Source organism: Bradyrhizobium sp. HKCCYLR20261, from assembly GCF_051168435.1.
GTDB lineage: Bacteria > Pseudomonadota > Alphaproteobacteria > Rhizobiales > Xanthobacteraceae > Bradyrhizobium.
Window position 1 is genome coordinate 110726 of sequence record NZ_JBNPUZ010000015.1, and the last position, 56024, is coordinate 166749.

Sequence of the window (56024 nt, forward strand, 5' to 3'; positions counted from 1 at the left end):
CGGCCGCGGCATGATCAACATCCTCGTCGCCGACAAGCTGCTGCAGAACCCGCGGCTCTACGCGACCTTCCTGTTGTGGATGCTGTCCGAGCTGTTCGAGGAACTGCCGGAGGTCGGCGACGTCGCCAAGCCGAAGCTGGTGTTCTTCTTCGACGAGGCGCATCTGTTGTTCAATGACGCGCCGAAGGCGCTGATGGACAAGATCGAGCAGGTGGTGCGCCTCATTCGCTCCAAGGGCGTCGGCGTGTATTTCGTGACGCAGAACCCGCTCGACGTCCCCGATCGCGTGCTCGGACAGTTGGGCAACCGCGTGCAGCATGCGCTGCGCGCGTTCACGCCGCGCGACCAGAAGGCGGTGGCAGCCGCCGCCGATACGTTCCGTCCCAACCCGAAGCTCGACACCGCCAAGGTGATTACCGAGCTCGGCAAGGGCGAGGCGCTGGTCTCGTTCCTGGAAGGCAACGGCACGCCGTCGATGGTGGAACGCGTGCTGATCCGGCCGCCGTCGGCGCGGATCGGGCCGGTCACGGCGGAGGAGCGCAAGGCGGTCATCGCGGCAAGTCCGGTGAAGGGGAAATACGACACCGAGATCGATGCGGAGTCAGCCTACGAACTCCTGCAGCAGCGGATCGCCGGAAAGGCGGCGACCACGGAAGGCTCGTCCGGCGTGCTCGGCACGATCGGCAATCTCGCGGCGACGATCTTCGGCACCAACGTCAAGCGTGGCCAGCTCTCGACCACGCAGGTGATTGCCCGCAACGTCGCGCGCCAGGTGACCGACAAGGTCGTCGGCGGCATCGCCGCCGATCTCGGCAAGCAGGTCGGTGGTTCGCTGGGCAGCTCGATCGGCCGCAGTCTCGTGCGCGGCGCGCTCGGCGGGTTGCTGCGGCGCTGAGCCATGCTGTCATCGCCAGCGTGATGCTCGCGGCATCACGCTGGTCCGGACCGCGCAACGGGGCTAAAAGCAAGCCGACACGCGTCACTTGCGAAGGGATCTCTTGGCCATGGCCAATGCGCAGCTTCAATCCGTTCTCGATCACATCGATGCTGATTTCGACAACAGCCTGGACCGGCTGTTCCAGCTGATCCGCATCAAGTCGATCTCGGCCGATCCGGCCTTCGCTGAGGATTGCAAGGCGGCGGCCGATCATCTCGCCAAGGATCTCACGACGCTCGGCTTCGCCACCGAGGTGCGGCCGACCGCGGGTCATCCGGCTGTGGTCGGCAAGAGCAACGGCCACGGCGCGGCCAAGCCGCATGTGCTGTTCTATGGCCATTACGACGTGCAGCCGGTCGATCCGCTCGACCTGTGGCACCGGCCGCCGTTCGAGCCCGTGGTCACTGACCACGCCGACGGCCGCAAGATCATCGTCGCGCGCGGCGCCGAGGACGACAAGGGCCAGCTGATGACCTTCGTCGAGGCCTGCCGGGCCTGGAAGAAGGTGACGGGTTCGCTGCCGCTCGACGTCACCGTGGTGATCGAGGGCGAGGAGGAGGTCGGCTCGAAGAACTTCGTGCCGTTCCTCGAACAGAACAAGGACGAGTTCAAGGCCGACTTCGCGCTGGTCTGCGACACCGGCATGTGGGACCCGAACACGCCCGCGATCACGACCTCGCTGCGCGGTCTTCTTTATGAAGAGATCAAGATCAAGGCTGCCAATCGCGACCTGCATTCGGGCGTGTTCGGCGGCGGCGCGCGCAATCCGATCCGCGTGCTGACCGAGGTGCTCGGCGGACTGTTCGATGCCGACGGCCGCATCACCATCCCCGGCTTCTATGACGGCGTGAAGGACGTGCCGCCGGACGTCCTGGAGCAGTGGAAGAAGCTGAACCTGACGCCGGAGAGTTTCCTCAAGCCGATCGGGCTGTCGATCCCGGCCGGCGAAAAGGATCGCCTGCTGATCGAGCAGATCTCCTCACGCCCGACCTGCGACATCAACGGCATCTGGGGCGGCTATATCGGCGAGGGCTCCAAGACGGTGATCCCGTCGCTGGCGCATGCCAAGATCTCGTTCCGCCTCGTTGAAGGCCAGGATCCCTTGAAGATCCGCAAGGCGTTCCGCGACTACGTGTCGGCGCGCATTCCCGGCGACTGCTCGGTCGAGTTCGGCGACCATTCGGCCGGTGCCGCGATCGCGCTCGACTGGACCATGAAGCCGCTCGCCGCCGCCAAGCAGGCGCTGACCGAGGAGTGGGGCAAGGAGACCATCCTGATGGGCTCGGGCGCCTCGATCCCGATCGTCACCGACTTCAAGAAGACGCTCGGCCTCGACTCGCTGCTGGTCGGCTTCGGTCTCGACGACGACAACATCCATTCGCCGAACGAGAAGTACGACCTCAAGAGCTACCACAAGGGCATCCGCTCCTGGGCCCGCATCCTCGCCGCGCTCGCGGAGATGCCGCGGTAGCCGTCATGGAACTCCAGCGGCCCGCGTCTCCGACATGCGGCCGCTGCGACAACGGGGCTCCTCCTTTCCCGCCCGATCAGGGTACCATACAACCCTGGTCGGCAGGAAAGGCGCCATGGCCGAAAGCGAGATTTTTGGCAAGCGATTGAAGGCGGGTCTGCGGCTCGAACAGGCGCCGACGCTCGTCACTCGGGCGTTCGCCGACAGCGCGTTGGAGTCCGCAGAATGCCGGTCGGACAACCCGCAGAGGGGCCTGTCAGACCCGCTTCCGCCTGACGACGCCTACATGGTCAGCGTCAAGTTTCGCGACTATCCCGAATGCGAATGCTGGGAGAACGGGCGGGCGGTAGCCAAGAAGGACATCTTCGCCGGCGGCACCTATCTCTACGACATGAAGCGGGCGCCCTGTTATGTCATCGACAAGCCGTTTCATTCGATCTTTTATCGTCTGTCACGCGAGGTCATCGACGTCACGGCCCGCGAGATGTTCATGGCATCCGTCGGCGAACTGTCCTACGAGCCGGCGGTGGGCGTCGACGACCCGACCATGCGCCATCTCAGCCATGCGATGAGCGAGGCGTTGGGACGGCCTGATGAGGCCAACCGGCTGTTTGTCGATCATTTGTCGATGACGATCGCTGCCCATGTGGTGCGAACATATGGTGGCTGCGGCGAACCGGCGCCGCTGTTGCCGGGCGGGTTGGCCGCCTGGCAGGTGCGCCGTGCCTGCGATCTGATCGAGGCCAGGCTCTCCGGCAACATCCTGCTTCAGGACATCGCTTCGGAGTTCGACCTGTCGCCGAGCTACTTCGCGCGGGCCTTCAAGAAGTCGGTCGGTGTCGCTCCGCATCAATGGTTGTTGCAGCGTCGGGTCGCGCGGTCCCGCGATCTGCTTTTGCAGGGCGAGCTCACTCTGGGAATGATCGCACTCGAGGTGGGCTTCGCCGACCAGAGCCACTTCACCCGGACGTTCACGAAGCTGGTCGGCCTCAGTCCGGACCGCTGGCGGCGGTCGAACGGACGTGCGGCGATCAGACGCGCCTCCGCGCAGGACGCTCACTAACCGTTACGCCGGTTTTCGACAATCCGAGCCGGTCCGAAGCAAGAGCCGAAGCTCCGCCCAGGCAAAAATACCGTCGCCGCGCCCATTGTCGGGCGCCCCGCTGATCAGTGCAGGAGAGCGACGATGGCCTATGTGACGACCAACGACGGCGTCGACATTTTTTTCAAGGATTGGGGACCGAAGACGGCGCAGCCGATCGTGTTCCATCACGGCTGGCCGCTGTCCTCCGACGATTGGGACAATCAGATGCTGTTCTTCCTCGCGAACGGCTATCGCGTGATCGGGATCGACCGCCGCGGTCACGGGCGCTCGGCGCAGGTCAGCGACGGACACGACATGGACCATTATGCGGCCGACGCGGCTGCCGTGGTCGAGCACCTGGATTTGCGCGACGCCGTCCATATCGGTCATTCGACCGGCGGCGGCGAGGCGACGCGCTATGTCGCGCGTCATGGCCAGCCGCAGGGGCGTGTATCCAAGCTCGTGCTGATCGGGGCGGTGCCGCCGATCATGGTCAAGACCCCTGGCAATCCCGGGGGATTGCCGATCGAGGTGTTCGACGGATTGCGCAAGGCGCTCGCCGACAACCGGACGCAGTTCTACACCGAGTTTCCCTCCGGCCCGTTCTACAGCTTCAACCGGCCGGGCGCGACGCGGTCGGACAGCGTCATCCATAACTGGTGGCGCCAGGGCATGATGGGCGGCGCCAAGGCTCACCACGACGGGATCAAGGCGTTTTCCGAAACCGACTTCAGCGACGATCTGTCGAAGATCGACGTTCCCACCTTGGTGATGCACGGCGACGACGATCAGATCGTGCCGATCGATGCGTCGGCGCGGCTGTCGGTCAAGCTTCTGAAGCGCGGCAGGCTCAAGGTCTACGAGACGTTTCCCCACGGCATGTGCACCACCCATCACGAGGTGATCAATCCGGACCTGCTTGCCTTCGTGCGGGCATGACACTCGAATTCATAGGAGGCGAAGCCATGAAGATTGTCGTTATCGGTGGCACGGGGCTGATCGGATCGAAGCTGGTGGCGCGGCTTGCCGGGCAAGGTCATGACGCGGTGCCGGCGTCACCGAAGTCCGGCGTGAACAGCGTCACGGGCGAGGGTCTCGGCCGCGCGCTGCAAGGCGCGGACGTGGTCGTCGACGTCTCGAATGCGCCGGATTTCAGCCCGGCTGCCGTGCTCGACTTCTTCGAGCGTTCGAGCCGCAACCTGGTCACCGCGGGCAAGGCCGCCGGCGTCAAGCACCATGTCGCGCTGTCGATCGTCGGCACCGACAGAATGACCGACCTCGCTTATTTCCGCGCCAAGGTCGCGCAGGAGCAGGTGATCAAGACCTCGGGCCTGCCGTATACGATCGTGCGGGCGACGCAGTTCTTCGAGTTCGTCCGCGGCATCGCCGATGCGGGCGCGGTCGACGGGAAGGTCGTCGTGCCCGCGGCAATGTTCCAGCCGATCGCGGCCGATGATGTCGCGGCCGCGCTTGCCGACGTGGTGTTGCGGGCGCCGCTGAATGCCACGATCGACATTGCCGGTCCCGACAAGCAGCCCTTTGCCAGCTTCGTCTCGCGACGCCTGCGGGCTGCGGGCGATGGAAGGGAGGTGGTGGCCGATCCCAAGGCCGGCTATTTCGGCGCTCTCATCGATGACCAGTCGCTGACGCCGCTGGGGCAGGCCCGGCTGGGCGCGATCGATTTCGACAGCTGGCTCGCCTCGGCCGCCTAGGCTGAAATCAGGCCGCCGTCACGACCGGCCTCGTCGTGAGCTGGTCGCCCGTGACCTTGCGCAGCGCTGCGAGATTGGCCTCTGCCGAGGCCAATCTCCAGCACGATTTGCCGCTCGCCTTGGCTTCATACAGCGCGGCGTCCGCCGCAAACAGCAGCGACTCCGGATCGGTGCCGTGGTCGGGCGCCGCGGCGATGCCGATGCTCATGCCGACATGAACCTGGGCGCCGTTCGGAAGGATGAAGGGCGTGGTCATCACCTCGATGATGCGATCGCCGAGCGCCAGTGCGTGATCGAGCGCGGGATCGGTGGAGAGCACGACGAACTCATCGCCGCCGATCCGGGCGATGACGTCGGACGGCGCGACGATCTCCTTGAGCGTCCGGCCGACGATCATCAGGAGCTCGTCGCCGGCGGCGTGGCCGAAGGTGTCGTTGACGGGCTTGAAGCCGTCGAGATCGAGATAGAGGACGGCGAATCCCGGGCCGTCATGGTGCTTGCTGGCGAGCCGGCGCTGCAGCGCGTCGATCAGGCCGGCGCGATTGTTCAATCCGGTCAGCGGATCGAGCCGGGCGCGCTCGTCGCTCTCGCTCTTGGCATGCATGACCGCGACCAGCATCTTGTTCAGGCGAAACGCCGCGCCGGTCATGGCGAGGAAATAGACCGGCATCTGCAGATACATCGCGAACAGCAGCGGCTCGTGCGAGGTGGCGACGCCGGGGATGACCGGGCCGATGCTGCACAGGATCATCGTGCCGACCAGGCGCGGCGCGCTGAAATTGCGGAAGCAGATGCCGCCGACCATGGCCGCCGAGGAGATGCAGGTGAGCGACGCGGCGATCCAGTCGCCGGACGCGAGGCTGATGCCGACACCGAAGCCGACGCTGGCGCTCCAGGCGACCGCGAGCAGGATGTGGATGTCGGTCGGGGTCGAGAGCTGCCGGCGCGCGCGGCGATAGGCTATGATCATCACGATCAGGCGTGACAGGCAGATCGCGACTTCGAGCAAGAACCAGGTGATGAAAAGGGAGGTCGGCGTGCGCAGCGCGAGCGCCGCGGCGACGGCCACCGTGTTGATGGCGCCGCCGGCAAACACCGACCAGCAGCCGTAGAGCTCGCCGGTCAAGGCGAGGCGGATGTCCGCGGACACCTCATGTCCCGGATCCGCCAGCCACCGCGTCACGCGCCAGCGTGGCAAACTGAACGCCAGCCCATCAGTCCGCATTGCACACCCTCCACCCGGGCGCACTAAGCGCGGCAGCACTTAACAGCCGTTTAGGGAGGTATCCGCGTCTCGTTCCATGCTTGATGTGCGGTAAAAATTTACTACACGTCGTGTTCGTCTCCGCCGGGGACTGAAGGTTGAAAATGGCCCCTCAGCCCGAGGTCCGCACCCGCGCGCGCTCCTCTGCGACCGGAGCAACTTCGACCGTCGCATTGCCGAGTGCGCGGTCGCGCTCGAACACGAGCCGGACGCGCTGGCCGACCGGCGTGAGCCCGATGAGATTGCGAACCTGCGTGGCGCTGCGCACCGGCATGTCGTTGGCCTTTACGATGACGTCGCCCTTGCGCAGGCCGGCGCGCTCGGCCGGGGAGCCTGCCGCCACGTCGGCGACGCGCGCGCCGATCACGCGGCCATCGGCGGGCGAGTCCAGGTCGAGCAGGGTGACGCCGATGCGGCCGCGATCGACCCGGCCATTGGCGACCAGCTGCTCCATCACCCGCCGCGCCATGTTGATCGGCACGGCGAAGCCGATGCCGACATTGCCGCCGCCCGGCGAGATGATCGCGGTGTTGATGCCGACCAGCTCGCCGCGCAGATTGATCAGCGCGCCGCCGGAATTGCCGGGATTGATCGCGGCATCGGTCTGGATGAAATCCTCATAGCCCTGCTTGCCGAGGCCGGTGCGGCCGAGCGCGCTGACGAGGCCGGAGGTGACGGTCTGTCCGAGGCCGAAGGGATTGCCGACCGCGATTACGAAGTCGCCGACCTCGAGCGCGTCGCTGTCGCCGAGCGCGATCGCCTTCAACTCGTTCGGGTCCTTGATCTGCAGCAGCGCGATGTCGGTGGCGGGGTCGCGGCCGACCAGGCGTGCCGAGAATTTGCGGCCGTCCTTGGTGCGGATCTGCGCGGTCGTGACGTGCTCGACGACATGATTGGCCGTCATCACATAGCCCCTTGCCGCATCGACGATGACGCCCGAGCCGGTGGCGCTGATCTGCTTCTCGACCTGCTTGGGCACGTCGAAGAAATCGCGGAACAGCGGGTCCTGGTACAGCGGATTGTCCTGCCGGACCTTGCCTTCGACCGAGATGTTGACGACGGCGGGCGTCACCTCCTTGACCAGCGGCGCGAGCGTCGGCACTCGGCCGAGCTTAAGGTCGGGGATCTGGGCGAGGGCAGGGGCTGTCAGGAGGGAGAGCACGATCGCCGGCAGCAGGACCAAAGGCCGGACACAACGCAGAAGCTGCATCGTTTTTTCCTCGACGGAAGGGGACGGTTTTTGGCGCCCGTAGAACTGGTCAGGACGGCAGCCGCGGTCAAGCCGTCCTGGCAATCGTTCCCGCCGAGTGCCAAAAATTTTTCGTGACCCTCTTGAACGAAAATCTCGGCTTTCCTAGGTCGTTGCTCGCCCGGGGGCCTCATGGGACCCGGGGCTTATGACATCGCTGATCTTGTGAAGGAGGATGTGCATGCATTTCCGTCCATTGCACGACCGCGTGCTCGTGCGCCGTATCGATGCCGAGGAGAAGACCAAGGGCGGCATCATCATTCCCGACACCGCCAAGGAGAAGCCGCAGGAGGGCGAGATCGTCGCCGCGGGCCCTGGCGCGCGGAATGAGCAGGGGCAACTCGTGCCGCTCGACGTCAAGCCCGGCGACCGCGTGCTGTTCGGCAAATGGTCGGGCACCGAGGTGAAGATCGACGGCAAGGATCTCCTGATCATGAAGGAGAGCGACCTGCTCGGCATCATCGATACGCCCGTCGCGGCGAAGAAAGCCGCTTAACCCTCAGAACTGACAGTCATTAGAGAAAGGAGACGATGAACATGGCTGCCAAGGACGTGAAGTTTTCCACCGACGCGCGCGACCGCATGCTGCGCGGCGTCGACATCCTCGCCAATGCCGTGAAGGTCACGCTCGGTCCCAAGGGCCGCAACGTCGTGATCGAGAAATCGTTCGGCGCGCCGCGCATCACCAAGGACGGCGTGACGGTCGCCAAGGAGATCGAACTGGAGGACAAGTTCGAGAACATGGGCGCGCAGATGGTGCGCGAAGTGGCCTCGAAGACCGCCGATCTCGCCGGCGACGGCACCACCACCGCCACCGTGCTCGCCCAGGCCATCGTCAAGGAAGGCGCGAAGTCGGTCGCCGCCGGCATGAACCCGATGGATCTCAAGCGCGGCATCGATCTCGCCGTCGACGCGATCGTGAAAGATCTCAAGGCGCACGCCAAGAAGATCACCAGCAATGACGAGATCGCGCAGGTCGGCACCATCTCTGCCAATGGTGACAGCGAGATCGGCCGCTTCCTCGCCGAGGCCATGCAGAAGGTCGGCAATGAGGGCGTGATCACGGTGGAGGAGGCCAAGAGCCTCGACACCGAGCTCGAAGTGGTCGAGGGCATGCAGTTCGACCGCGGCTATGTCTCGCCGTATTTCGTCACCAACTCCGAGAAGATGCGGGTCGAGCTCGAGGATCCCTACATCCTGATCCACGAGAAGAAGCTGTCGGGCCTGCAGACCATGCTGCCGCTGCTCGAAGCCGTCGTGCAGTCCGGCAAGCCGCTCTTGATCGTCGCCGAGGACGTCGAGGGCGAGGCGCTGGCGACCCTGGTGGTCAACAAGCTGCGTGGCGGCCTGAAGATCGCGGCCGTCAAGGCGCCGGGCTTCGGCGATCGCCGCAAGGCCATGCTGGAGGACATCGCGATCCTCACCGGCGGCACGACGATCTCCGAGGATCTCGGCATCAAGCTGGAGAACGTGACCTTGTCGATGCTCGGCCGCGCCAAGAAGGTGGTGATCGACAAGGAGAACACCACGATCGTCGACGGCGCCGGCGCGAAGAAGGACATCGAGGCCCGCACGCAGCAGATCAGGCTGCAGATCGAGGAGACCACCTCCGACTACGACCGCGAGAAGCTGCAGGAGCGGCTGGCCAAGCTCGCCGGCGGCGTCGCGGTGATCCGGGTCGGCGGTGCCACCGAGGTCGAGGTCAAGGAGCGCAAGGACCGCGTCGACGACGCGCTGCACGCCACCCGCGCCGCGGTGGAGGAGGGCATCCTGCCCGGCGGCGGCGTAGCGCTCCTGCGAGCGACCAAGGTGCTCGACGGCGTCAAGACCGCGAACTCCGACCAGAAGGCCGGCGTCGACATCATCCGGCGCGCGATCCAGGTGCCGGTGCGGCAGATCGTGCAGAATGCCGGCGACGACGGCTCGCTGGTGGTCGGCAAGCTGCTGGAGAAGGATACCTATAGCTGGGGCTTCAACGCCGCGACCGGCGAGTACCAGGATCTGGTGCAGGCCGGCGTGATCGACCCGGCCAAGGTGGTTCGCACCGCGCTGCAGGATGCGGCCTCGGTCGCCTCGCTCCTGATCACCACGGAGGCGCTGGTGGCCGACAAGCCGAAGAAGGCCGAAGCCGGCGCTGCCCCGGCGATGGACTACTGATCGTGACGCCGGGGCGGACGGCAGGCCGCCGGCCCGCCCCGGCAACAAATAATCCGGACAAACAACTCATTGCCGCAGCGCTGGTCGTGGATCGGCCACAACGCGCAGCTATCAATCCCTGTCACGACCGCAATCCGTCCAGAACCGGCCACAATCGCTGCCGTGGCCGGGCGGGCCGACGGTCGACGGGAGGTGTGGTTGCGCGCTGTCGCGCCGCCCCGGTCTCATCAGCAGCGCAGGCAGCAAAAGCTCGCAGGGCCGATCATGCCAGCGTGGCAGTACGATCATCCGCCGCCCAACCCCACCGCGGTCATGAGCATGGGGGATCCCCGGCGTCTGACCCGCTTCCTGATCGAGAGCGAACAGCGCGTGGTGGCGCATTGCCAGGCGGTGCTGTCGCGCGGCGACATCGATCAGCGCGAGCGCGACCGCCTCGTCAGCGTGCTCCGCGAGGCGACGATGCGGTTGCAGCGGTTGTCCGCCGTCGCCGCCTGACACGCTTTTGCGCCGCGAGAAATCGCGACAAAAAATCCGCACGAGCCCTCTTGAATCCCGCACTGAATTTTCTAATTCGTTTGTCGCCGCTCCGGCGGCGCCGGGTGCCGTCCGGGCCCGGTTGACGATCTGGGCGCTGACCGGGTGTCTGGACAACACAGTTTGTCCTGCATCGGCTCGGCGCTCCTTGTATCCATCTTGCTCCCAGGAGGACTTGGCTATGAGGACCTACGACTTCACCCCGCTGTGGCGTTCGACGATCGGCTTCGACCGCCTGTTCGACATGCTCGACGAGACGCAGCGCGCCGTCGAGGACAACTATCCCCCGTACAACATCGAGCGGCTCGGCGACGACCGCTATCAGATCTCGCTGGCGCTTGCCGGATTTGCGCCGGATGAGCTCAGCATCACTGCCGAGCACAACGTGCTGACCGTGGAGGGGCGCAAGGCCGACAAGGAGGGCCGCGAGTACCTCTACCAGGGCATCTCGTCGCGCCCGTTCAAGCGGCAGTTCAACCTCGCCGACTATGTGCAGGTGACGTCAGCGACCTTCGACAACGGCCTGCTGCGGATCGAGCTGGTGCGCGAAATCCCCGAGGCCATGAAGCCGCGCCGCATCGCCATCGGCACCGCACAGGTGGAGCAGATCGCGCAGCAGAAGGCGGCCTGACGCGTTTTGACCTGCGACGCGGGGACGCCTTGTCGCCCGCGTCGCGATGCCATCAGTCTCTTGTGAAAGGAGTTGAGGAGGAGAGACGCCATGAGCGAGCATCGTGTTTCGACTACCGCAGCCGGAGCCGGTTTCCATCCGGTCTCGCATTACGAATCTCCGGCCGACCTGATCAACGACGTGAAGCTGTCCAGGGCCGAGAAGCGGCTGATCCTGTCGTCCTGGGCGTCGGACATGTACGCCGTGGAGTCGCAGCCCGGCCTGCGCAAGATTCCAGGGCTCGTCCATCCGCTCCGCCTGTCCGACATTCTCGGCGCGCTGCGTCAGCTCGACCGCGAGGATCAGCCGCCACGCCCGCGCGGCGGGGCGGCCATGCGCATCGTGCCGCGGGTCGATGTCGAGGCCGACGCTGCTGCGGGTGAGCATGCGCCCGGCCCGTCAGCCGTCCGGATGCGGCCGGCCGCCCGTCTGCGGTTTTCCCGCGAAGCCAATGTGCGGCGTTATCGCCGGTTGCTTGCGACCAAGCTCGCCGATCATGAGCGCCGGTTCGTCGAGCGGCGGCTGGCGGCCGAACTGCAAGGCGCCGGCTCGGCCGGGGATTGGCCGAAGGCCTCGCGCGCGAGCCTGGTGTGAGCGCAGCCTGCAGGACGTCCACGAGGACATGAGCGCCGCCCTGTCAGGGCGGCGTTTGTCGTCTGGCGCTGCCTGATTGTCCGTCAAACCGGACGCCGCCATCCGACGACCAATGCACGGTATGCAATCGAGCCTCGAGGATGTTTGGAATGGCCGTGACTGGACGGGGCGTGAGCATCGCCCTTGCTGCGATGCTTGTCGTTGGTGCGACCGTGTCGGCACGCGCCAGCAGCACGGTGATCTGCTACGCCAAGGACAAGGCCATCGACGTCGAATTGCACGGCTCGGCCGGACGTTCGATCGGCAGCGGGATTAGCGGGTTCGGCGGCGAAGCCGAGTTCAAGATGTCCTGGATGCCGCAGGCCGTCCGCCGGGTCAGCTTCGAGGCCGGGCATCTGACCCAGTCCTGGTCCGACGATCGGGAGATCAGGCTCGCCGTGAGCTGGATGAAGGAGGGTAAGGAGCCTTCGCCCGAGCTGGTCCTGATCATCAAGACCCGTCGTGCCCGTGGCGACGATGCGCCGTATCGCGGACAATACCAACTCATCGCCACTCTGCCGGACGACAAGGCGGGCACCCGGCGGGAGGTGCAGGGCAAGATCGAATGCAGCGCCGACTGATGCCAGGACCCCGGACGCAAAAACGCCGCCCGGAATTGGACGGCGTTTCACTCAAGATAGCGTAGAGGGTGATGGCGCGTTGATAGCCCATCACCCCGCGAAAATCAATTCCGGTAGCCTGGGTTGACCCGGTCGAGCCGGCGCAGCAGCGGCGGCCAGACCAGCTTGTTGGAGCGGAGCTCGATCCGATCCTCGTTGTCGAACAGCTTGGCGTTCTTGTCGACGACCTCCTCGCGCACCGGATAGGCCGCAGGCCCCAGGGTGCGGGTGCGCACCTGGATCGAGCAGGCGCGTTCGAGGTGGTACATGCGCTCGAACGCGGAGGCGACCGAGCGGCCGACGGTCAGCGTGCCATGATTGCGCAGCAGCATGTGGTTCTTGGTGCCGAGATCGCGCTGCAGCCGCGGGCGCTCGTCATGGTCCAGCGCCACGCCTTCATAGTCGTGATAGGCGAGGTCGTGGGTGACGTATTGCGCGATCTGGTTCAGCGGCAGCAACCCGTCGGCGCAGCTCGACACCGCGACGCCGTCGAGCGTGTGCAGATGGATCACGCAGCCGGCGTCCTCGCGCACCTCGTGGATCGCCGAATGAATGGTGAAGCCGGCGGGGTTGATGCTGTATTCGCTCTCGGAGAGCTGGTTGCCGTAAAGGTCGACCTTGATCAGGCTGGACGCCGTGATTTCCTCGAACAGCAGGCCGTAGGGGTTGATCAGAAAGTGATGCTCCGGGCCGGGCACGCGGGCCGAGATGTGAGTGTCGACCAGATCATCCCAGCCGAACATCGCCACCAGGCGATAGGCGGCGGCGAGGTTGACCCGCTGCGACCACTCCGCTTCCGTCATGTTGGAGGGCACTTCCTTCAGGCGCGCTTCGGCTGGCGACATGGCATTTCCCGCTCTCGAAATCATCGTCGAAGCCTAGGCGGCCCGAGTGACTCCGGCAAGTCGCGTAGCCAGAGGGCCGCCATGCGCGCTTCGCGGCCGTTTGCCTCTGCATGACGGGGCATGCTGCCGCCGGCCCGGACCGGCGCTCCATCATCACGGTCGCGTTAGGGGGACGCTCCTGTTGATGCCCATCAAGATGCATAATTTCTGCACAGCTAGGTAGGCCGGACATGCTCATGCCGTGGCTTCCGGGGGCTCCCGCGGGCGTCCGCCGCAGCACGCATGTGTAGCGGGCGAGGGCGCCACGGAGAACGACCATGACCTACCAGACCATCAATCCCTATACGGGGGAAACACTCGCCTCATTTCCGGATGCGACCGATGATGAGGTGCGCGCGGCGATCAGCGCCGCGCACGAGGCGTTTCTCGCCTGGCGGCAGACGTCGTTCGCCGAGCGCGGCCGGATATTGCAGGCCGCGGCAGACATCCTGCGCCGCGACAGCGAGGCCTATGCGCGGCTGCTGACGCTGGAAATGGGCAAGCTGTTCGGCGAAGCCAAGGCAGAGGTCGAGCTGTCGGCGAAGATCCTCGAATACTACACGCGCCATGCCGAGGCGCTGCTGGCCCCGGAGAAGCTCCCGGTGCTCGATCCGGCCGAAGGCGAGGCCGTCCTGGTCTGTGAGCCGCTCGGGGTTCTCCTGGCGATCGAGCCGTGGAACTTTCCCTATTATCAGATCGCGCGCATCCTGGCGCCGCAGCTGTCGGCCGGCAACACGCTGCTTCTGAAGCATGCCTCGAACGTCCCGCAATCGGCGGCTGCGTTCGAGAAGCTGATGGCCGAGGCCGGGTTGCCGCGCGGCGCGTTCCAGAACCTCTATGCCAGCCGATCGCAGGTCGAGCTCATTCTCAATGACGACAGGGTTCACGGCGTGGCGCTGACGGGCTCGGAGGGTGCGGGCGCGGTGGTTGCCGCGCAGGCCGGCAAGGCCCTGAAGAAATCGACCATGGAGCTCGGCGGCGCCGACGCCTTCATCGTGCTCGCGGATGCCGACCTCGAGAAGACCACGCGATGGGCCGTGTTCGGACGCCACTGGAATGGCGGCCAGGTCTGCGTCTCGTCCAAGCGCATGATCCTGGTCGATCCGATCTACGACGATTTTCTCGGCAGGTATCGCCAGGGTGTCGCTGGCCTGGTGGCGGGCGATCCGTTCGATCCGAGGACGACGCTGGCGCCGCTGTCCTCGCAGGGCGCTGCCGACGAGGTGAAGGAAAAGATCAGGGCCGCCGTTCAGTTCGGCGCCACGGCCGAGGAGGTCGGTCCGCCCGTGCCAAATCGCGGTGCGTTCGTGCAGCCGACGATCCTCACGGACGTCGCTGCGGACAATCCGGCGCGTCATTGGGAGTTCTTCGGCCCGGTGTCGATGCTGTTCCGGGCGAAGGACGAGGATGATGCGGTCCGCATCGCCAATGATTCGCCGTTCGGGCTCGGCGGGTCCGTGTTCACCGGCAATCCGGCCCATGGCGCCGAGCTCGCCAAGCGGATCTCGACAGGCATGGTGTTCGTGAACCATCCGACCAAGGTCGAGGCCGATCTGCCGTTTGGTGGCATCCGGCGATCGGGCTATGGCCGCGAGTTGATCGGGCTGGGTCTCAAGGAGTTCGTCAACCAGAAGCTGATCGGCGTCGTCGACATCGATGCACACTTCTGAGCGGTGCGTGGTCTGAAGCAATACGGCCAAGGCGATCGTCCGTCATCGGGGCGGTCGCCTGGTCACTTTCGTCTGTGGGCTAGGGCGCCGGGATCGACAGCAGGCTGGAGATGCTGCGGCCGCGGATGTCGTAGACCCGGGCGAACACGACGTCGTCGCGCTTGATCTCGACCATCACCGGGGCGGTCAGTCCCTTGCAGTAGAACTCGCCGAGCGTCATGGCGAAGTCGGCCGCGTGGCTGTCCCAGCCGATCGTGAAATCGGGGCCGAGCGCGACCTGGGCGGGGCGCTGCGGGCCGCACACCGCGACCTTCCATTTGTGCCCGATCGGCGGCACCTCCTGGCGCTCGTCGAGCTGCTCCTTGAGCCCGTCCGAGGCCTGCTTCAGCGCCAGGCCCCAATAGTCGAGCATGAAACGCGTGTCGGCCTCGCGCACGGTGCCGGCGATGAAGTTGAAATGCGTGTACTGGTAGGGATGCAGCCGGATCATCTCCGCCAGCGGCAGCAGCAATCCGAAGCAGAAGGCGGCGATCGCCACCGGCTGCCAGCTGCGGCGCTCGTCATTGTTGAGCCAGGACAGCAGCCAGGAGAACGCGACGCCGCCGAGCAGCGCCATCGGCGGGATCACGAACACGAAGTGGCGAATGCCGTTGTACAGCGCCGGGCGTTTGACGATCGCGATCAGGATCGGCAGCGTCGCCGCGAGCGTGAGCATCAGCAGGATGCTCTTCTGGCGGGCCGGCATGTCCGGCCGCGACAGCGACATGATCGAGGCGACGGCGCCGGCGACGAACAGCGCGATCATCAGCTCGGGCAGCTGCAGCGCGAACAGGGTCGGCAGATACGACCAGGGCATGTCCGGCACCGACACCAGCGCGCCGTCGAACATCTCCTTCCACGGCTTCTCGAAGAAGTGCGAGAAGTAGGTCAGAGCGCGGAACGGATTGGCCGGTTCGAGGATCGACCACGGCCAGATCAGCCCCATGATCAGGTAGCCCAGGATCAGGCCCGGGATCAGCACATAGAGCAAATGGGCGAAGCGGCGGACCGCCTCACGCGGCCCCTGGGTACGGTATTCCTCCAGGAACAGCGGCATGAAGCCGACCATGGCGTAGACCACGGCCATGCCGCCCAGGATGCGCGAGCCGATCGCGAAGCCAGCGCCCAGGCCGAGGATCAGGATGGTGCGCGGCGAGGGGTAGGGATACTCCTCGGCGAGACGCACGAGGCCCATCAGCAGCACGACCATGGCGACCGCGAAGGGGGCGTCCTTCGGGTTCATGAACATGTGGCCGTAGAAGATCGGGCAGAGCGCCAGCAGCAGCAGGGCGGCAAGGCCGGCGACCGGGCCACCGATGCGGCGCGCCAGCCGCCAGGTCACGCCAAGGCCGATCAGCCCGACGATGGCGCCGACCAGCCGGCGGGTCTCGAACAATTCCAGCGGCAGGATCTTGTGCAGCAGCGCTGCAACCATGTCGAAGCCGCCGCCGTACATATAGAGATTGGCGAACGACAGCGCCGCCTGGTCCCTGAACCCGGAACCGTACATGCGCAGCAACAGATCGGCATATTCGGCATGGGTGTAGTCGTCCCAGCCGAGGCCATAATCGCGGAAGGTCAGCCCGGCCACCACCGCGACTGCGGCGAGCACGAGCATCGCGAGATCGTCATAGGTCCGCTCGAGCGACCGCCGCGTGGGCGTCTCGAGGACCGAAGTGGTTATCGTTGTCATGGCTGATAGTGACCCGGCGTCCCCTAACGACCCCGCTTCCGCGCTTCAGGCCTGTGTTCCCCGCCTGCGTATAGCGCGTCCCGGTTCCCGAGGTGTTGGAAAGTTGAGCTTCACGCTTCCATCGCAGTGCAGCGAAGACCCGAATTCCGGCTGCTTCGCGCCATACTGGCACAGCCAAATGAACGCCCGCTGAACCACGGAGACAGGGAAAACCCGGGGGAACTTCAATGAATGCCGATGGTTGGCAAGGGTGTAATATGGCGAAACCGTGGCAGGCGCAATTGGGTGCCGAACAGGGCCCGAGGCTCTTGGTCGAACTTCTGCTGCAAATTGTCGCGGATTTGGACTAGAAACCGGATTCAGGGGCGCGTGCAACCGCAGGCTATCTAATGTGATTTCGGTCGGGACCCGGTCCGGAACCGGCGCATTAGGGGATAGGTTCGAATGATGAGTGCTATGTTGGTCGCTGGTGCGCTCGCCGTGTTGGCCGGGCTCGGGGCGATCGCCTATGGAATCCCGTTCAAGGAGTTCAGCGTCGGCAGCACGCTGATCCTGTCCGGGACTCTTGGCGTGTGCAGCGGACTGATCCTGTTTGCGATGGCGGCTGTCCTCGGCGAACTGAAGATCATCTCTGCCCGCCTGCGGCAGCAGCGCCTTGCATCGGATGCCGACTCGCGGCCTCTGCAGCTTCCCGGCGCCGGCACCAAGGCCGACGACCTCGACCCGCCCCCGGTGCTTCCGAGCGAGGACGTCTGGCGGGAAGGGGGCTCGCCCCGGCCTCGTCCCCGCATGCCCGACCTGTCGTCACCCTTGTCCTCGGGACTGGCGTCGTCGCCACTGTCGTCACTGCCTGCGTCTCCGCCGCCGCCGCTGTCCGCCACCCTGCGTGCCGCCGAAACCGAACCGGCGGGCGAGGCGGCCGCGGAGCCTGCCGAGCGGCCGAGGCGCAACCTGCTGTTCGCCTCGTCGTCTCGCCGCGAGCGAGAGCGCGAACGGGCGGAACGGCGCGGTGCCGAGCCGATGCCGACGGATTTCCGATCGCCGCCGCTGAATGAACCGCCGTCGCTTCCGCCGGAGGAGCCGGCTGCTGCTGAACCAAGCCCGCCTTTCCAGGACAGCTGGTCGCGACCGGAGCGAACGCGCAGCGCGGAGCCGTCGCGTCCGCCTTTCCCGCGGCGGCTGGCCCGCGCCGCGCCGGCCTTCGTCGAGCCAGAGCCGGCGCCACCTCCGCCACCCGAGCCGCAGGATCTGGACGCGCCGGCCGTCAGCATCATCAAGTCGGGCGTCGTGGACGGGATGGCCTACTCACTCTATTCGGACGGCTCGATCGAGGCGCAGATGCCCGAGGGCATGATGCGCTTCGCTTCGATCGACGAGCTGCGCACTCACCTCGAAGGCCGCTCCTGACACGCCCGGGTTGATCCCCTCTGGCATACAGGACACATTACTTGGATGGTGACAGACTTCCCAAGAAGAAGTCCTCACTATCTTGTCATTTTGCCAGTCATTCGCCCATATTGGTTGCAGAATCGCTGAACAACGCCGTCACTCCGCGCAAGTGATACTTGGCGGGTCATCATTGGGGGTGACCCTGGGCGGGGTGGCAATTGCCATCAGCGGCAACGGGTGGGAGCGGGGGGTGAGATTGCGATGACAGACGGCGCCGGCAAAAGCTTTATCGATCTGACGGCCGACATCGTCTCGGCCTATCTCAGCAACAATCCGACGCCGGCAGCGGAAATTCCGTCGCTGATCAGCCAGGTGCACGCGGCGCTGACCCGCGTGGCGGCCGGGCGCAGCGAGCCGGCGCCAGAACCGGCAAGGCCTGCGGTACCGGTGAAGAAGTCGATCCACCCGGACTATCTGGTGTGTCTCGAGGACGGCAAGCGCTTCAAGTCGCTGCGCCGGCATCTGCGCACGCAGTACAACATGACCCCCGAGCAGTACCGCGACAAATGGAACCTGCCGGCGGACTATCCGATGGTGGCGCCGAACTACGCGGTGACGCGTTCGCAGCTCGCCAAGAAGATGGGCCTCGGCCAGCAGCGTCCCGAACGCGAAAAGTAGTTCCGCGACGCTCAAGACGCGGCGGCGAGTGCCTCGCGCGCGTCTGACCGGATTCGCTCCACCATCGAGCGCAGGCCGTTCGAGCGCTGCGGCGTGAGGTGCTCGCGGAACCCGAGTTCATCGAACACGGCCGGCGCATCGATGGTCAGGATCTCCTGCGGCGTCCGCCCCGAATACAGTGTGAGCAGGATGGCGATCAGGCCGCGGACAATGTGCGCGTCGCTGTCGCCGAGATAGTTCAGCACCGGCACGGCGCTCTTGTCGTCGACGTGCTTTGAGAGCCAGACCTGGCTCGCGCAGCCCTGAACCTTGTTGGCGGCGGAGTGCTCGTCCTCCGGCATCGGCGCGAGCGTGCGGCCGAGCTCGATCACGTAGCGGTAGCGGTCGTCCCAATCGTCCAGCAGGGCGAAATTGTCGCGGATCTCGTCGATGGTCATGGTGCTCTTCGGTCCCGGAAACAGCCCTCATATAGGCGCTCGGGACGACGAAAGCGACAGCTGGTTCCGCCGATCAGGGCGCAGGCGGCAGCTGCCATTCGGCCGTGAGATCGTCCGACGACAGCGTGTCCGCCGGGGCCTCGTTGCTCGGAACCTCCTCGGCCACGGGCGCATCGATCGACCCGGTATGATCGTTGCCGCGCTTGTCGAGGCTTGCGGGCTTCACCGGACCGATGAACTTGTCGCCCGGCTTCTCCGTGGTCTCGGGCTTGTCGGTGATGATCTGATAGATCTTGCGCGCGCCTTCCTGGGCGCGGTGACCGATCACGGTCGCGGCCTGGCCGCCGACCTCGCAGGCCTGCGGCTGCCGCTTGCAGAACTGACTCATGTCGGAGACCGCAGCCGTCGCGGCCTGCACGGCTTCGTGCGCATTGATCTGCGGCAGCTTGTCGGTGTCAGGGCTCTTCTCGCGCGGCAGCAGCACCAGCACGAGCCCGAGCCAGAATGCCATGCGAAGCAGAAAGAACATCACGCAACCCCGACAGTGCTGTCGATCCCGTAGCGGTCCTCAACCGCGCAACCGAGATCGCCGCAGACGTGTTCTATGTCGCCACTGCTTGCATTGGGCTTAATTGGTTGAGAATTCGCGAAGGCGCAGCCCGAACTTTTTTCGGCGTAAATTTTGTGTTGGCGCGCGCTGATTGCCAAATGCAACTGGCTGTAGATCGCGGCGCTTTCGCAACCGTGGGCGCGGCCGGAAACGATGCATTCACCATCCCGGCCGAATGCCGGGCTCACCGCAGTCTGGCCCTTAGCGTTCGCTTAATGCGAGTCTGACACGGTGACTTCCGACGACAGGGGGCGTCCCGGCGCGTTCTCTCTCATGTTGAGAACGACCGATAGGCCGAGGCGCGAGAGCCGTGAGTGTGTTGAGTATCATCCGCGATTGTCTCGATGCGTTGCTGCATCCATCGGCTCGAACTGATGCGATGACGCGCGCGCGTCATCGCGCCTTCATCGCGCCGCGCCTGCTCGGCAGCCTCGCGGCCTTCGCCGTGTTTCCGGCCTATCTCGCGATGCGCGGCGCGCCGAGCGCGCTCGAGGTCGGCGCGCTGGCCTGGCTGATCGCGCCCATCCTGCTGTCCTGGTATCTGTCGCGCACCGGCCGCTATGAGAGCGCGTGCGCGCTGTCCTCGCTGGCGCTGTCCGCACTGATCATGGCGGTGGCGATCGAGACCGGCGGCATCGAGTCGTTTGCCGCAGTCTGGCTGATCGTGGTGCCGCTCGAGGCCTCGTTCTCCGCGTCGCGCCGCGTCGTGGTGTTTTCCGCAGCGCTCGCGCTGTCCTGCGCGCTGCTCCTGATCCTCATCGGTCATTTCGGCTGGCTGCCGAAGCCGGAAACGAATCCGGCCCTGCGCAGCGCGCTGCTCGCCTTCGGCGTTGCCTCCGCGACGCTCTATGCCGCCGTGCTCGCCTTTGCCGCCGACACGCTCGCACGCACCAGCGTGACGCTGCTGTCGATGGAGGAGGAGCGCTACCGGCTGCTCGCGCGCAACATGAGCGACGTGATCTCCCGTCATCGCCGCAACGGCGCCGTCATGTTCATTTCACCCGCGGCCGAGACGCTGATCGGTGCGCCGGTCGGGCAGTTGCAGGGGCATGGCCTGTTCGAGCGCGTTCACGTCGCGGACCGTCCGGCCTATCTCACGGCCTTGTCGCAGGCCGCCGGCGGCAGCGAAGCCTCGAGCGTCGAGTTCCGTCTGCGTCGCGATGCGCCCGGTGAGGGACGGGTCGCCCATCAGCCCGTCGATTTCATCTGGGTCGAGATGCGCTGTCGGCCGCTCGATCGCACCGGCCCGGCGCCTGAAGGATCGGAGCAGGATGTCGTCGCCGTCATGCGCGACGTCACGGATCGCAAGCTGCAGGAGCAGGCGCTGGAGCTCGCGCGCAGCGCGGCCGAGCGCGCCGACGCCGCCAAGACGCGCTTCCTGGCGACGATGAGTCACGAGCTGCGCACGCCGCTCAACGCCATCATCGGCTTCTCGGAAATGCTGATGCAGGAGCAGGTGCTGGTGCTCAACGCCGCGCGCCGCCGCGAATACGCGCAGCTCATCAATGATTCCGGCCAGCATCTGCTGTCGGTCGTGAACGGCATCCTCGACATGTCGAAGATGGAGTCCGGCAATTTCGAGCTGACGCCGGAGCCGTTCGCGCCGCGTGCCGCGCTGATCAATTGCTGCAATCTGCTGGCGCTGCGCGCGCGCGAGAACGGCATCGATCTCTCGGCCGACGTGCCGCAGGATCTGCCCGTCATCACCGGTGATCCGCGCGCGTTCAAGCAGATCGTGCTCAACCTGGTGTCCAACGCCATCAAGTTCACCGAGCGCGGCGGACGCGTCACCGTGTCTGCCGGCATCGATGCCACGCGCCTGCGGCTGCGAATCACCGATACCGGCGTCGGCATCGCCGCCGATGATCTCAAGCGCATCGGCGATCCCTTCTTCCAGGCCGGCAAGACCTATCAGCGCCGTCACGAGGGAACCGGACTCGGCCTGTCGATCGTCAAGAGCCTCGTGACCTTGCACGGCGGCGAAATGTCGATAGAAAGCAAGATCGACGAGGGGACGACGGTCACGATCGCGCTGCCGATCAACTGTGTGGCCGAGGCCAATGCCGGCGCCACCATCACGCCGCTGTCACCCTCACGCTCCGCCCAGCAAGGGCAGGTCATGCAGGTGAAGAAGAGTGCCTAGACGAGCCGCAGAGGATGATCAGGCGCCGCCGCGCCGTCGCAAGCGCGCCGCCGCTGCTGCCGTTGTCGAAGCCGCCGATGAGCGGGGCTGGCTGATGCGCGCGATGCTCTACAGCCCGAAGGACCTGTTTGCGGGGCTGCTGGCCTGTGCCGCGGCCAGCGCGATCATCGTCAATGCCGTGTTCCTGCAGTCGGGGCCGCATCCGGCGCCGATGTTCGGTTCCATCGTCACGATTCCGCCGAATCTGGTGACGTCCAACCCGCTGCCGCGCCCGCGGCCGATGGACATATCGCCGCTCGATCCCAAGGTGATCGAGACGCGTCCCGCCGAGACACGCGTGGCGGAGCCGAAGGTCGTGGACCAGCGGACGGCGGAGACGCGTTCGGATCAGAAATATGCCGATCCGCTGGCCGATCTCGTGAGATCCGTCAGCGGCGGCCAGGGCAACGTCCCGCGCCCGCAGCCGACACAGCAGGGTGGCAACGCGCGCCGTATCGCCGCGGTCCAACGTGCGCTGACCGAATACGGCTATGGCCAACTGAAGCCGACTGGAATGATCGGCTCCGATACGCAGGCCGCCATCCAGAAGTTCGAGCGCGAGCGCAAGCTGCCGGTGACCGGCCAGGTCTCGGATCGCCTGGTGCGCGAGCTGGCGATTGTCATCGGTCATCCGATCGAATAGAGCAGGGGTCCGCTGGCTGCGACGTGCAGCGCGCTTGCACCTGCGTTGAATTCTCATGCGATTGAAGACCAGCATCTGGGTGAGCGCCTATCTGCGCCGCTGCCAGTCGGCGGGCGCGTTCAGCGCGATCCGTCACCGCGGCGCCGAAGAGGCGGGCGCGGTGTTCGTCAAGGTCGCGCTGATGGACGGCACCGCGCAGCTCTACGCGCCGGCGCCGCAGACGGTGTATGACGACAGCCGTCCGGTCGACCGCTACTTCGTGCCGATTGCGCCGCGGCCGGTTGCCGAGACCGAGATCGAGGAGCGCCTCGTGAAGGAGCTGCGCTTCGATCCCGACGTCTGGATCATCGAGACCGAGGACCGGCAGGGCCGGCACTTCCTCGATCTCGTGCGCGAGCGCCCCTGATACAATCCAGGACGACCGAGATGGACGAGCGCTTCAGCGCTTGAAGCCGTCGGTGCCGGTGCGCACGATCGGCCGCGTCGAAACGCCGGGCCGCGCTGCGCCCGCGCGGGCACTCTGACGTTCGTCGTCATACAGCATCGCGCGATGCTTGGCCCTGATCGCGGCCATGCCCGAGCCGCGCCACGCCGCCAGCATGATCAGCGCGGCGCGCTCGCTCAGCCGCTCGTAGAAGCGTGACAGCCGAAACACGGTGTGGACGGACTGGCCCATCTCGGGCTTGAGGAACAGCAGCACGCGCTCGAACACCGGCGCCGGCATGCCCAGCGCCTTCAGCGCGCAGGCCAGCGGCTCGCCGTTGAGATCGTTGACCACGTCGTGGGTCATGCGCGACGGCAGGATCAGGCTCTCGCCGAGCTCGGTCGTGAACGTCTCGACGTCGGCGTTGAACGCCGCCATCTCCAGCGCCTCGATCGCATGCACCGCGCGGTGCAGCGGCGTCGGCGCGGCCGGTTTCAGCGGCGTGGTGGCGAGATTCTGCAGGATGGCGATGCGCTCATGCGAGGCCGCGCGCATGAACATCTCGCTGAGTTCGGCGGCATCCTTCGGCTGCATCGACAATCCCGACGCCGCATCGTCTCGCGGCGGCGCGGCGGGTGTTCGAAGCCCAGCGGGAATGGGGCCCGCCAGCGGCAGAGCCGGCTCGCTCTGCGGCGGACGCAAGCCGAGCTTGTTCAGGATCTCGACCGGCGTCGCCGGATAGATCGCGAGCCGCGCGCGCACCGCCGCGCGGGTTGCGTCGTCGACATCATCGACGAGGCGCGAGGCCAGTTCGACGAACTGCCGCTCCTCGTCCGCCGAATGCGCGCTCGCCTGGACGTAGAGATCGGTCAGCACGCGCAACAGAGTGGGCCTGATGTCGACGCCCTCGCGGCGCGAGAGCGTGAGCAACCCGTCGAAGCCGGGGAACAGCGATGATGGTGTCATGTCGGGGGTACGCAACTTCGGCAATCGTTATGCCGATTAGAGCGGAGTTGATTTAATGCCCCGTTAAGGAAAACAGCCGGTGAAGATGGGCCGAAATTACCCGGTGAGACAAAGGCGCAACGCTGGCTTGCCTTATCGCCTGCGGCTGCACGCAATCCGTGTTCCGTTGCAGCGCATTAATATCCTCTTAACCACGTCCTGATCTTAATCGATCCGTTCGATGATCTCGCCTTGGTCGCGTCACGCGATCAGCCTGATCTTCGCCGCGCCGAATGCCCGCTTGCAGCGGCATCCGTGATTGTCAGTTCTGCGTGCCCTCTTGCCTGCGAAGTTCGGGCGATGGGGAGTTTTCAGGGGGTAAGAACTTCGGGCACGAAAGAGAGTAGACATGGCGACCATCATTGAATTCCCGGCGGACGTTGCGCGTCGCGCGCGGCCTGCCGTGACCGGCGCGCCGCAGGAGGGCATGGGAACGATCCTGATTCTTCCCGTCGTTCGCATCGAGCGCGAGACCACGACCGACGATCGCGGGCCACGCGAGGGCACAGCACCGAGCCGACGCCGCCGTCGCCGCTGATCTCCGAGGGGAATGGGAATGCCGGACATGATGGTTCGGGTCCGGCGCGCCGCTCCGGCCGTCGCACTCCTTCTTTCGGGCGGGCTGCTCGGCGCCTGCAGCGGTGGTGATTTCGGCCGCACCCGCGCCGACATGCGCAACGACGACATGCACAAATGGATCGGGGCCGAGGCCACCGCCAGCGTGGGCGTGAAGCCGTCGCAGTTCCAGTTGACCGACGGCGAGCGCCAGCTGCGCGACCTCGCTTATCCGCTGATCGAGCCGCCGCATTCGCGCCCCGCCTGGAAGGCCGTGTTCGGCGACTATCAGCCGTCGCCATCGCCCTGGCGCCAGAAGGTCGTTTTCGATCGCACGGCCTACGGCCGCGCGCTGATTGACGAGCCGCACCGGTCGCATGCCTCGCGCTATGCGCAGCTGATCGACGATGTGCGCGACGACATCACGCGCTTCGAGCCGTTCTTTTCGTCCGCGATCCGGGTCATCGATCTCGACCGCAAGCGCGATGCCAGCATGAAATACATGACCGAGCTCTCGCCACGCGAGAAAGCCGATGCGGTCGCGCGCATGCAGGAGAACTCGCTGATCGTGCAATGGGTGCAGATCAGCCTGGAGCAGCGTGTCTCGTCCTATCGCTGGGCGCTCGAGCGCTTGGTGCTGCAGGCGCCCGACGGCATGGCCGCAGACGCCGATCGCCTGATCAACGAGCTCGCCGCCCAGACCGCCAATCCGCCCGTCGCCGCGCGGCCCTTGATCCAGCGGCCGCTGACGACGCGGGGCTGATACGCGGGCCAGCCGTCGTCATGATTCCGGCCGCAGCAGGCTGAACGCTTCCTCGAGCAGATGTGGCGTGTGCTTGCCGGTGGAGTCGCGGCAGGCCCGCTCGAAATAGTCGGACAGCGCCGGACGGAACTTGGCGTGCGCCGCCTTTTCGATCACGGTGCGCGCGCGCTGCTTGGGCGACAGGCCGCGCAGGTCGGCGAGCCCATGCTCGGTCACCAGGATCTGCACGTCGTGCTCGGTGTGGTCGACATGGGTCACCATCGGCACGATGCAGGAGATGGTGCCGTTCTTCGCGGTCGACGGCGTCATGAAGATCGACAGATAGGCGTTGCGGGCGAAGTCGCCGGAGCCGCCGATGCCGTTCATGATGCTGCTGCCGCGCACATGCGTGGAATTGACGTTGCCGTAAATGTCCGCCTCGATCAGGCCGTTCATCGCGATCACGCCGAGCCGGCGGATCACTTCGGGATGGTTCGAGATCTCCTGCGGCCGCAGCACGATGCGATCGCGCAGGAACTCGATCTCGTGGTTGAACTGTACGGCTGCGTCCGAGCTCAGCGACAGCGCCGTGGCCGAGGCCAGATCCATGCGCCCTGAGCGGATGAGGTTCAGCATGCCGTCTTGCAGCACCTCGGTATAGGCGGTGAGATTCGGGAACGGGCTATTGTCCAGCCCCGCCATGACTGCGTTGGCGACGTTGCCCACCCCGGATTGTAGCGGCAGCAAATTGTGCGGCAACCGGCCCTGCTTCACCTCATGTGCGAAGAACTCCAGGATATGTCCGGCGATCGCGCCGGAGACTTCGTCCGGTGGCGTGAAGGTGGTGTTGCGATCCGGCGCATGGGTCTCGACGACGGCGATCACCTTGCTCGGATCGCAGCGGTAGGTGGTCTCGCCGATGCGATCGCCGGGCGCCACGATCGGGATCGGCTTGCGATGCGGCGGCAGGCGCGTGCCGTAATAGACGTCGTGCATCCCGAGCAGCGCCGGGTTCATCCACGAATTGACCTCGATGATCACGCGGTCGGCCTGGTCGAGCCAGGTCTTGTTGTTGCCGATCGATGTCGACGGGATCAGGCGGCCGTCGGGCAGGATGCCGGAGCATTCGATGACGGCGACGTCGAGATGGCCGAGGAAGCCGAACCACACGAACTGCGCGACATGGCTGAGATGGAGATCGATGTACTCCATGCTGCCGGCATTGATCCGCTGCCGCGTCGTCGGATCGGACTGATAGGGCAGGCGCAGGTCGATGCCGTTGGCTTTCGCCAGGGCGCCGTCGAGCTCGGGGGCCGTCGACGCGCCGGTCCAGACGCCGATGCGGAACGGCTCGCCGCGCGCATGCGCAGCCTCGATGCGGCGCGCCAGCGCCAGCGGGACGGCCTTCGGATAGCCCGAGCCGGTGAAGCCGCTCATGCCGACATGGCTGCCCGGCGTGACCTGCGCGGCGGCATCGTCCGCCGACATGATCTTGGCGCGCAGCGCCTGCGACATCACCTGCGATGAACTCATCGTGCCTGCTCCAAAGCGCGATCGTTCAGACCGCAAGTCTCGCGCTCTCTAGCTGCGCTCTCCGCCGGCACGTTGATGCGGGTCAAGGCCTGGCGGCGCAGGCGCGCATCACAGACCTGCACCGCACGCGCGACGCAGCTCCCGCACCTTGCTCGCGCGTGACCGTTCGCTCAGCAGATTGGCCTTGCTGTAGCGCGGATCGCCGGTGACCTCGTCGCCGACCCAGTCGGGCAGGGTCACAACAGTGGTTTCGCTCGGCAGCTCGATCTCGGCGATGACGATGCCGTCGAGTTCGCCGTGATAGACGTCGACCTCCCACATGCCGCTCTCGCCCGGCACGTAGTGCCGCGTCTTCTCCAGGATCCGCCCCTCGCAATGCGCGAAGATCGCTTCCGCATGATCACGTGGAATGTCGTATTCGAACTCTTCGCGTGACAGACCGCGGCGGCCGCTCTTCACGCACAGCGTCGTTCGATGGCCGTAGCAGCGGACGCGAACCTTGAGGCCATCCTGGCGCGCGACGAGCCCGTCGCGAAGGTGTTCACTGTGCGTCGCCTGAGCCCGCCAGGAGTCGGTCCTGACGAGAAACTTTCGTTCGATTTCGAGGGGCATGACCTGATGATGAGCGAAACGTCGCCGTCCTGAACCATCATAGCAACGGAGCGGGAGAAACACTATGCCACGAAGGATGAAGAGCCCGTTGTGGAATTGATCGAACGTCCGCCTAACGCCTTACCGTTTGCCGCGCGGCTTCTCTGCCTTGGCCGGCGGCTCGGTCTGCACGCCGCAACTGGCCGCGGCAAGCGAGGCCTGCGCCTGTGGCATCAGGCCCGGTTCCGCCGCCAGCGCCTTCAGCACGATCAGGCCGGTCGTGGTCGGCGAATCGATGATCAGGCGGTCGGCGGCCGTGACCTCCTCGTCCTCGGGCAGGTCCTCGTGCTGGGCCTCGGTCATCAGGTCGAGCTCGATGACGCGCTTGCCGGCCGAGCGGTCGTTGATGGCGTAATAGGCGATCTCGTTGCGCGTGTAGAACGACACCGAGGTGTAGGCCTGGCTCACGGGAACGGTGAGCTTGAGCGGGCCGTCCGCGAGGTCGTAGCGGCAGATCGCCATGGCGAACGCCGGATCCATGAACGGCATCGGCGAATTGCCGGGATCGGCGAGCGGCAGCGGCGTGACGGCGTTGAGCTTGGTCAGCGGCGTCAGACGCGAATAGGCGTCCTGCGTCGAGATGCGCGGCAGCGCCAGCACGCTGACGAGATGCACCACGCCGCCGAGCAGCACGCCAACGACGACGGTGAACACCAGCCGGATCATGACGGGCATCCCACCGTGGTGATCGACGGCATCGGCGCGTCACGTTGCGTGCGGGTCGCGACCCCCACCGGCGTGTCGTAGAGGCGGAGCATCAGCGCATAGCGTTCGATCCCGCCGGTCGGCAGCCAATTGCCGGCGCGCGAGCGCGAGGCGACGCGGATCTCAAACGAGCCGTCGGCGCCGCGCACCAGCTCCTGGCTGGTGAATCCATAGCGCTGCAGCGTATTGGCCACGAGATGGCCTTTCCGGTCGTACAGCGTGAGCGTCCAGAACCGCGCCGCCGGCGTCACGCCGCTGACGAGAATGTCGCAGCGGCCGTCGAGCGGCTTCTTCTTGTCGTCCGTGGTGGCGGTGAAGGCGACGCCGTCGCCGGTGCCGATCGGCAGCTCGCCATTGCGGGTGATCGTCGCGCGCGCATAGGGGTCGACATCGGCGGTGCCGGTCTTCGGCCGCGCCGTCCAGGCCCCGATCGTGAGCGTTCCGAACTCGGTGCCGCGGGTCGTGGTGATCCAGGTCGCGCCGACGCCGACGCCGGTGGCGATCAGGAGCGCGAGCAGGGTGATCAGGAGCAGCCGCACGGGAATTCGCTGTCGTCAGTTCTTGCGCAGGGCAGGGGTGGCCACGCTGTCGGCGATGGCCGTGGCGTAGTTCTCGGGGAAGGCCAGCGCGCTGGATGACACCGGCTTGCCCGGCTTCTTCGGATCGACGGGCGCAGCCTTTTCGGCGACGCGCGCGGCGTCGTCCAGCATCTTTTCGACCTGCACCAGGATATCGGCGCCACGCCGGGTCAGGATCGGCGGTGGGCCGGGCTTGATCTCCAGCGTCTTCGGCTGGCCGGACTGGGCCATCGCCGCGGCGGCCGGCTGCGGCGGCAGCTTCTCGCCCATGCCGACGCCGGGCAGTTCCTTCACCTCGACGCCCCGATGCGCGGCGAGCATGATGTCGTGCCAGGTTTGCGCCGGCAGCGAGCCGCCGGTCATGCGGTTGGTCGGTGAATAGTCGTCATTGCCGTACCAGACCGCGCAAGTGAAGTTGCCGGTGTAGCCGACGAACCAGGCGTCACGATAGGCATTGGTGGTGCCGGTCTTGCCGGCGGTCGGAATGCCGTCGAGCGCGGCACGGCGGGCGGTGCCTTCACTGACGACGTGGCTCATCATGCCCGCCATGTCGGCGGCCACGGAGGCGGGGATCGCCTGGCGCGGCTTCGGCCCGTCACGGTCCCATCGCCAGACCAGGTCGCCGGCGCCGGTGCGCACCTCCAGCACCGAATGCGGCGTCACCGCTTTACCCTTGTTCGGGAACGTCGCGTAGGCGACGGCGTGCTCGAGGACGGTGACCTCGTCCGATCCGATCGGCATCGACGGCGTGTCAGGCAGCGGCGCCTTGAGGCCGAAGCGGCGGGCGACCTCGATGATCTTGGCGCGGCCGGCCTTGGGGCCATCCTTGCCGCCGAGCGCGATCGACAGCTTCACGGGGACGACGTTGATCGAGCGGGTGATCGCCTGGGTCAGCGTGACCGAGCCGGAATAGGAATGGCCATAGTTCTGCGGACACCAATTGCCGATGCAGACCGGGCCGTCGACCACGATCGAGGTCGGCTTGAAGCCGTTCAGCAGCGCCGTGGTGTAGACGTAGGGCTTGAACGACGAGCCTGGCTGCCGATAGGCGTCGGTAGCCCGGTTGAACTGACTGGCGCCGTAATCGCGGCCGCCGACCATGGCGCGGATGCCGCCATCGAGATCGGAGACGACGGTTGCCGCCTGGGTGGCATGATAGTCGCGGCCGAACTGGCGCAGCTGGTTCTCGATCGCCTCGTCGGCCGCGTGCTGCACGGTCATGTCAATCGAGGTCCGCACCACGAACACGCGCTCGGTATAGGACTTCGGGAACGTGTCGACCAGTTTGCGCATCTCGTCGAAGGCATAGTCGAGGAAGTAGTTGGGCGAGCTCTCGTCGCGCCGGTCGACCGCGAAGGCCGGGTTGCGGCGGGCGCCGAACACCTGGCCCTCGGTCATGAAGCCGGCATCCACGAGGTTGTCGAGCACGACGTTGGCGCGGGCGCGCGCCGCCGGCAGGTTGATGTGCGGGGCAAACTTGGTCGGCGCCTTGAAAAGGCCGGCCAGCATCGCGGCTTCCGCCAGGTTGATGTCGCGCACCGACTTGTTGAAGTAGAAATGCGCCGCGCCGTCGACGCCGAAGGTGCCGCCGCCCATATAGGCGCGGTCGAGATACAGCTTGAGGATCTCGTTCTTGGTCAGGCGGGTTTCCAGCCAGATCGCCAGGAACGCCTCGTTGACCTTGCGCTCGATGGTGCGCTCGTTGGACAGGAACAGGTTCTTGGCGAGCTGCTGGCTGATCGAGGAGCCGCCCTGGCGGACGCCGCCGGCCTGGGCGTTCGTGACCAGCGCGCGGGCGAGGCCGGGGAAGTCGATGCCGAAATGGTCGTAGAAGCGGCGGTCCTCGGTGGCCAAGGTCGCCTTGATCAGATTGTCCGGGAAGTCTTCGAGCGGAATGGAGTCGTTGTGCTTGATGCCGCGGCTGCCGATCGGGTTGCCGTAGCGGTCGAGGAAGGTGACCGCGAGATCGGACTTCTTGAGCCAGTCCTCGTCGGCGGTCTCCCGGAAGGCGGGGATCGCCAGCGCCAGCATCAGCACCAGGCCGCCAAGCCCGATCGTGGCGGCTTCCGAGAACGGCTCGACAAACACCCAGCGCTTCCAGCCGCCGACATAGAAGCGGTCCATGAAGGCGGAGTAGCGTTCGTACAGTTCGCGGGTGCCGCGCAGCGAGGAGAACAGCGCCGAATCGAACCGCGCGTCGAGATCCAGGCGGAAATTGTTGATCCGCTTCTTCCAATCGTCTGGAATGATCTGCCGCACGGGAACCCTGGTCGTTTCGAAAGCGTGTCAGCGGGCTTCGAAAGCACTCAGCACGCGGGCTGGGGGCCATCGAAGGGTCTTGCGCGATTGTTGCGGCAAACCCAAGGCACGACAAAGTACCAACCCATGGCACTGCGCGCCGCCGCCGAGTGACTCAAGCCCACAATCTAGCCGAGCGGGTGTCACAAACCAATGGTTCCGCTCACAATTTGATGCACAAAGCTAACGTCCTGCATGAACGTTCCCGGCGCCCCCTTGCGCGGTTCGGGGCGGGGCACCTAGATGGCGCCACGCCGCACCCCCTTGGAATCGCCCGATGACAGCACCGCTCAAACGTCCCTCGGGCCAGGAGGGAATGTTCTGGAAAACCAAGACCTTGGAAGAGATGTCCGAGGCGGAATGGGAGAGCCTGTGCGACGGCTGCGGGCGCTGCTGTCTTGAGAAGCTCGAAGACGAGGATACCGGCGACATCTACTTCACCCACATTTCCTGCAAGCTTCTGGATGCCGGCCTATGTGCCTGCAAGGACTACCCGAACCGCTCGGAACAGGTGCCGGACTGCGTCCGCCTGACGCCGGAGAACGTCCGCACCATCACCTGGCTGCCGCCGAGCTGCGGCTACCGGCTGGCGGCGGAGGGACGCGATCTCTACTGGTGGCATCCCCTGATCTCCGGCGATCCTCAGACGGTGCATGAAGCAGGGGTCTCCGTACGTGGCCGAGTCGAGGGCACCGAGGACGACGTTCCCGACGACCAGCTCGAGGATCACATCGTGCAATGGCCGGTGCTGCTCCCGAAGCGCGCCAAGCTGAAGCACCGGCCCAAATGAGCCCGGTCACTTCGCACGCGCAGCAAGTCACGATGGTGCGACCAGTCCCGTGCTGTCGGGATACGCCCATGCGCGGGGCCCGCTGCCGCAAGGGAAAATTATGCCTTAAGTAGTTCGCTATCTGGCGAATCTGCGCGGCGTTGGCCGCGCGCGGCGTAGCAATTTATCCCCATGAACAAGTTTGATCGACAGAGCCGTTATCCGGCCGCGTCCCAATCCTTGCCCGAAGAGATTGCCGCCGAGCTGCCGGCGATCCCGCCGCAGGTGCAGGCGGTGGATGATGCTCCGTCGCTGGCGCCGCCGGTTCCGCTGACCCAGGCCGAAGTCCGCACCATCCTGATGAGCCTGCTGCTGACGATGTTCCTGGCCGCGCTCGACCAGACCATCGTCGCGACCGCGCTGCCGACCATCGGCCGCGAGTTCCAGGATGTGACCAACCTCTCCTGGGTGATCACCGCCTATCTGCTGGCCTCCACCGCCGTGGCGCCGGTGTTCGGCACGCTTTGCGACATCTATGGCCGGCGCTCGATGATCATCACCGCGCTCAGCCTGTTCGTGGTGGGCTCGATCGTCTGCGCGCTGGCGCCGAACATGCCGGTCCTGATCCTCGCCCGCGGCCTGCAAGGGCTCGGCGGCGGCGGCATCATGCCGGTCGTCCAGACCGTGATCTCCGACGTGGTCAGCCCGCGCGAGCGCGGCCAGTACCAGGCCTATTTCAGCGGCGTCTGGCTGCTGGCGGGCCTGCTGGGGCCGGTGATCGGCGGCTTCTTCGCCGATCATCTGCACTGGTCGATGATCTTCTGGATCAACGTGCCCCTGGCCATCGCGGCGCTGGGGCTGCTGCTGCCCAAGATGGCGCGGCTGCCGGTCTATCACCGGCTGCGCAAGGTCGACTGGGCCGGCGGTCTGCTGCTGATGGCGTCGGCCGTCGTGTTCATGCTGGTGCTGACCTGGGGCGGCCACAAGCTGGCCTGGCTGTCGCCGACCATCCTGGCGATGATCGGCAGCGCGGTGGCGCTGGGGCTGGCCTTCGTCTGGCACGCCAAGCGGGCCGACGAGCCGTTCCTGCCGTTGTCGCTGATGGGTGGCACCGTGGTGCCCTACGGCATGCTGGCGAGCGGCTGCGCGCTCGGCGCGCTGATCGGGCTGACCGTTCACCTGCCGCTGTACTACGAGCTGGTCTATCACCTGACGCCGAGCCAGGCCGGGCTCGGCCTGATTCCGATCGCGGCGATCTCGACCTTCGGCGCTGCGATCGCCGGCCGCACCATGGCGCGGGTCAAGCACTACAAGCGCGTCGCCATCATCGGCACGCTCGTCGGCACTGTCGCCGCCGCGGTGATGACCGTCACCACGCCGTCGCTGTGGGTCCTGATGGTGCTGCTGTCGATCTTCGGCATCGGGCTCGGCACGGCGTTCCCGATCTCGGTGGTGTCGCTCCAGAACTCAGTGGCGCGCTCGCAGATCGGCACCATCACCGGCGCGATGAACTTCTTCCGCTCGATGATGTCGTCGTTCACGGTCGCGGCCTTCAGCGCCATTCTCCTGATGGTGCTCGGCGCCGACATCTCGCTGGCCGAGGGCGCCCATGGCGCGGTCAGCGGCATTGCGGAGGCCGACATGATCCATGCCTTCCGCTTCGTCTATGCCGCGGCCACGTTGATGCTCGCCTGCGCCTCCGTGTGCATGATGCTGATGGAGGAGCGTCCGCTGGCCGGCCCGTCAAGGAATGAGCCGGTGGAGCTCGCGGAGTAGCAAAGAAGTAGAATGGGCAAAGGCGCCGGGCAGGGCCGAGATTCGAGGCGCGCTGTCACGCGCCGTGCCCACCATCGTCAAGCACGGCAAGTGGCAAGACGGTGGGCACGGCGCCGCTGCGACCTCGCGTGAGGAGAGCGCACGGCAGCGCCTTTGCCCACACTACGATTCGCGCGCTGGCGCTGCTATTGGCGGGGCTGAACGACCTCGACGTTGTCCTGCCCGCGCGAGCCGTCATCGAGCGATGATTTGACGAGACCGGCCTCGGCGCGACGGGAGAACTCGGTCGCTCCGCCGTTCGCGAGTTCCTTGGCCTGGCTGATCCACTGCTCGCGCTCGATCCGCCCCGCGAAGGCCAGGTAGGAGCCGACCCATTTGGCGTGCTCCGCCGTCCAGGCCCCGATCTGCTCGAAGTGCCAGATGCCGAGCCCGTGTAGCCGCGCCTCGTTCTGCTTGCCGATGCCCTTGATCAGCTTGAGGTCGTCCGCCTGTCCGCCGTGCGGGGCAGCGAGGCCGAGCGGCCGGCTGCCGGCGTGATCGTCCTGGTTCTCGACCGGTGGCATCAGCGCCGGCAGGTGGGCCAGGAGGTAGCTGGCCTCGTCTTCGGTCAGCGCCGCATCGGCCTGCTCATCGATCGTGATGGCGCCGGACTTCACCGCGCTCGAATGCGCGGTGTCGAGACCGGCCGCGAGCAGCTTCGCCTGGGCGATCCAATGCTCACGCTCGATCCGGCCGGGGAACGCCATGTGATGGCCGACCCAGTCCGCATGCGCCGGCGTCCATTCCGCGATCTGGCTGAAATGATGCACGCCGATGTCGTTGAGAACGCGCTCGTTCTTGGGCCCGATGCCCTTGATCAGCTTGAGATCGTCCGCGCTGCCGTCGGGAGCGGGCAGGGCCGGCGGCCTGTCATCGGCAGCAGCCATAGGTGCTGACGAGGCGGCGACGGCGCTGGCGAACTGCTCAGCCTCGGCCTCCGCCGCAACTCGTTCGGCCTCCGCCTTGGCGGCGGCCTCGGCCGCGACGCGATCGGCCTCGGCCTTCGCAGTCGCCTCGGCCGCGAGGCGCTGAGCCTCCGCCTCGGCTCTGGCAACGGCTTCCACGGCGAGGCGGTCGGCTTCGGCTTTTGCAGCAGCCTCTGCGGCGAGGCGATCGGCTTCGGCCTTTGCCGCGGCTTCTGCGGCGAGGCGGTCAGCTTCGGCCTTTGCGGCAGCCTCGGCGGCGAGGCGATCGGCTTCGGCCTTTGCGGCAGCTTCCGCGGCGAGGCGATCGGCTTCGGCCTTCGCGGCAGCCTCGGCGGCAAGACGCTCGGCTTCGGCCTTCGCGGCAGCTTCCGCGGCAAGACGCTCGGCTTCGGCCTTCGCGGCAGCTTCCGCAGCGAGGCGATCGGCTTCGGCCTTTGCGGCAGCTTCCGCGGCGAGGCGATCGGCTTCGGTCTTCGCGGCAGCTTCCGCGGCGAAGCGATCGGCTTCGGCCCTTGCGGCAGCCTCTGCAGCGAGGCGATCGGCCTCGGCCTTTGCAGCGGCTTCCGCAGCGAGGCGATCGGCCTCGGCCTTTGCGGCGGCTTCCGCGCCGAGGCGATCGGCCTCGGCCTTGGCGGCGGCTTCCGCGGCAAGACGATCGGCTTCGATGCTGGCGGCCGCCTGGGCCGCGGGCGATGGGGATCGGTTGTCCGCGACCGGGCGTCCGCCGCCGGTATAGGCCGCCAGCGCCAGATTGCCGCCCGGGCCGCCCGGCGACATCGCGCTGGTGTCACTCAGCCCGGCATAGTCCTTCAGATATCCGCCCGCGAGGCAGCCGAGCAAATAGGCGCTGATCATCAGCAGCAAGACTTCGAGCCAAAGCCCGGCGCGTCCCGGCAGCACCCCCAGGAGCGCCATCAACAGACCGATTGCGAAGGCGAGCGTAGCGGGCAACAGCCAGCCCCGGTGCCAGTCCGGGTGCTTGTGGTCGGACCAGGTGATCCAGCCGACCGCGCCGCCGATCAGCGCGGAGAGCAGGATCCAGACCGGAAATGTCGCAAGGTCGTACATCATGATGTCAGCGCCTCACTTCACGACGAATTCGATGCGGCGGTTCTGTGCGCGGCCTTCCGGCGTGTCGTTGGAGGCGACCGGCTTGGTCTGGCCGTAGCCCTCGGAGGTCATCCGCGCGGTGTCGATGCCGGCCTCGCCGATGTAGCCGACCACGGCCGCCGCACGCTTCTTCGAGAGCTCCATGTTGGTCTCTTCGTCGCCCACGCTGTCGGTATGGCCTTCGATCGCGATCTCGGCCTCCTTGCAGCGCTTGGTGGTCTCGATCAGGTGATCGAGCAGCGCCAGCGAGTCGCGGCTGAGCTCGGCGCTGCCGGTCGCAAACCGAATGCGCCCCTTCGCGAGCAGCCCGTTGAAGGCCGGCTGGCAGTCGGCGACGGCAAGCGGCGGATCGTCCGGCTTGACCGCGATCTTGACGTCGGCGAGCTTCAGGCCGCCGGCGGCGTCCGCGAGCTCCTTCCGCACCTGCTCGGCGGACTTGTCGTAGATGGCGAGCGCGTCCACCGAGATCGCGGTATCCTTCGCGGTCAGCGCCCCCGACCACAGCCGCGCCAGCGCCGGGAAGGTCGCCTTCAACGACGGCACGAAGTCCTTGGGCGCGCCGTCGCCGATCTTCAGGCTGTCCTCGACCGTATCGGTGACGAAGGCCTGCGTCGCCGCGTCGACGAGATCGCGCCGCGCGGCCTCGTCGGGCACATAGCCGCTCAGCTTGACGCGGCCATCCTGCTTCTGCAGCCCGAAGGCATAGGGTGAGATCGGACCGTCGCGCACGTCGACGGCGGCGACCGTGAACGGCGCGGGCAGGGCGCCCGCGAGCGCCTCGCGCAGCGCAGCCCCGGTGACGTTGGCGAGCCCGATGCCGCGCAGCGAGACCTTCGTGTCGTTGATCTCGGCGCGGCCTGCCGAGAGCTTGGCGAGAAGCTGCAGCAGGCTTGCGCCGACCTTGCCGACGTCGCTGTCGGGCGCGCCGCGCGCGATGCCGACGTCGCTCTTGATCAGCTTGCCGTCGAACTGTCCGCCCGCCGCGCCCAGCATCGCCTCGCGCACGGTAGCGCTGGGCGCAAGACCGGCCAAAGTCACGCCGCGTCCATCGAATTCCGCCGACCAGCGATAGGGCTTGATCTCCGGCGGCACGATGTCCGCTTTTGCCAGGCTGAGCCCTGCGGGCAGCTTGCCGGTGCCCGCGATCGCCGCGTCATAGGCCGCCGGCGAAGGCGCCTCGCCCGAGATCGTGTAGGTGGCGTCCGAGATCACGACGCGCCCCGTGGTCAGCCGGCTCAACTCGGCCAGCGCGTAGGTCGCATAGGCGCCGAAATCGCCGGACGGCGCGCCGCGCGCGATCTGCATCTGGTGCGTCACCGGCGCGCCGGGCGCGAGCTTGATCGCGGCCGCTTCGAGCGCGCGCCGGAGCTCGTCGCTGGGGACGACGCCTGACAACACGAGGCCCTTGCCGTCGCGCACCGCGCTCCAGATGAAGGGCTTGGCCTCCGGCGGCAGGATGGCGGCATTGGCGAGCACCGCGCCGCCGGGCAGTTGCCGGGTCGCGGCCACGGCCGCCTCGTAGACGTCCGATGAGGCGGCGGCACCGGCGATCGAATACTGCTTGTCGGCAAGGGCGAACGTGCCGTCCTTCAGCTTGGCGGCCTGCGCCAGGCCGTGGCTCGCGATCACTGCGAAATCGGTGGGCGCGCCGAGCGCATAGCCGAGGCGGTCGACGACCTCGCCGCCGCCCGCGGAGCGGGCCGCGCCGAGCACGGTGTCCCGCGCTTTGGGCGTCGGCACCGTGCCTTCGAGCACCAGCTGGCTGCCGCTGCGTGCGGCGCGGAACGCATAGGGCTTCGGCGTCGGCAGCTTGTCGTAGGTGCCGTCGACCAGCCTGACGCCCTCGACGCTGGCGGCGTCCTCGAGCCGGCTCGCCTGGTCGGGACCGAACTCCGGACCCTCGATGCGCACGTCGCGCCCGGCGACCGACACCTTCAATGCTGCTGCGGTATCTGGTGCGGCGGCGGCCACGGCGGCCCGCGCCCGCGGCGCAATTTCGTTTTCGACACCCGCCGTCTTGAAGCCCATGGCTACCAGCCAGAGCACGCCGACGACGATCAGTCCCGCCCACCATTTCGATGGTTGATGCATGTGAGAGCCCCCGTTTCCCCACCTGCGCCGGATTCACCCGGATCGAGCCGTTTGTCGTGAACCACGCGTCGAGCCTATCAGAATCGCCTTGGGAGACCAGCCGTCTCCCGCGTTGTGTTCTTCAATATACACAAGCGGAGATGGCGCTGCCTTTTGCGGCAGCCTCGCTCCTCGGGTTGCGGTCGCTTCTTCGTCGACCTCCGGTGGGCCGAGCTTGCGAGCAAAGTGTGACCGTTCGACGACCAAGCGACAGTGAGCCGCGTGGGGCCGTTACTCCTCGAGCGCCCGGCGCAGGCGGCGGATGATGATGCCGCGGGCGCGGTCGTCGGCGGCCTGCTCGATGCGCGCGTGGATGTCGAGCAGGAGGCCCGACATGTCGTTATGCCAGTCGAGCCGGGTGACGGCCTCCGGCGCCAGCCGGCGCCTGCGGGCCACGTCGATCGAGGTCGGGGCAGGCGTTGTGAGTTCGTAGACGTCGTCGAGCAGGGGGGAAAACAGCTTGGCTGCCGGCACGATCCGCTCGCTCACGCGCGCGGCCAGCGCCGCGATCGCCGCTTCCTCGCCGTGCGACAGAAACAGGCCGCGCGCAATCGGGCGGCGGGCCGCGATCCAGCGCGCGATCTCGGCGCCGTCGGCATGGCCCGAATAATCGTCGATCATGCGGATGCGCGCTCCGACCTTGATCTCCTCGCCTTGGATGCGCACCGCCTTGACGCCGTCCTGCAGAAAGCGGCCGAGCGTGCCGTTGGCTTGGTAGCCGACCAGCAGCACCGTGGCGCGGTTATTCCATAGCCAGCGCTTCAGATGATGGCGGATGCGGCCCGCGTCGCACATGCCGCTGGCGGCGATGATGATGTGGAAACCGGTCAGCTTGGCGATCGCCTTGCTTTCATCGACGGTTTCGGTGAAGCGCAGATGCGGCGACGACAGCAGACGTTCGACATCGCTGCCGCCGTCGAGGCTCGCGGCATGCGCGCGAAACACCTCGGTGGCGTGGATGGCGAGCGGCGAGTCCAGGAAGATCGGCGCGGCCGGGATCGCGCCGCGCTCCATCAGCCCGACAAGATCAACGATCAGCTCTTGCGTCCGCTCCACCGCGAAGGCCGGGATCAGCATCGCGCCGCGGGCCGCGGCGGCCTCGCGCACCTCGCCGGCGAGACGCTCGCGACGCCGTTCCTCCGTGGTCGCCTCGCGGATGCGATCGCCGTAGGTGGCTTCCGAGATCACGTAGTCGAAGCCCGAGGGCGCTTTCGGATCGGGCTGCAACAGCTTGGCGTCGGGGCCGACGTCACCGGAGGCAAGCAGGCGCAGCGGTGCGCCGTCGGAGCCTTGACCAGCGAACTCGATCTCGATGGACGCGGAGCCCAGCAGATGCCCGGCATTCCAGTAGCGGGCGCGCACGCCGGGAATGATGTCCGTCCAGCTCTCGTAGGGCACGGGCTGGAAATACTGCAACGCGGCGACTGCATCGGCCTGCGTATAGATCGGAGTCACTTCGCCGCGGCCGCGCGCGATGTTGCGGCGATTCAGCGTCAGCACTTCCTGCTCCTGGATGTTGCCGGCATCGGGGAGCATCCAGGAGCACAGATCGATGGTGCCGCGGGTGGCGAAGATCTTGCCGTCGAAGCCCGAGCTCACCAGCTTCGGCAATAGTCCGCTGTGGTCGATATGCGCATGCGTCAGCAGCACGGCGTCGATATCGGCGGGCCGGAACGGGAAGTCGCCGTAGTTCAGCTCCTTCAGCGTCTTCTGGCCCTGGAACAGTCCGCAATCGATCAGGATCTGGCCCGTGTCGGTGCGCAGCAGATAACAGGATCCGGTCACGGTCTGGGCGGCGCCGCAGAAGCGAAGGCTGACACTCATGCGGCGGTCTCCTGGCTTGTTTGATGGAATATGCGATGCCGATCAGCGCTGGCCGTTCGGACCGTCCGCGAACGCGTAGCCATTGTTGGCGCCCGCGGCGGCGGCCGCCAGATCGTGCTCCGACGGATCGCAGGTGAACACGCGATAGAGCGGCTCGCCCTGGTCGACGCGGTCGCCGATTTTCTTGAACAGGCTGATGCCGGCGCCTTTGTTGACCGGCGCGCCGGCAGTGCGTGCCAGGCGGTTGAGCCGCAGGCAGTCGATCGCGGCGACGGTGCCATCGTGCTCGGCCCGCACATCGAAGGCGAGGTTGCCGAGTTCGCTGCGGCTCGTCGTCGGTCCCTGGGCGTCGATGATCTTCTGCATCTGTTTCAGGGCTGCGCCGCTGTCGAGCAGCTCGCGGGCGCGCGCGTAGCCCGCGCCGCCGCGCAGCTTCGGATCATATTCGAGCAGATGCGCCGCGAGCCGCAGCGATTTTTCGCGCAGGTCCGCCGGTGCCGACGGCTCATTGCCCAGCACGGCCATGACGTCGCGCGCCTCGAGCACCGGACCGATGCCGTTGCCGATCGGCTGGCGACCGTCGGTCGTGATCACCTCGACCTTGATGCCGAAACGATCGCCGACGAATTCGAACAGTTTTCGCAAGCGCATCGCCTCGGCGCCGCTGGTCAGCTTGGCGGTCGGACCGACCGGCAGGTCGAGCAGCAGATGCGTCGAGCCCGCGGCGAGCTTCTTCGACAGGATCGAGGCCACCATCTGCTCGCGCGTATCGAGGCTGAGCGGGCGCTCGACCGAGATCAGGATGTCGTCGGCCGGCGACAGGTTGACGTGGCCGCCCCAGATCACGCAGCCGTTGCAGGCCGCGACGATCGACTTCATCTCCTCGGCGCCGACATTCACCCGCGCCAGCACCTCCATCGTGTCGGCGGTGCCGGCCGGCGAGGTGATCGCGCGCGACGAGGTTTTCGGGATGGTGAGCCCATGGGCGGCGACGATCGGCACCACCACCATCGAGGTGCGGTTGCCGGGAATGCCGCCGATGCAGTGCTTGTCGACCACGACGGGCTCGGGCCATGTGAGCTGCGTTCCGGCATTGGCCATCGCGCGCGTCAGCGCCAGCAGCTCGCCCGAGCTCATGAAGCTCGCGGAGCCGATCAGGAACGCCGCGATCTCCATGTCGGAATAGCGGTAGTGGGCGAGGTCGTCGATCACGGCGGCGATCGCCTGGTCGCTCAAGGTCTCGCCGCGGATCTTGGCGCGGACGGATTCGAGGCTGTCGGGCGGCGTCGCCGGCGAGACCGTCGCCAGTGTCCCCGGCGGTTCTGCGAAGCGCCGTAGCGCCGGCTCGGACAGGCCGATCTCGTCCGGCCCGACCAGCGCGTCGTCGTCGGTAATCAGCAGCGTCGCCAGCAATGTCCGGGAATTGCAGCGCAGCTCGACCCGGCTGAAGCCACTGAAGACATCCGGCCGCAACGCCTTGGAGCGGCGCGAGATCACGACCACGTTCTCGCGGCCGGTGTCGAGCGCGACGCTGCGGATCTTGAGCTGGGGGCGGGCGAATTCGGCTGTGGTCATGGCGGTGATCGTCACCGTTAAGCCGGTCGCCGTCACGGCCGTTGACGCAGATCATGCCGGAGACGGATTGCGGCCAAGCCGAATTTTTTTCTCGATGTGTCGACGATCATCCCCACGCGGCGCATCTTGGACAACCTTGTCCTCCAGACTCGCGCGTGAGAGATAAAGTCAACGAATTCAATGGATTGCGCGGAGTTTTGAAATGGCTGGCGAGCCTTGGCTGCGACCGGCGGGCGCTGCCGGGGCAGGCATCTGCTGCGCCGTTTGTCTCCGATCAGATTAACCTATTTTTCAAGCGGATGCCCGAGGGTTTCCCGGGGCGTCCGTCCCGGCCTGTGCGCGCGCCGTCGCGGCGCGCCTGATGATCGAGCCCGACCGGAGTGATAGATGCGTCAGTTGATTGCAAACTTCCTGAAGAATCAGGCTGGCGCGACCTCGATCGAATACGCCATCATCGCCGGCGGCTTGAGCATCGTGATCCTTGCCGCGGTCAACGGCCTCGGCTCGGGACTGAGCAGCAAGTTCACCGCGATCAATACGTCTATCAAATAGAACGATCGTCCCGCCGCAGCCGGATCAATTCGAAGGCGCCGTGTGTCCGCACGGCGCCCTTCGTATTTGCCACTTCCGCAGCCGCTTGAAAAAGACAAAGCTTCCGGCGGGGCATCGCCGGAAGCTTTGGAGCGGTTGAGGTTTGATCGTCTAGCGTCAGAAGTTGCGCTGGGCGCGCAGCAGCATGCTGACCGTGTCCTGGTCGCGGAGCTGATACGTGGCGGCCGGCTTGGCCGTGCTCGTGACCGCCGGAGCGATCGCGGTGCCCGAGAACTTCTGGTCGAGGTGGCTGTAGGTCACGTCGGCCGAGAAGGTCAGGCCCTTCACGGGAGTCCAGCGCGTGATCAGGCCGATCTGCCCGAGGTTGAAGTCGGGATTGCAGGTCGAGCCCGCCGTGAGCATGGCGGTCGCGGCGATGCCGGTGCAGATCAGGTTCGTGCCGGTCTGGCCGTAGCGGACCTGGGCGTAGGCGCCGTACAGCGCCGTGTTCCAGCGCGGATCCCAATTGTGGGTGTAGGCGCCACGCATGCCCCAGGTCTGCACGGTCGAGAGGCCCGTGCCTGCGCCGTAGACCGCGTCGGCGACGCCGGCGAAGCCGATGCTCTGGTAGGCGCCGGGCACGCCGGTGCTGCCGTACATCGAATAGGACGTCGAGGCCAAGCTCTGGAAGTTGTAGCGGCTGGCACCATCGGTATAAACCGCCTGCAGGTTGACGACGTCGCCCGGACCGGTCGGGATGTTCTTGATCGACAACGACGCCTGAGCAGCCCAGCCCCATTTGTCGGACGGATGGCCCGACGTTTCCGTCGCGCCATAATAGGCCGTGTGGTTGTCATGCGCGGCGAACGACGCCTGGAAAATGCCCCAGGCCTGGTCGACGCGAACCATGCCGATGATGTCCGGCGACACGTTGCCGCCGATGCTGCTGGTGCCGTAGGCGCCGCCGAGCACGCCCGCCGCGGTGATGCCCGAGGTGTTCCAGATGTTGGTGGTGAAGAACTGGGTCTGGTCCTCCAGCGAAATCGCGGCGGTGATGCCCTGGCCGAAATCGGCGGTGTAGGTCAGCTGGTTGACGCCGTTGTTGGAGCCGCTGCCGCCGACGAGACCGTCGAAATTGTTGCCCGGATAGTTGGTCCACGGCGCGTCGAAGGTCGACACCGCCTTACCCATGGTGAAGCCGGCGAACTGGATGAAGGCGTAGTAGACGCCGAGCGTGCCGCCCGAGATGGCGTCGCCCGTATAGGCGGTCGCGCCGCCGCCGGTGCCGGCGGTGGAGCCGGAGGTCCAGGTCAGGACCGCGTCGAAATAGGTGCGGACCACGCCATACTCGGTGGCCGTCCGCGTATCGATGTTGATGTCCTGGCGCGACCGCATCTGATAGCGGTTGCTGAGGCGGTTGTCGGCGCCGGCCACGCCGCCATAGGCACCGCCATAGTTGCTGTTGGTCCACAGCGCGGTTTCGGCGCGCACATAGCCGCCGAGCTTGATACAGGTGTCGGTGCCGGGCATGTAGTAGAAGCCGGTGCCGTACAGCGAGCACACCTTGACATACTCGACGGCCTTGGCCTTGAGCGGAAGGTCTGCAGCGTGAGCCGCCGCGGCGGACAATATCACTGCTCCCGTTCCAAGAAGCAGGCCCCTGATCGTCTTCATCTCAATCTCTCCGGTTGATCGGCGGTCACACGGCCCCCCGCGTGTCGCCTCTGGCGGTTGCCAGCTTCTGCTTTCACACCCGCATTCCCGCTCAGGCCGATCGGCTTGGCTCTCGGTGGCATGAATGAAGTGTGCACCAGCTCATTTCAATTTGATGAATCTGGGCTGGTTTGCCCGTGTTCCACTCGGTCGTCGTTAACATGCTCTCGGATCGCACGAGCTTCGACGCGGCAACGCCACCGTTGTGTCCGTTCTGGAACAATCTGTTAATGATGATAATCATGAATAGGGTAGGTGGGAATCCCGAACAATCACGGGGGAATCACGCAACCTGCGCACACGATGGTGCGTTCACGCATCACTCGGAATGCGCGGCACGCGTCGGAGTGCGATCCGGCTCTCAGCGGCGATTCGATTCAATCGTTATGGACGAGCGATGTGACGTCGCTGCAACCAGTCCGTTGCCGCCGACGTCCGAGGCTCGCGTGATTCGATCGAGCGTGGCGCCGCTGCGCCATCGCTTGACGAAGTCGAGAAACACCTGCAGCGGCATCGGCGGTTGCCGTCGGCTCGGGTGATAGAGGAACAGTCCAGGCATCGTATGGCTCCAGCCGGGCAGGAGCCGCACCAGCCGTCCGTCCGCCAGATGCTGGTCGATCATCGGCTCGACGAGGTAGGCCACTCCGATGCCGTCGAGCGCGGCATTCAGCGCGAGGTCGAGATCGTTGACGGTCAGCGCGCCCTCCACCGCGATCTCCGTGTGATCGCCGCCATTGTCGAAGATCCAGGGCTGCAACGTCTCGTCGGCCGGCGCGCGATGACGGATGCAGTTGTGGCTCTGCAGATCTTCGGGAACCATGGGCGTCGGATGGGCTGCGAGATAGCCGGGGGAGGCCACGGCCACGAAGCTGCATTCGTCGAACACGCGAATGACCTTCATGTCGCGTTCGACGCGATGGCCCGCGCGAATACCGGCATCGAATCGATTGCGGACGATGTCGCTGTTGGTGTCGTCGACGGCGAGTTCGAGATGGATGTCCGGGTATTCGGCGAGGAATGACCGGATCAGCGGACCGAGGCCGCGCATGGCGAACACGCGCGACACCGTCAAGCGCAACGTGCCCATCGGCTTGTCGCGAAAGGCGTTGATGCTCTCGATGGCCTGATCGACACGTTCGAGAGCCGGCTGAATCTCCGCCAGCAGCCGCTCGCCGGCCGCCGTCAGCGCCACGCTGCGCGTCGTGCGGTTGAACAGCCGGACGTCGAGCCGCTCCTCGAGGCCCTTGATCGTCTGGCTGATGGTCGGCAGCGAGCAACCGATGTGGGCGGCCGCCTTGGTGAAGCTCAACGTATCCGCGACGGCCGCGAACGCCGAGAGCTCGGACAGCTGAACACGCGCCATGGGCTAGCCGCGCCGTGCCCGGCAATGGCTTCCGACATGCTGGACCATTCATACCCCCTGATACGCCGCGTCGTGCAGCCGGACCGACTCCGCCAAGGTCGCTCCATCATCGATCAGCCGCCTTCGCGTGGAAGCTGCGCCCGATCATTCACCCGCGCCGCAGAGCTAGGCGCGGCGTGCTCATTCCGCAAGCACGGAGGCGGCATCGAACCGATCACAAATCCGCGCCCAGCCTTGGAGGCGGGAATAGCGGACCAGCTCAGCAAAACCAGCGCCTCACCGGTAAGGATGAGGAAGTTGAGATCAGAGGAGGAGCTTAGAGGAGGGACGACACGTTGAAGCGACGGCGGGTTCCACCTGTGGCGCTTCAGTGCGTCCGCGAGGTGTCATCCGGCCTTTCGCGAGCGAGCGGTCGTCCGAACCGGCTTCTCGGCCTTCTTCGGCTCGTCCGCCTTCTTCGCATCGTCCTTGGCCTTCTTGCCGCTGATCGGCAGCAGCATCTCGCGCTGGCCTTCGACGCGCTTCTTCGGCTTCTTCGCCTTGGCCTTCGGCGCGCTGGCGGTGGCCGGGGCCGGTGCCTTGTCGCCCTCGCTGGCAAGGCTGCGCTTCAACGCATCCATCAGGTTGATGACGTTGCCGGTCGACTTCGGCGCGGCCTTGGCGGTGATGGTCACGCCGTTGCGCTTCTTGTTGATGAGTTCGACCAGTGCGGCCTCGTAGTGGTCTTCGAAGTTTTCCGGCTGGAAGTCGGCCGATTTCTTCTCGACGATGTGCTTGGCGAGATCGAGCATGTCGCCGGTGATCTTCACATCCTGGATGTCGTCGAAATATTCGTCCTCGTTGCGCACCTCGTAGGGATAGCGCAGCAGCGTGCCCATCAGCCCCTTGCCGAGCGGCTCCAGCGCGATGATGTGCTCGCGGTTGGTGAGCACCACGCGGCCGATCGCGACCTTGTCCATGCTGCGGATGGTCTCGCGGATCACCGCAAAGGCGTCATGGCCGACCTTGCCGTCGGGCACGAGATAATAGGGGCGGATCAGATAGCGGCTGTCGATATCCGTGCGCGGCACGAACTCGTCGATCTCGATCGTGTGGGTCGATTCCAGCGCGATGTCGTCGAGCTCGTCCTTGGTGACCTCGATGTAGGTGTCGGTGTCGACCTTGTAGCCCTTGACGATGTCCTCGTTGGCTACTTCCTCGCCGGTCTCGGCGTCGACGCGGCTGTACTTGATGCGATGGCCGGTCTTGCGGTTGATCTGGTTGAAGGAGACTTTTTCGGATTCCGACGTGGCCGGATAGAGCGCGACCGGGCAGGTCACGAGCGATAGCCGCAGAAAACCCTTCCAATTGGCGCGCGGGGCCATGTCTCCACTCCACTCAACTGCAAACTGACGGGCGAACTCCCCGGGACCGGGCTGCTGCGGACTTAGTTCTCGCGACGGCCGCGAGGATAACATCGCAGGCCGCGGATTCAACAAGCCTACCCGCAGATTCTAAGAGCGGCGTTAACTGGTCGCATGCGGGGGCCGCGCCGGAACATCATCTGGGGGCAGACGTTGCCAACTGAGCAAGTGAGAGAACGCGATATTGCGTTCGAGAACAGCAGCGAGCTGAGGGCGCCATGGCAACAAGACGAGGGTCGCAGATCGTCGAAACTCCCACCGAAGCCCGGCAGGGCGAACCCGGCCCGTCGGTGCTGGCGATGCTGGCCATCTCCACGGGGCTGGCGCTGCTGGTCCTGGGCCTCGTGTGGTTCGTGTTCTTCCATACCTGAGGGCGCATCGAGACGTCGGCTGGCCGTGACACCGCGGCCGGCCTCCATCGCTTCGCGCCAAATCCAGCCCGGCCATCCCCATGGCCGGGCTTTTCATCGCGGTGTTCCAGAGCGTATATCCGCCTCAATTCTGTCGGCCCTTGCCGGCGGCCCCGACCGAGATGACCAAAAAGTAACCCGTTCGGTCGGGTTCCGTTCATGCGCGGTTCACGGCCTTCCGGTTCATCTTGAGGGCGGAAATCGTGCAGTTCAGCTTTGGAGGCAAGCGTGCGTCTGCTCGTTGTCGAGGACGATCCGGATCTCAACCGTCAGCTCACCACGGCCCTGAGCGACGCCGGCTACGTCGTGGACCGTGCGTTCGATGGTGAGGAGGGGCATTACCTGGGCGACAGCGAGCCCTATGACGCTGTCGTGCTCGATATCGGCCTGCCGAAGATGGATGGCATCTCCGTTCTCGAGGCCTGGCGTCGTAACGGCCGGGCGATGCCGGTCCTGATCCTCACCGCGCGCGACCGCTGGAGCGACAAGGTGCAGGGCTTCGATGCCGGCGCTGACGATTACGTTGCCAAGCCGTTCCACCTCGAGGAGGTGCTGGCGCGCATCCGCGCGCTGCTCCGTCGCTCGGCCGGTCATGCCCAGAGCGAACTGACCTGTGGCCCCGTCACGCTCGATACCCGCACCGGCAAGGTCAGCGTGTCAGGCAACCCCGTCAAGATGACCTCACACGAATACCGGCTGCTGTCCTACCTGATGCATCATTCCGGCCGCGTGGTCTCGCGGAGCGAACTGGTCGAGCATCTCTACGACCAGGACTTCGACCGCGACTCCAACACCATCGAGGTGTTCGTTGGCCGCATCCGGAAGAAGCTCGACTGCGACGTCATCCAGACCGTGCGCGGCCTCGGCTATCTCCTGACGCCGCCCCCGGCAGCCGGCGCCTGAACCGTCTCCGGCGCCCGCCATCGAGGTGGCCGGGCGCCGGACGTTTCGCTAATTTGCGGTCATGCGCCAAAGTTCACTTGCCACCCGGTTGTTCCTGTCCGCGACCGCGTGGCTCGTGGTCATCCTCGCCATCACCGGCATCGTGCTGTCCTCGGTCTATCGCAATGCGACCGAGCGCGCCTTCGACCGCAGGATCAACCTCTACCTGCGCACCTTGATCGCCGAGGTCGCCACTCCCGACGATCCGCCCGACCGGCAATTCCAGTCGCTCGGCGAGCCGCTGTTCGAGCTGCCCCTGTCCGGCTGGTATTGGCAGATCACGCGCACCGACACCGAGAAGCCGGAGGTGCGGGCCTCGCGCTCGCTGTGGGACAAGAAGCTGCCCAAGCTGGAGGAGCAGGGGATCGAGCTGACCGCGGCCGGTATCCGGATCGGCTATGTCGAGGGACCGGAGAACCAGGATCTGCGCATGGTCGAGCGGCCCGTGGACCTCGGCTCGGACGGCAAATTCCTGGTCAGCGTCGCCGGGGACGCGTCCGAGATCTTCGACGAGACCCGCAGCTTCGACTACTATCTCGGCGGCACCTTCACCGCGCTCGGCGTCGTGCTGCTGCTGACCACCATCTTCCAGGTCCGTTACGGCCTCGCGCCGCTGAAGCGCATCTCCGAATCGATCGCCGACATCCGCTCCGGCCGGGCGGAGCGGCTCGAAGGCGAGTTTCCGGTCGAAATCGCCCCCCTGGCGCGCGAAACCAATGCGCTGATCGATGCCAATCGCGAGATCGTCGAGCGGGCGCGCACCCATGTCGGCAATCTCGCCCATGCCATCAAGACGCCGCTGTCCGTGATCGTGAACGAAGCGACCACCCACGCGGCCGATCCGTTCGCGGCCAAGGTGATGGAGCAGGCCGATGTGATGCGCGACCAGGTCGCCCACCACCTCGAGCGGGCGCGGATCGCGGCGCGCGTGACGATCGTGTCGACCGTCACCGAAGTGGCGCCGGCGATCGAGGCGCTGCGCCGCACCATGGAGAAGATCTATCGCGATCGCAGCATCCTGGTCGAGGCCACGACCGACCCGTCGGCGCGGTTTCGCGGCGAGCGCCAGGATCTGGAGGAGATGGTCGGCAATCTCGTCGACAATGCCTGCAAATGGGCGACCTCCCGGGTTTCCGTCGAATTGACGGTGGAGCCGCCGGCGCAGCCGGGGGCATCGCCGATGCTGCGCATCATCGTCGATGACGATGGCCGGGGCCTCTCGGCGGCCGAGCGCGCCCAGGTGCTGCGGCGCGGCCAGCGACTCGACGAATCCAAACCAGGATCGGGCCTCGGCCTGTCGATCGTCACCGATCTGGCGGCGCTCTATGGCGGCCGGCTGACCCTGGGCGATGCGCCGACCGGCGGTCTCCGGGCCGAACTCCGGCTGCCCGGCGTTTGACGGGCGGCGAATTTCGCCATCCTAAAGGTGTTCTTAACATCGCGGACGCTAAGGTCGGTGCAGGGGTGCGCAATGTGCGCTCTCGCGGTGGAAATTTGCACGCCGGCGCATGGGTCAGACAGCTCAAGAACGATTGAGAGAATATCTCGGGCAGCTGCCGCCGAATGCGCAGTCGTTGCTGATGCGCGAGTTCGAACGCGCCATCGAGCGCGGCCAGGACGTGGCGGTCGCCACGCTGGTGCTCGAGCAGTTGCGCAAGGTCGCGCGTCCCGTTGCGCCGGCTGCGGCTGCGGCTCCGGCCGAAGCCGCCCGTTCGACGCCCCCCCGCGCCGCGCCCGCCGAGGCCGCTCCGCCCAAGCCTGCAGCCGAAACCGCGCCGGCGGCCGGCCCGTCGCGCGAGGATCGCCGGCAGAGCGGGGATGCACCGCGCCGGCTATTTCGGCCGCTCGAACCGTTCCTGACCGATTCCACCGGTCCGCTGCGTCCCGGACAGATCCGCCGCGGCTCGCTGCTTGCCGTCTGGCAGTGGCTCGGACGCGAGGGCGCGCCCGAGCGCTATGCCGAGTTCGAGGCCGCGATGTCGGCCGGCGGCGACAGCTCGCGCGAGATCGAGATGGCCGCCCGCAAGCTGCAGCTCGCCGCCGCCGAGTCCCTGATGAAGCTCGTGGGCCCGAACGCGACCGGCGACCGCCAGCGTCTGCTGGCCCGCATCGGCGCGCCCAGCGTGATCGAGGACCTCCTGCCGATCGCGCTGGTGCTGCAGAATCGCGAGGCGCTCGACGGTCTCAACGGACGCCTGCCGGGCATCATCCGGACGCTCGGCGATTCGCAGATCGCCTCCGTCACCGACGCGATCAACGTGCCGTCGTTGCAGACGCCCTTGATGCTGCCGTTCGCGCTGTCGCTGGTGATGCAGCGGCTGGCCGCGCCGTGGCAGATCATCCGCCTTGCTACCAAGATCGCCGCGTCCGACGACGAGATCCGGGTCGCGGCGACCCCGTTCGGTGTCGCCGTGACCATCGCGCTCAATGATCTCGCAGGTCTTGCCGCGGTGCTGCGCGCCGACATCCGGCGCGGGCACTTCTCCAATCTCGGCGACACGCTGAAGACCTTGCATGACGGCGTCCGCGGCCTGCGCACCGAGCTCGACCTGCGCTCGGAATCGAACTGGGGCAAGCAGCTCACCGCGATCCGCGCCGACATCTCCAACGCGCTGCAATCCGAGATCGACAGCGTGCCGGGCCGCGCCCGCCGCATCCTGCGCCAGCGCGCCGACAAGGACATTCCGGCCGGCGCCGGCGTCGACACCGGCGAGGTCGAGGAGGTCGCGGCGCTGATCGAGTTCGTCGCGGTGTGCCGCAACTATGCCAGCGAGCTCGCCATCAACGAGGTCACGCTGCGGACCTATTCCGACCTGCAGCAATATGTCGAGAAGGCCACCGAGGCGCTGGTGCAGTCGCTGCGCTCGGGCGACGCCCGGGCGCGCGCCTATCGGCAGTCGCAGGTTTCGGCGGCGATCCGCTTCTGCCATGTCCTGTTCGGCAACGACTACGCCCAATTGATGAGCCGGTCGGCCGAGAATGCGTTGAATGGCGAACGAAAATCTTCGCGCGCCGGCTGATCTTTTGCTATCTTCCACCCGTATTTGAAGAGTTCGATTTTCGGTTGTCCCGGGGGACGGGGCAACTCAGACGCTTCCGCCGCACGTTCAGCCGTTAAGTTCAGCCGTTTTCATCAAGACCATGATTTCCGTCATCAACTTCGTCGAAGTCGAGAATCGCGTGGTACGCGCGACCTATCGCAACCTCATGATCAAGGCCAAGGTCGTGCTCGTCGACAAGACGAGCGGGGCACAGCTCGCCGATCCCGTCACCACCATCGCCTCGCCGGTGCCGGCCGGCTCGCTGCGGATCAGGCTGACCGACGAGGTCAGGCCGGGGACCTACTTCCTGATGGCCCTCAACGGGCACGGCAGCTACCTCGCCAAGAGCGCCGAGTTCGAGGTGCCTTAATTACGTAATCCTCCTGAGTTTTTCGGCTTCGGGGAGTGCGCTACCAGGGCGGCAATTGTGAATTGCCGCCGGGAACGCTGCTGGTTAAAAGCGCGGCAATGCGCCTGCCGGTGGGCGCTGTGGAACCCTGTCGATGACGCTCTGGTTCGTGTTCGCCGTGATGACGGCCGCGGCGATCTTCGCCGTCCTGCTGCCGCTCGGGCTGGGCGCGCGCGCCGCCACCGAGGGCCGCGAGGTCGTCGTCTACAAGGACCAGCTCGCCGAGATCGATCGCGACGTCGAAACCGGCCTGATCGGCAAGGCCGAGGCCGAGGCGGCCCGGGTCGAGATCGGCCGCCGGCTGCTGGCCGCCGCCGACCAGGAGCAGGCCGCGCCGGCCAGGACCAGCCTGGGCTTGCGCCGGATGGCGGCCGTGCTGGCGCTGGTCGGGCTGCCGATCGTGGCGCTCGCGGTCTATCTGCCGCTCGGCTCGCCGCAACTGCCGGACTTCCCGCTCACCGCTCGCGCCACGCCGGCCGACGGTTCGCAGCCGCTGGAAAACCTGGTGTCGCAGGTCGAGCAGCATCTGCAGAAGAATCCGACCGACGGCCGCGGCTGGACGGTGCTCGCCCCCGTCCTGGCGCGGCTCGGCCGCACCGAGGACGCCATCCGCGCCTATCGCAACATGATCACTTATGCCGGCGACGGCGCCGCCAAGCGCGCCGATCTCGGCGAGGTGATCACGGCTGCCGCGGGCGGGGTGGTCACCGCCGAGGCCAAGGCCGAGTTCGAGCGCGGCCACGCGCTCGACGCCGACGAGCCGAAATCCAACTATTATCTTGGCCTGGCCGCCGAGCAGGACGGCCGCAAGGACGACGCCGCCAAGATCTGGCGGGGCATGCTGAGCAAGGGCTCGGCGGATGCGCCATGGCGGCCGCTGGTGGTGGCCGCGCTCGCCCGCGTCGGCGGCGGCGAGGCGCCGGCGCTGCCGAGCGAGGCGATGGCCGCCGCCAAGGACATGAGCGCCGGCGATCGCGACACGATGATCCGCGGCATGGTCGATCGCCTGGCGACGCGGCTGAAAGAGAATGGCGACGACCCCGAGGGCTGGCTGCGGCTGGTGCGCGCTTATGTCGTGCTGGGTGATCTCGACAAGGCCAAATCGGCGTTATCCGATGCAAGGCAGGCCGTGAAGGATGCCGATCGGTTGCGCCAGCTCAACGAGGCCGTGAAGACCTTCGGGCTGGATGGATGATGAGCGGCGCTTTCGCCGCGAACGGGATGTTGGGATGACACGCAAGCAGAGGCGTTTGACGATCATCGGCGGGGCGCTGTTCGTGCTCGCGGTCGCGGCCGGGCTGGTGCTGAACGCGCTGCGCGACTCCATCGTGTTCTTCTCGACGCCGACCATGGTCGCGGAGAAACACGTTCCCGCGGGCAAGCGCTTCCGTCTCGGCGGCCTGGTGCAGCCGGGCTCGCTGAAGCGCGGCGACGATCTCGCCGTCACCTTCGAGGTTGCCGACGGCGGCGCCAAGCTCCCGGTCGCCTACAAGGGCATCCTGCCGGATCTGTTCCGCGAAGGGCAGGGCGTCGTCGCCGAGGGCGCGCTCGATGCCTCCGGCGTGTTCAAGGCGGACACCGTGCTCGCCAAGCATGACGAGACCTACATGCCGAAGGAAGTCGCCGACAGCCTCAAGAAACAAGGCCATTGGAAGGACGATTACGGCAAGCCGCAAGGCGCCGCCAAACCAGGCCCGGTGTCGATGCGCGAGGGGGCTGAGAAGACGGCCGCAGGAGCGACGCAGTGATTGCAGAGAGCGGACATTATGCCCTGGTGCTGGCGCTCGCGCTGGCGCTGATCCAGTCGACGGTGCCGATGCTCGGCGCGGCCAAGCATGACGTCGCGCTGATGAATGTCGGCCGCTCCGCCGCGCTGGCGCAACTCGTCTTCGCCGGCCTCTCCTTCATCGCGCTGATCACGCTGCATGTGACCTCGGATTTCTCCGTCGCCAACGTGTTCGAGAACTCGCACTCGATGAAGCCGCTGCTCTACAAGATCACCGGCGTCTGGGGAAACCATGAAGGCTCGATGCTGCTGTGGGTGTCGATCCTCGCGCTGTTCGGCGCCATGGTCGCAGCCTTCGGCAACAATCTGCCGCTGTCCTTACGCGCCCGCGTGCTCGCGGTGCAGGCCTGGGTCGCAGCCGCATTCTATCTGTTCATCCTGACCACCTCGAATCCGTTCGCGCGCCTCGCCACGCCGCCGATCGAGGGCCGCGACCTCAATCCGGTCTTGCAGGACATCGGCCTCGCCGTGCATCCGCCGATGCTCTATCTCGGCTATGTCGGCTTCTCCATTTCATTCTCGTTCGCCATCGCCGCCCTGATCGAGGGCCGCATCGATGCGGCCTGGGCGCGCTGGGTGCGGCCGTGGACCTTGATGGCCTGGATCTTCCTGACCCTCGGCATCGCCATGGGCTCGTACTGGGCCTACTACGAGCTCGGCTGGGGCGGCTGGTGGTTCTGGGACCCCGTGGAGAACGCCTCGCTGATGCCTTGGCTCGCCGGCACCGCGCTGTTGCACTCCGCGCTCGTGATGGAAAAGCGCAACGCGCTCAAGGTCTGGACCATCCTCTTGTCGATCCTGACCTTCTCGCTGTCGTTGCTCGGCACCTTCCTGGTGCGCTCCGGCGTCATCACCTCGGTGCACGCCTTCGCCAGCGATCCGACGCGTGGCGTGTTCATCCTCGGCATCCTCGTGCTGTTCATCGGCGGCAGCCTGACCTTGTTCGCCGGCCGCGCCACCGCGCTGAAGCAGGGCGGCCTGTTCGCGCCGATTTCGCGCGAGGGCGCGCTGGTGCTGAACAACCTGCTGCTCACCGTGTCCTGCGCCACCGTGCTGTTCGGCACGCTCTATCCCGTCATCATGGAAGCGCTCGACTTCAAGCTCTCGGTCGGCGCTCCGTTCTACAACCTGACCTTCGGCCCGCTGTTCGCGCTGTTGCTGCTGATGGTGCCGTTCGGCCCGATGTTGGCGTGGAAGCGCGGCGATCTGGTCGCGGCGATGCAGCGGCTGCTCGCCGCCGGCATCGCCTCGCTGGTGGCGATCGCGATCGCCTGGGCCTGGGCGCGCGGCGGCAGCGCGCTGGCGCCGCTCGGCATCGGCCTCGGCGTGTTCGTGATAACAGGCGCCATCGTCGATCTGGTCGAGCGCAGCGGCATCACCCGCGTGCCGGTCAAGACCGCGCTGCATCGGACCCGCGGCCTGCCGCGCTCGGTGTGGGGCACCGCCTTCGCCCATGCCGGCCTCGGCGTGGCGCTGCTCGGCATCGTCTGCGAGACCACCTGGAACAGCGAGCTGATCTCGACGCTCCGTCCGGGCGATATGCGCAACCTCGCCGGCTACCAGATCAAGTTCGACGGCATGACCCAGCGCCAGGGCCCGAACTTCACCGAGGTGATCAGCACCTTCATCATCAGCGAGGACGGCAGGCAGCTCGCGGTGATGACGCCCTCCAAGCGCAGCTTCGCGACGCGCGGCATGTCGACGACGGAAGCCGCGCTGCTGACCCGCGGCGTCAGCCAGCTCTACGTCTCGCTCGGTGACACCACCGCCGATGGCGGGCTTGCGGTGCGCATCTATCACAAGCCGCTGGTGCTGCTGATCTGGTTCGGCCCGGTGCTGATGGCGTTCGGCGGTTTGCTGTCGCTGTCGGATCGCCGCCTGCGCGTCGGCGCGCCGCGGCCGGCGCGGGCCGCACGCGCGCTGCAGCCGGCGGAGTAGGGCGGATGCGACGCATTCTCGGTTCGCTCGCACTCGCGCTGCTGCTGATTGGCGCACCCGTGGCGCATGCGGTGCAGCCCGACGAGGTGATGTCGGACACCGCCAAGGAACAGCGCGCCCGCGCGCTGTCGCGCGAGCTGCGCTGCATGGTCTGCCAGAACCAGTCGATCGACGATTCCGACGCGCCCCTGGCCCGCGACCTGCGCCTGCTGGTGCGCGAGCGTCTCGCCGCCGGTGACAGCGACAATCAGGTGCTCGATTTCCTGGTCGCCCGCTACGGCCAGTTCGTGCTGCTCAAGCCGCGCTTCGAGCGCCAGACCCTGCTGCTCTGGCTGCTGCCTCCGGTGCTGCTGCTCGGCGGCGGCCTGGCGCTGTGGTGGCAGGTCCGCCGCCGTGCCCAGCGCGGCGCGGAGGCCACGCCGAAGCTGACGGCCGAGGAGGAAGCGCGCCTCGCCGCGCTGATGGCGGCGGAAAAGCAGCCGCCGGCGACTTGAACGCCGGAGGGAATTCCCGGTTTCGGGTGTTGCTCCTCTTCATGAACACGCCGCTTGGCGTGTTCATGGTCGCTGTGCAGGACCGCCCTGGGTGCCAGACCCTCATGGTGAGGAGCGCCGCGCGACGGTCGAGCCGACACGCATGGTCTTCATGGCGGCGCGTCTCGAACCATGAGGCCGAGGTCTCGGGCCTCGCCCTTCGAGACGCCCGCCCCAAGGGGCGGGCTCCTCAGGGTGAGGAGTGAGAGCGGGGTGGCCGCACGTGCGACGTGCGGATGGCGCTATTGATAACGCTTCCCGCCCGCACCGTCCCAAAACCCCCGCACTCTCCCGTGCTTCACCGGCCCCCGCGCTTTCATCTTATTTTACCATTGTCTGGGACTGTGCGTTGACATTCCGTCTGACGCGTCCGGGCAAGGTCCATGTTCTCCAACAGCAATCTGACGATCCGCTTCCTCGTGGGAGGCGTCGTCGCCTCGCTGCTCCTGCTGTTGGCGATCGGCGGTGGCACCGGCTTCATCGCGGTGCTCTATCTCAACAACCAGATCACCAGCCTGTCGCAGGACTTCGCCACGCTCAGCGGTCCCGCGCGTGACCACGCGACGCTGACCTATCAGCAGGCGCAATCGGCGTTCTCCTGGTTCCTGATCGCCTGCGTCGCGATCGCGGTGTTCGCCAGCGCCGTCTGCCTGATGACCTATGCCGCCGTGCAGAACGGCATCCTGCGTCCGCTCGCGGCGATGGTCGCGGCCATGCGCGACGTCGCCGGCCAGAAATACGACACGCGCATCCCCGGTC

52 protein-coding genes (2 of these 52 running past the window's edge) are annotated in these 56024 nt (G+C 66.5%); 32 read left to right on the forward strand and 20 right to left on the reverse strand.

Annotated features, from left to right (window positions below; all coding sequences use genetic code 11):
* The 5 genes from ACQR1L_RS27340 to ACQR1L_RS27360 form a co-directional block, all read left to right on the forward strand.
* On the forward strand, nucleotides 1–895 hold the 3' portion of the coding sequence (locus ACQR1L_RS27340; protein ID WP_434861017.1) for a helicase HerA-like domain-containing protein. It extends 710 nt beyond the left edge of the window; only the last 895 of its 1605 coding nucleotides appear in the window; its start codon lies off the left edge, out of view; it ends in the stop codon at nucleotides 893–895.
* Nucleotides 896–1004: 109 nt separating this feature from the next.
* A complete protein-coding gene (locus ACQR1L_RS27345) occupies nucleotides 1005–2408 on the forward strand; it encodes a M20/M25/M40 family metallo-hydrolase (RefSeq protein ID WP_434861018.1) in 1404 nt (467 codons plus the stop codon).
* A gap of 34 nt (nucleotides 2409–2442) precedes the next feature.
* Nucleotides 2443–3471, forward strand: coding sequence for a helix-turn-helix transcriptional regulator (locus ACQR1L_RS27350; RefSeq protein ID WP_434861019.1), 1029 nt, complete (start codon nucleotides 2443–2445; stop codon nucleotides 3469–3471).
* A 123-nt stretch (nucleotides 3472–3594) separates the two neighbouring features.
* Nucleotides 3595–4431 (forward strand): alpha/beta fold hydrolase, encoded by an 837-nt coding sequence (locus tag ACQR1L_RS27355; protein ID WP_434861020.1) that lies wholly within the window; start codon nucleotides 3595–3597, stop codon nucleotides 4429–4431.
* A gap of 26 nt (nucleotides 4432–4457) precedes the next feature.
* Nucleotides 4458–5204, forward strand: coding sequence for an SDR family oxidoreductase (locus tag ACQR1L_RS27360; protein WP_434861021.1), 747 nt, complete (start codon nucleotides 4458–4460; stop codon nucleotides 5202–5204).
* Between the two features lie 7 nt (nucleotides 5205–5211).
* Here ACQR1L_RS27360 and ACQR1L_RS27365 read toward each other — a convergent pair whose 3' ends face one another.
* Nucleotides 5212–6429: a diguanylate cyclase domain-containing protein gene (locus ACQR1L_RS27365; RefSeq protein ID WP_434861022.1), complete on the reverse strand. Its 1218-nt coding sequence runs from the start codon at nucleotides 6427–6429 to the stop codon at nucleotides 5212–5214.
* A gap of 151 nt (nucleotides 6430–6580) precedes the next feature.
* Nucleotides 6581–7678 carry a trypsin-like peptidase domain-containing protein gene (locus ACQR1L_RS27370; RefSeq protein WP_434861023.1) on the reverse strand — a complete coding sequence of 366 codons (1098 nt, stop codon included), beginning with the start codon at nucleotides 7676–7678 and terminating at the stop codon, nucleotides 6581–6583.
* Nucleotides 7679–7898: 220 nt separating this feature from the next.
* Here ACQR1L_RS27370 and groES point away from each other — a divergent pair, with 220 nt between their 5' ends.
* The 6 genes from groES to ACQR1L_RS27400 all read left to right on the forward strand — a co-directional run bounded on the left by groES (nucleotide 7899) and on the right by ACQR1L_RS27400 (nucleotide 12292).
* Nucleotides 7899–8213, forward strand: coding sequence for a co-chaperone GroES (groES, locus tag ACQR1L_RS27375; RefSeq protein WP_008961795.1), 315 nt, complete (start codon nucleotides 7899–7901; stop codon nucleotides 8211–8213).
* Nucleotides 8214–8254: 41 nt separating this feature from the next.
* Complete coding sequence (gene groL, locus ACQR1L_RS27380) at nucleotides 8255–9874, forward strand: chaperonin GroEL (RefSeq protein ID WP_434861024.1); 1620 nt, start codon at nucleotides 8255–8257, stop codon at nucleotides 9872–9874.
* A gap of 264 nt (nucleotides 9875–10138) precedes the next feature.
* Entirely contained in the window at nucleotides 10139–10369 is a 231-nt protein-coding gene (locus ACQR1L_RS27385) for a hypothetical protein (RefSeq protein ID WP_434861025.1), read from the forward strand.
* Between the two features lie 220 nt (nucleotides 10370–10589).
* Entirely contained in the window at nucleotides 10590–11039 is a 450-nt protein-coding gene (locus tag ACQR1L_RS27390; RefSeq protein ID WP_434861026.1) for an Hsp20 family protein, read from the forward strand.
* Between the two features lie 90 nt (nucleotides 11040–11129).
* Entirely contained in the window at nucleotides 11130–11672 is a 543-nt protein-coding gene (locus ACQR1L_RS27395) for a hypothetical protein (RefSeq protein WP_434861027.1), read from the forward strand.
* A gap of 149 nt (nucleotides 11673–11821) precedes the next feature.
* A complete protein-coding gene (locus ACQR1L_RS27400; protein WP_434861028.1) occupies nucleotides 11822–12292 on the forward strand; it encodes a hypothetical protein in 471 nt (156 codons plus the stop codon).
* Nucleotides 12293–12396: 104 nt separating this feature from the next.
* Here ACQR1L_RS27400 and ACQR1L_RS27405 read toward each other — a convergent pair whose 3' ends face one another.
* Entirely contained in the window at nucleotides 12397–13176 is a 780-nt protein-coding gene (locus tag ACQR1L_RS27405; protein WP_434861029.1) for a class II aldolase/adducin family protein, read from the reverse strand.
* A 317-nt stretch (nucleotides 13177–13493) separates the two neighbouring features.
* On the opposite strand from ACQR1L_RS27405, the gene ACQR1L_RS27410 reads away from it, so the two are divergent.
* Nucleotides 13494–14885: an NAD-dependent succinate-semialdehyde dehydrogenase gene (locus ACQR1L_RS27410; protein ID WP_434861030.1), complete on the forward strand. Its 1392-nt coding sequence runs from the start codon at nucleotides 13494–13496 to the stop codon at nucleotides 14883–14885.
* A 79-nt stretch (nucleotides 14886–14964) separates the two neighbouring features.
* On the opposite strand, the gene ACQR1L_RS27415 is transcribed toward ACQR1L_RS27410, so the two are convergent.
* On the reverse strand, nucleotides 14965–16617 hold the full coding sequence (locus ACQR1L_RS27415) for a glycosyltransferase family 39 protein (protein WP_434861031.1): 1653 nt from the start codon (nucleotides 16615–16617) through the stop codon (nucleotides 14965–14967).
* A gap of 444 nt (nucleotides 16618–17061) precedes the next feature.
* Here ACQR1L_RS27415 and ACQR1L_RS27420 point away from each other — a divergent pair, with 444 nt between their 5' ends.
* Both ACQR1L_RS27420 and ACQR1L_RS27425 read left to right on the forward strand, forming a co-directional pair.
* Nucleotides 17062–18024 carry a hypothetical protein gene (locus tag ACQR1L_RS27420; RefSeq protein WP_434861032.1) on the forward strand — a complete coding sequence of 321 codons (963 nt, stop codon included), beginning with the start codon at nucleotides 17062–17064 and terminating at the stop codon, nucleotides 18022–18024.
* A gap of 243 nt (nucleotides 18025–18267) precedes the next feature.
* Entirely contained in the window at nucleotides 18268–18684 is a 417-nt protein-coding gene (locus ACQR1L_RS27425; RefSeq protein ID WP_434861033.1) for a MucR family transcriptional regulator, read from the forward strand.
* A gap of 11 nt (nucleotides 18685–18695) precedes the next feature.
* Here ACQR1L_RS27425 and ACQR1L_RS27430 read toward each other — a convergent pair whose 3' ends face one another.
* The 3 genes from ACQR1L_RS27430 to ACQR1L_RS27440 form a co-directional block, all read right to left on the reverse strand.
* The gene (locus ACQR1L_RS27430; RefSeq protein ID WP_434861034.1) at nucleotides 18696–19121 is read right to left on the reverse strand and encodes a SufE family protein; all 426 of its coding nucleotides are present in this window, start codon (nucleotides 19119–19121) and stop codon (nucleotides 18696–18698) included.
* A 73-nt stretch (nucleotides 19122–19194) separates the two neighbouring features.
* Nucleotides 19195–19650 carry a DUF5330 domain-containing protein gene (locus ACQR1L_RS27435; protein ID WP_434861035.1) on the reverse strand — a complete coding sequence of 152 codons (456 nt, stop codon included), beginning with the start codon at nucleotides 19648–19650 and terminating at the stop codon, nucleotides 19195–19197.
* On the reverse strand, nucleotides 19650–19919 hold the full coding sequence (locus ACQR1L_RS27440) for a hypothetical protein (RefSeq protein ID WP_434861036.1): 270 nt from the start codon (nucleotides 19917–19919) through the stop codon (nucleotides 19650–19652). Before ACQR1L_RS27440 ends, ACQR1L_RS27435 begins: the two co-directional genes overlap by 1 nt.
* A 191-nt stretch (nucleotides 19920–20110) precedes the next feature.
* Here ACQR1L_RS27440 and ACQR1L_RS27445 point away from each other — a divergent pair, with 191 nt between their 5' ends.
* From ACQR1L_RS27445 to ACQR1L_RS27455, 3 genes are read left to right on the forward strand one after another with little or no spacing between them, the layout of a single operon-like run.
* Entirely contained in the window at nucleotides 20111–21874 is a 1764-nt protein-coding gene (locus tag ACQR1L_RS27445; protein WP_434861037.1) for a PAS domain-containing sensor histidine kinase, read from the forward strand.
* Nucleotides 21867–22556 (forward strand): peptidoglycan-binding domain-containing protein, encoded by a 690-nt coding sequence (locus tag ACQR1L_RS27450; RefSeq protein ID WP_434861038.1) that lies wholly within the window; start codon nucleotides 21867–21869, stop codon nucleotides 22554–22556. The genes ACQR1L_RS27445 and ACQR1L_RS27450 overlap by 8 nt, the downstream gene beginning before the upstream one ends.
* Before the next feature lie 55 nt (nucleotides 22557–22611).
* On the forward strand, nucleotides 22612–22962 hold the full coding sequence (locus tag ACQR1L_RS27455) for a DUF1491 family protein (RefSeq protein ID WP_434861039.1): 351 nt from the start codon (nucleotides 22612–22614) through the stop codon (nucleotides 22960–22962).
* Nucleotides 22963–22995: 33 nt separating this feature from the next.
* On the opposite strand, the gene ACQR1L_RS27460 is transcribed toward ACQR1L_RS27455, so the two are convergent.
* Complete coding sequence (locus ACQR1L_RS27460) at nucleotides 22996–23946, reverse strand: DUF2336 domain-containing protein (RefSeq protein ID WP_434861070.1); 951 nt, start codon at nucleotides 23944–23946, stop codon at nucleotides 22996–22998.
* A gap of 388 nt (nucleotides 23947–24334) precedes the next feature.
* On the opposite strand from ACQR1L_RS27460, the gene ACQR1L_RS27465 reads away from it, so the two are divergent.
* Both ACQR1L_RS27465 and ACQR1L_RS27470 read left to right on the forward strand, forming a co-directional pair.
* Nucleotides 24335–24523 carry a hypothetical protein gene (locus tag ACQR1L_RS27465; protein WP_315739858.1) on the forward strand — a complete coding sequence of 63 codons (189 nt, stop codon included), beginning with the start codon at nucleotides 24335–24337 and terminating at the stop codon, nucleotides 24521–24523.
* A 30-nt stretch (nucleotides 24524–24553) separates the two neighbouring features.
* A complete protein-coding gene (locus ACQR1L_RS27470) occupies nucleotides 24554–25303 on the forward strand; it encodes a hypothetical protein (protein WP_434861071.1) in 750 nt (249 codons plus the stop codon).
* Between the two features lie 18 nt (nucleotides 25304–25321).
* Here the strand turns inward: ACQR1L_RS27470 and ACQR1L_RS27475 are convergent, their stop codons facing one another.
* From ACQR1L_RS27475 to ACQR1L_RS27495, 5 genes are all read right to left on the reverse strand, one after another.
* A complete protein-coding gene (locus ACQR1L_RS27475) occupies nucleotides 25322–26815 on the reverse strand; it encodes an acetyl-CoA hydrolase/transferase family protein (protein ID WP_434861040.1) in 1494 nt (497 codons plus the stop codon).
* 108 nt (nucleotides 26816–26923) lie between these two features.
* Complete coding sequence (locus ACQR1L_RS27480) at nucleotides 26924–27427, reverse strand: CYTH domain-containing protein (protein ID WP_434861041.1); 504 nt, start codon at nucleotides 27425–27427, stop codon at nucleotides 26924–26926.
* A gap of 120 nt (nucleotides 27428–27547) precedes the next feature.
* On the reverse strand, nucleotides 27548–28132 hold the full coding sequence (locus ACQR1L_RS27485) for a DUF1254 domain-containing protein (RefSeq protein WP_434861042.1): 585 nt from the start codon (nucleotides 28130–28132) through the stop codon (nucleotides 27548–27550).
* Nucleotides 28129–28710: a DUF1214 domain-containing protein gene (locus tag ACQR1L_RS27490; RefSeq protein WP_434861043.1), complete on the reverse strand. Its 582-nt coding sequence runs from the start codon at nucleotides 28708–28710 to the stop codon at nucleotides 28129–28131. The genes ACQR1L_RS27485 and ACQR1L_RS27490 overlap by 4 nt, the downstream gene beginning before the upstream one ends.
* Before the next feature lie 15 nt (nucleotides 28711–28725).
* The gene (locus tag ACQR1L_RS27495) at nucleotides 28726–31008 is read right to left on the reverse strand and encodes a transglycosylase domain-containing protein (protein WP_434861044.1); all 2283 of its coding nucleotides are present in this window, start codon (nucleotides 31006–31008) and stop codon (nucleotides 28726–28728) included.
* 316 nt (nucleotides 31009–31324) lie between these two features.
* On the opposite strand from ACQR1L_RS27495, the gene ACQR1L_RS27500 reads away from it, so the two are divergent.
* Together ACQR1L_RS27500 and ACQR1L_RS27505 are read left to right on the forward strand one after the other, a co-directional pair.
* Nucleotides 31325–31837, forward strand: coding sequence for a YcgN family cysteine cluster protein (locus ACQR1L_RS27500; RefSeq protein WP_434861045.1), 513 nt, complete (start codon nucleotides 31325–31327; stop codon nucleotides 31835–31837).
* Between the two features lie 171 nt (nucleotides 31838–32008).
* The gene (locus ACQR1L_RS27505) at nucleotides 32009–33592 is read left to right on the forward strand and encodes an MDR family MFS transporter (protein ID WP_434861046.1); all 1584 of its coding nucleotides are present in this window, start codon (nucleotides 32009–32011) and stop codon (nucleotides 33590–33592) included.
* Nucleotides 33593–33777: 185 nt separating this feature from the next.
* On the opposite strand, the gene ACQR1L_RS27510 is transcribed toward ACQR1L_RS27505, so the two are convergent.
* From ACQR1L_RS27510 to ACQR1L_RS27525, 4 genes are all read right to left on the reverse strand, one after another.
* Complete coding sequence (locus ACQR1L_RS27510; protein ID WP_434861047.1) at nucleotides 33778–35628, reverse strand: cell envelope biogenesis protein TolA; 1851 nt, start codon at nucleotides 35626–35628, stop codon at nucleotides 33778–33780.
* Nucleotides 35629–35640: 12 nt separating this feature from the next.
* Entirely contained in the window at nucleotides 35641–37758 is a 2118-nt protein-coding gene (locus tag ACQR1L_RS27515; RefSeq protein ID WP_434861048.1) for an OmpA family protein, read from the reverse strand.
* A 270-nt stretch (nucleotides 37759–38028) separates the two neighbouring features.
* Entirely contained in the window at nucleotides 38029–39621 is a 1593-nt protein-coding gene (locus ACQR1L_RS27520; protein WP_434861049.1) for an MBL fold metallo-hydrolase, read from the reverse strand.
* A gap of 42 nt (nucleotides 39622–39663) precedes the next feature.
* Nucleotides 39664–41196, reverse strand: coding sequence for a thymidine phosphorylase family protein (locus ACQR1L_RS27525; protein WP_434861050.1), 1533 nt, complete (start codon nucleotides 41194–41196; stop codon nucleotides 39664–39666).
* A gap of 387 nt (nucleotides 41197–41583) precedes the next feature.
* On the opposite strand from ACQR1L_RS27525, the gene ACQR1L_RS27530 reads away from it, so the two are divergent.
* On the forward strand, nucleotides 41584–41748 hold the full coding sequence (locus tag ACQR1L_RS27530) for a Flp family type IVb pilin (protein WP_434861051.1): 165 nt from the start codon (nucleotides 41584–41586) through the stop codon (nucleotides 41746–41748).
* 156 nt (nucleotides 41749–41904) lie between these two features.
* Here the strand turns inward: ACQR1L_RS27530 and ACQR1L_RS27535 are convergent, their stop codons facing one another.
* The 3 genes from ACQR1L_RS27535 to ACQR1L_RS27545 form a co-directional block, all read right to left on the reverse strand.
* On the reverse strand, nucleotides 41905–43401 hold the full coding sequence (locus tag ACQR1L_RS27535; protein ID WP_434861052.1) for a porin: 1497 nt from the start codon (nucleotides 43399–43401) through the stop codon (nucleotides 41905–41907).
* Nucleotides 43402–43801: 400 nt separating this feature from the next.
* A complete protein-coding gene (locus tag ACQR1L_RS27540; protein ID WP_434861053.1) occupies nucleotides 43802–44803 on the reverse strand; it encodes a LysR substrate-binding domain-containing protein in 1002 nt (333 codons plus the stop codon).
* A 386-nt stretch (nucleotides 44804–45189) separates the two neighbouring features.
* Nucleotides 45190–46167 (reverse strand): Ku protein, encoded by a 978-nt coding sequence (locus ACQR1L_RS27545; RefSeq protein ID WP_434861054.1) that lies wholly within the window; start codon nucleotides 46165–46167, stop codon nucleotides 45190–45192.
* A gap of 257 nt (nucleotides 46168–46424) precedes the next feature.
* Between ACQR1L_RS27545 and ACQR1L_RS27550 the strand changes: the two genes are divergently transcribed.
* From ACQR1L_RS27550 to ACQR1L_RS27595, 10 genes are all read left to right on the forward strand, one after another.
* Nucleotides 46425–46577 carry a hypothetical protein gene (locus ACQR1L_RS27550; protein ID WP_009027687.1) on the forward strand — a complete coding sequence of 51 codons (153 nt, stop codon included), beginning with the start codon at nucleotides 46425–46427 and terminating at the stop codon, nucleotides 46575–46577.
* Between the two features lie 267 nt (nucleotides 46578–46844).
* Nucleotides 46845–47519 (forward strand): response regulator transcription factor, encoded by a 675-nt coding sequence (locus ACQR1L_RS27555; protein ID WP_006614547.1) that lies wholly within the window; start codon nucleotides 46845–46847, stop codon nucleotides 47517–47519.
* A 61-nt stretch (nucleotides 47520–47580) separates the two neighbouring features.
* Nucleotides 47581–48957 carry an ATP-binding protein gene (locus tag ACQR1L_RS27560; protein ID WP_434861055.1) on the forward strand — a complete coding sequence of 459 codons (1377 nt, stop codon included), beginning with the start codon at nucleotides 47581–47583 and terminating at the stop codon, nucleotides 48955–48957.
* Between the two features lie 109 nt (nucleotides 48958–49066).
* Nucleotides 49067–50578: a hypothetical protein gene (locus ACQR1L_RS27565; protein WP_434861056.1), complete on the forward strand. Its 1512-nt coding sequence runs from the start codon at nucleotides 49067–49069 to the stop codon at nucleotides 50576–50578.
* 121 nt (nucleotides 50579–50699) lie between these two features.
* On the forward strand, nucleotides 50700–50969 hold the full coding sequence (locus ACQR1L_RS27570; RefSeq protein WP_434861057.1) for a hypothetical protein: 270 nt from the start codon (nucleotides 50700–50702) through the stop codon (nucleotides 50967–50969).
* 133 nt (nucleotides 50970–51102) lie between these two features.
* Nucleotides 51103–52203 (forward strand): c-type cytochrome biogenesis protein CcmI, encoded by a 1101-nt coding sequence (gene ccmI / locus ACQR1L_RS27575; protein WP_434861058.1) that lies wholly within the window; start codon nucleotides 51103–51105, stop codon nucleotides 52201–52203.
* A 34-nt stretch (nucleotides 52204–52237) separates the two neighbouring features.
* Nucleotides 52238–52756, forward strand: coding sequence for a cytochrome c maturation protein CcmE (gene ccmE / locus ACQR1L_RS27580; protein ID WP_434861059.1), 519 nt, complete (start codon nucleotides 52238–52240; stop codon nucleotides 52754–52756).
* Nucleotides 52753–54732: a heme lyase CcmF/NrfE family subunit gene (locus ACQR1L_RS27585; protein WP_434861060.1), complete on the forward strand. Its 1980-nt coding sequence runs from the start codon at nucleotides 52753–52755 to the stop codon at nucleotides 54730–54732. The genes ccmE and ACQR1L_RS27585 overlap by 4 nt, the downstream gene beginning before the upstream one ends.
* Nucleotides 54733–54737: 5 nt before the next feature.
* On the forward strand, nucleotides 54738–55226 hold the full coding sequence (locus ACQR1L_RS27590; RefSeq protein ID WP_434861061.1) for a cytochrome c-type biogenesis protein: 489 nt from the start codon (nucleotides 54738–54740) through the stop codon (nucleotides 55224–55226).
* A gap of 422 nt (nucleotides 55227–55648) precedes the next feature.
* Nucleotides 55649–56024, forward strand: partial view of a methyl-accepting chemotaxis protein gene (locus ACQR1L_RS27595; RefSeq protein WP_434861062.1) — the start only. It continues 968 nt past the right edge of the window; 376 of the gene's 1344 nt are visible here — the first part of the coding sequence; it begins with the start codon at nucleotides 55649–55651; the stop codon falls past the right edge of the window.

What these genes read in the sequence shown, in the direction of transcription:
- ACQR1L_RS27570 (WP_434861057.1), top strand. Translation starts at nt 50,700, where the DNA reads ATGATTTCCGTCATCAACTTCGTCGAAGTCGAGAATCGCGTGGTACGC.
- ACQR1L_RS27385 (WP_434861025.1), top strand. Translation starts at nt 10,139, where the DNA reads ATGCCAGCGTGGCAGTACGATCATCCGCCGCCCAACCCCACCGCGGTC.
- ccmI (WP_434861058.1), top strand. Translation starts at nt 51,103, where the DNA reads ATGACGCTCTGGTTCGTGTTCGCCGTGATGACGGCCGCGGCGATCTTC.
- ACQR1L_RS27405 (WP_434861029.1), bottom strand. Translation starts at nt 13,176, where the DNA reads ATGTCGCCAGCCGAAGCGCGCCTGAAGGAAGTGCCCTCCAACATGACG.
- groES (WP_008961795.1), top strand. Translation starts at nt 7,899, where the DNA reads ATGCATTTCCGTCCATTGCACGACCGCGTGCTCGTGCGCCGTATCGAT.
- ACQR1L_RS27540 (WP_434861053.1), bottom strand. Translation starts at nt 44,803, where the DNA reads ATGGCGCGTGTTCAGCTGTCCGAGCTCTCGGCGTTCGCGGCCGTCGCG.
- ACQR1L_RS27430 (WP_434861034.1), bottom strand. Translation starts at nt 19,121, where the DNA reads ATGACCATCGACGAGATCCGCGACAATTTCGCCCTGCTGGACGATTGG.
- ACQR1L_RS27455 (WP_434861039.1), top strand. Translation starts at nt 22,612, where the DNA reads ATGCGATTGAAGACCAGCATCTGGGTGAGCGCCTATCTGCGCCGCTGC.
- ACQR1L_RS27435 (WP_434861035.1), bottom strand. Translation starts at nt 19,650, where the DNA reads ATGTTCTTTCTGCTTCGCATGGCATTCTGGCTCGGGCTCGTGCTGGTG.
- ACQR1L_RS27355 (WP_434861020.1), top strand. Translation starts at nt 3,595, where the DNA reads ATGGCCTATGTGACGACCAACGACGGCGTCGACATTTTTTTCAAGGAT.
- ACQR1L_RS27425 (WP_434861033.1), top strand. Translation starts at nt 18,268, where the DNA reads ATGACAGACGGCGCCGGCAAAAGCTTTATCGATCTGACGGCCGACATC.
- ACQR1L_RS27560 (WP_434861055.1), top strand. Translation starts at nt 47,581, where the DNA reads ATGCGCCAAAGTTCACTTGCCACCCGGTTGTTCCTGTCCGCGACCGCG.
- ACQR1L_RS27480 (WP_434861041.1), bottom strand. Translation starts at nt 27,427, where the DNA reads ATGCCCCTCGAAATCGAACGAAAGTTTCTCGTCAGGACCGACTCCTGG.
- ACQR1L_RS27470 (WP_434861071.1), top strand. Translation starts at nt 24,554, where the DNA reads ATGGTTCGGGTCCGGCGCGCCGCTCCGGCCGTCGCACTCCTTCTTTCG.
- ccmE (WP_434861059.1), top strand. Translation starts at nt 52,238, where the DNA reads ATGACACGCAAGCAGAGGCGTTTGACGATCATCGGCGGGGCGCTGTTC.
- ACQR1L_RS27420 (WP_434861032.1), top strand. Translation starts at nt 17,062, where the DNA reads ATGATGAGTGCTATGTTGGTCGCTGGTGCGCTCGCCGTGTTGGCCGGG.
- ACQR1L_RS27350 (WP_434861019.1), top strand. Translation starts at nt 2,443, where the DNA reads ATGCGGCCGCTGCGACAACGGGGCTCCTCCTTTCCCGCCCGATCAGGG.
- ACQR1L_RS27460 (WP_434861070.1), bottom strand. Translation starts at nt 23,946, where the DNA reads ATGACACCATCATCGCTGTTCCCCGGCTTCGACGGGTTGCTCACGCTC.
- ACQR1L_RS27415 (WP_434861031.1), bottom strand. Translation starts at nt 16,617, where the DNA reads ATGACAACGATAACCACTTCGGTCCTCGAGACGCCCACGCGGCGGTCG.
- ACQR1L_RS27370 (WP_434861023.1), bottom strand. Translation starts at nt 7,678, where the DNA reads ATGCAGCTTCTGCGTTGTGTCCGGCCTTTGGTCCTGCTGCCGGCGATC.
- ACQR1L_RS27395 (WP_434861027.1), top strand. Translation starts at nt 11,130, where the DNA reads ATGAGCGAGCATCGTGTTTCGACTACCGCAGCCGGAGCCGGTTTCCAT.
- ACQR1L_RS27550 (WP_009027687.1), top strand. Translation starts at nt 46,425, where the DNA reads ATGGCAACAAGACGAGGGTCGCAGATCGTCGAAACTCCCACCGAAGCC.
- ACQR1L_RS27530 (WP_434861051.1), top strand. Translation starts at nt 41,584, where the DNA reads ATGCGTCAGTTGATTGCAAACTTCCTGAAGAATCAGGCTGGCGCGACC.
- ACQR1L_RS27360 (WP_434861021.1), top strand. Translation starts at nt 4,458, where the DNA reads ATGAAGATTGTCGTTATCGGTGGCACGGGGCTGATCGGATCGAAGCTG.
- ACQR1L_RS27505 (WP_434861046.1), top strand. Translation starts at nt 32,009, where the DNA reads ATGAACAAGTTTGATCGACAGAGCCGTTATCCGGCCGCGTCCCAATCC.
- ACQR1L_RS27345 (WP_434861018.1), top strand. Translation starts at nt 1,005, where the DNA reads ATGGCCAATGCGCAGCTTCAATCCGTTCTCGATCACATCGATGCTGAT.
- ACQR1L_RS27520 (WP_434861049.1), bottom strand. Translation starts at nt 39,621, where the DNA reads ATGAGTGTCAGCCTTCGCTTCTGCGGCGCCGCCCAGACCGTGACCGGA.
- ACQR1L_RS27590 (WP_434861061.1), top strand. Translation starts at nt 54,738, where the DNA reads ATGCGACGCATTCTCGGTTCGCTCGCACTCGCGCTGCTGCTGATTGGC.
- ACQR1L_RS27515 (WP_434861048.1), bottom strand. Translation starts at nt 37,758, where the DNA reads ATGCATCAACCATCGAAATGGTGGGCGGGACTGATCGTCGTCGGCGTG.
- ACQR1L_RS27400 (WP_434861028.1), top strand. Translation starts at nt 11,822, where the DNA reads ATGGCCGTGACTGGACGGGGCGTGAGCATCGCCCTTGCTGCGATGCTT.
- ACQR1L_RS27545 (WP_434861054.1), bottom strand. Translation starts at nt 46,167, where the DNA reads ATGGCCCCGCGCGCCAATTGGAAGGGTTTTCTGCGGCTATCGCTCGTG.
- ACQR1L_RS27510 (WP_434861047.1), bottom strand. Translation starts at nt 35,628, where the DNA reads ATGATGTACGACCTTGCGACATTTCCGGTCTGGATCCTGCTCTCCGCG.
- ACQR1L_RS27500 (WP_434861045.1), top strand. Translation starts at nt 31,325, where the DNA reads ATGACAGCACCGCTCAAACGTCCCTCGGGCCAGGAGGGAATGTTCTGG.
- ACQR1L_RS27410 (WP_434861030.1), top strand. Translation starts at nt 13,494, where the DNA reads ATGACCTACCAGACCATCAATCCCTATACGGGGGAAACACTCGCCTCA.
- ACQR1L_RS27445 (WP_434861037.1), top strand. Translation starts at nt 20,111, where the DNA reads ATGACGCGCGCGCGTCATCGCGCCTTCATCGCGCCGCGCCTGCTCGGC.
- ACQR1L_RS27485 (WP_434861042.1), bottom strand. Translation starts at nt 28,132, where the DNA reads ATGATCCGGCTGGTGTTCACCGTCGTCGTTGGCGTGCTGCTCGGCGGC.
- ACQR1L_RS27525 (WP_434861050.1), bottom strand. Translation starts at nt 41,196, where the DNA reads ATGACCACAGCCGAATTCGCCCGCCCCCAGCTCAAGATCCGCAGCGTC.
- groL (WP_434861024.1), top strand. Translation starts at nt 8,255, where the DNA reads ATGGCTGCCAAGGACGTGAAGTTTTCCACCGACGCGCGCGACCGCATG.
- ACQR1L_RS27535 (WP_434861052.1), bottom strand. Translation starts at nt 43,401, where the DNA reads ATGAAGACGATCAGGGGCCTGCTTCTTGGAACGGGAGCAGTGATATTG.
- ACQR1L_RS27565 (WP_434861056.1), top strand. Translation starts at nt 49,067, where the DNA reads ATGGGTCAGACAGCTCAAGAACGATTGAGAGAATATCTCGGGCAGCTG.
- ACQR1L_RS27465 (WP_315739858.1), top strand. Translation starts at nt 24,335, where the DNA reads ATGGCGACCATCATTGAATTCCCGGCGGACGTTGCGCGTCGCGCGCGG.
- ACQR1L_RS27475 (WP_434861040.1), bottom strand. Translation starts at nt 26,815, where the DNA reads ATGAGTTCATCGCAGGTGATGTCGCAGGCGCTGCGCGCCAAGATCATG.
- ACQR1L_RS27365 (WP_434861022.1), bottom strand. Translation starts at nt 6,429, where the DNA reads ATGCGGACTGATGGGCTGGCGTTCAGTTTGCCACGCTGGCGCGTGACG.
- ACQR1L_RS27390 (WP_434861026.1), top strand. Translation starts at nt 10,590, where the DNA reads ATGAGGACCTACGACTTCACCCCGCTGTGGCGTTCGACGATCGGCTTC.